The following is a 57671-nucleotide window of genomic DNA, read 5'->3' as shown; positions in this document are numbered from 1 at the left end:
CGATACTGTTTTTTCTGCCGGGAGGATGGCGATTCGCCTGTGTCGCTTTTGCGCTACTGGCTCTGCTTTGCTTGATCCCTGTCTGGCGCTTTCTCCCTGCGGGTAAAGCCCCCCAGGCTGCGGTGCAACAGGGGTGGCGGGCCCAACTGGCTAAACCGGCAATGCTGAGATTATTACTGATCGCGTTTGTCAGCGGTATCGCCAGCGCGGCGTGGTGGAGTTTTGGTCCGGAGCTGCTTCAACGTCATACCGGGCTGGAGAGCGGCACCACGAATATTCTTTGGCTGATCAGCGGGGGAGCGGGCATTGCGGCGGTATTAACCGGTAGCGTAGCTCAGCGCACAGGGATGCGGGTGGTCTACCGGGGATCGCAAATTTTTATGGCGGTTTCGCTTATTCTGCTCGCCCTGATCCACGGCTTTAGCGGGTGGCTGATACCTGCCGTGGCATTGAACGGCGCGGGCTATGTGATCCTCTCCGGCGTGCTATTAGTTCAGGGGGCGGCGATTGCCGCCTCTGCACCCGCGATGGGGGTGAGTCTGGCCTTTTTAATGCTGGCGGTCGGGCAGATTGTCGGGGCGATTGTCTTCGGGCAGCTGTATGGAGCAATAGGCGCGGCTGGCGCGCTGATGAGCTTTTCTGCCTTATCCTGGCTGATGCTTTGCGTCACGCCGGGGGGCGATACGCCTACAGATTAGGGCTGTTTTTTTCGGGTCCGCGGTTTTTTCGCGGCCGTCACGCCTTTCACTTCACTCTCGACCCAGCCGTCTGACAGGCGGGTCGTCAGCACATCGCCGGCTTTGACTTGTTGGGTCTGTTTGAGCACTTTGCCATCGGTCGCGGTGGTGACGCTATAACCGCGTGCCAGGGTAGAGAGGGGGCTGACCGCCTCCAGATGGGTAACCGCGTTGCCAAAGCGTTCGCGCGTGCTGCTGAGCCGCGCACGCAGATTCTCGGCCAGCCGATACTCAAGCTGCTGAATGCGGGTTTGCGCACGGTAGATTTTCGGCTGCGGATTTTGCTGGTTCAGGCGCTGGGCCACGCGTTGCTGACGCAAGGTCGCACGTTTGAGCTGGCCCTCCAGCGCAACGTTCATGCGCTGGCGCAGACGTTCCAGCACGGTTTGCTGACGCGCAAGACGCAGCTGAGGGTGCTGCTGGTGCAGGCGATGCTGGAGCTGGGTAAAGCGACGCGTACGTTCTGCGAGGAAGTAATCCATCGCCATCTCCAGGCGTTGCTGCCCGTTCTGAAGCTGTCGTAACAGCTCCAACTGATTGCGGCTCACCACTTCGGCCGCGGCGGACGGCGTCGGGGCGCGTAAATCCGCCACGAAATCGGCGATGGTGACGTCTGTTTCATGACCGACAGCGCTGACCACCGGGATGGCGCTGGCAAAGATGGCCCGTGCTACGCGCTCGTCGTTAAAGCTCCACAGATCCTCCAGCGAACCGCCACCGCGCCCGACAATTAACACGTCACATTCACGGCGCGCATTCGCCAGCTCAATGGCGCGCACGATCTGGCCTGGGGCATCATCCCCCTGAACCGCGGTGGGGTAGATGATGACCGGCAGGGAGGGATCGCGACGCTTCAGAACGTGGAGAATATCGTGCAAGGCCGCACCGGTTTTCGAGGTAACTACGCCAACGCAGTGAGCCGGAGCGGGCAGAGGTTGTTTATATTGCTGATCGAACAGCCCCTCTGCAGAGAGTTTCGCTTTTAGCTGTTCATATTTTTGCTGCAACAGCCCTTCGCCCGCAGGCTGCATGCTCTCGACGATGATTTGATAATCACCGCGTGGTTCATACAGCGTAATATTGGCGCGTACCAGAACCTGCTGGCCATGCTGAGGACGGAACGTGACGCGACGGTTGCTGTTGCGGAACATTGCACAGCGCACCTGAGCGGTGTCGTCTTTTAGCGTGAAGTACCAGTGGCCGGAAGAGGGCTGGGTAAAGTTAGAGATCTCACCGCTGATCCAGACTTGCCCCATTTCCTGCTCAAGCAGCAAACGCACCGTCTGGTTAAGGCGGCTGACAGTAAAAATTGAGGGGGATTGAGAGGATAACATGTGAGCGGGATCAAATTTTAAATCAGCAAGTTATTCAGTCGATAGTAACCTGCTGAGAGGCGATCGCAAGCTTTTTTCTAAAAAAGTGTAGATGCAATCGGTTACGCTCTGTATAATGCCACGGCAATATTTAACCACCCAGGTCAGAGATATTGCCCATGCTACGTATCGCTAAAGAAGCACTGACGTTTGACGACGTCCTCCTCGTTCCCGCTCACTCCACCGTTCTGCCGAATACTGCCGACCTCAGCACGCAGTTAACCAAAACCATTCGCCTGAACATTCCTATGCTCTCCGCGGCAATGGACACCGTGACTGAAGCGCGCCTGGCTATCGCCCTGGCTCAGGAAGGCGGCATTGGCTTTATTCATAAAAACATGTCTATCGAGCGTCAGGCAGAAGAAGTTCGCCGCGTGAAGAAACATGAATCTGGCATCGTTACCGACCCGCAAACTGTTTTGCCAACCACCACGCTGCACGAAGTTAAAGCGCTGACCGAGCGTAACGGCTTTGCAGGCTACCCGGTTGTCACCTCCGATAACGAACTGGTGGGTATTATCACTGGCCGCGACGTCCGCTTCGTCACCGACCTGAACCAGCCAGTTAGCGTTTATATGACTCCGAAAGAGCGTCTGGTTACCGTGCGTGAAGGTGAATCCCGCGAAGTGGTCTTTGCGAAGATGCACGAAAAACGCGTTGAGAAAGCGCTGGTGGTGGATGATAGCTTCCATCTGCGCGGCATGATCACCGTAAAAGATTTCCAGAAAGCAGAACGTAAACCGAACGCCTGTAAAGACGAGCATGGACGTCTGCGCGTCGGTGCTGCGGTTGGCGCAGGTGCGGGCAACGAAGAGCGCGTTGATGCGCTGGTTGCCGCAGGCGTTGACGTGCTGCTGATTGACTCCTCTCATGGCCACTCCGAAGGCGTGCTGCAACGTATTCGTGAAACCCGTGCAAAATATCCTGATCTGCAAATTATTGGCGGTAACGTCGCGACTGGCGCAGGTGCTCGCGCCCTGGCGGAAGCCGGCTGCAGCGCGGTGAAAGTGGGTATCGGCCCAGGCTCCATCTGTACGACCCGTATCGTCACCGGCGTGGGCGTTCCGCAAATCACCGCCGTTTCCGACGCGGTTGAAGCGCTGGAAGGCACGGGTATCCCGGTTATCGCTGATGGCGGTATCCGCTTCTCCGGCGACATCGCCAAAGCGATCGCGGCCGGTGCGGCAGCGGTAATGGTAGGCTCCATGCTGGCCGGTACCGAAGAGTCCCCGGGTGAAATCGAGCTGTTCCAGGGCCGTTCTTACAAATCCTACCGTGGGATGGGCTCTCTGGGCGCGATGTCTAAAGGCTCCTCTGACCGTTACTTCCAGACCGATAACGCGGCAGACAAACTGGTGCCGGAAGGTATCGAAGGCCGCGTAGCCTATAAAGGCTACCTGAAAGAGATCATTCACCAGCAGATGGGCGGCCTGCGCTCCTGTATGGGTCTGACCGGCTGTGGTACTATCGACCTGCTGCGTACTAAAGCGGAATTTGTGCGTATCAGCGGTGCGGGTATTCAGGAAAGTCACGTCCATGACGTGACCATCACCAAAGAGTCCCCGAACTACCGTATGGGCTCCTGATAAGTTTCCACGCCCGGCTATATGCCGGGCGATTTTGTTTCACTTGCCTCGGAATTAGCGTCAATGACGGAAAACATTCATAAACATCGCATTCTTATCCTCGATTTCGGTTCTCAGTACACGCAGCTGGTGGCACGTCGCGTCCGTGAGCTGGGCGTTTACTGTGAACTGTGGGCATGGGATGTCACGGAAGCACAGATTCGCGAGTTCAACCCAAGCGGCATCATCTTGTCTGGCGGTCCGGAAAGCACCACCGAAGAAAACAGTCCACGCGCACCGCAGTACGTGTTTGAAGCGGGCGTGCCGGTCTTCGGCGTCTGCTACGGCATGCAGACCATGGCAATGCAGCTGGGCGGCCACGTAGAAGGCTCTACTGAACGTGAGTTCGGCTATGCGCAGGTAGAAGTGGTGAGCGATAGCGCACTGGTGCGCGGTATCGAAGACTCCCTGACCGCAGACGGCAAACCGCTGCTGGACGTATGGATGAGCCACGGCGATAAAGTTACCGCTATCCCGTCTGACTTCGTGACCGTTGCCAGCACCGAAAGCTGCCCGTTCGCGATCATGGCGAACGAAGAAAAACGCTTCTATGGCGTGCAGTTCCACCCGGAAGTGACTCACACCCGTCAGGGTATGCGCATGCTGGAGCGCTTCGTGCGTGACATCTGCCAGTGTGAAGCTCTCTGGACCCCGGCAAAAATCATCGACGACGCCGTGGAGCGTATCCGCCAGCAGGTTGGCGATGACAAAGTGATTCTTGGCCTCTCCGGCGGCGTGGACTCCTCCGTGACCGCGATGCTGCTGCACCGCGCTATTGGCAAAAACCTGACCTGTGTGTTCGTGGACAACGGTCTGCTGCGCCTCAACGAAGCTCAGCAGGTGCTGGACATGTTCGGCGACCACTTCGGTCTGAACATCGTTCACGTGGAAGGCGAGAAGCGCTTCCTGGACGCGCTGGCCGGTGAAAACGATCCGGAAGCGAAACGTAAAATCATCGGTCGCGTGTTTGTCGAAGTGTTCGACGAAGAGGCGCTGAAGCTGGAAGACGTGAAATGGCTGGCGCAGGGTACGATCTACCCTGACGTAATCGAGTCTGCGGCCTCTGCCACCGGTAAAGCACACGTCATCAAATCTCACCACAACGTGGGCGGCCTGCCGAAAGAGATGAAGATGGGCCTGGTTGAACCGCTGCGTGAGCTGTTTAAAGACGAAGTGCGTAAGATCGGCCTGGAGCTGGGTCTGCCGTACGACATGCTTTACCGTCACCCGTTCCCGGGGCCAGGTCTCGGCGTGCGCGTGCTGGGCGAAGTGAAGAAAGAGTACTGCGACCTGCTGCGCCGTGCCGATGCGATCTTCATTGAAGAGCTGCACAAAGCCGACCTGTATAACAAAGTGAGCCAGGCGTTCACCGTGTTCCTGCCGGTTCGCTCTGTAGGCGTAATGGGCGATGGCCGTAAATACGACTGGGTTGTCTCCCTGCGTGCGGTGGAAACCATCGACTTCATGACCGCACACTGGGCGCATCTGCCGTATGATTTCCTGGGGCGCGTCTCTAACCGTATCATCAATGAAGTGAACGGTATCTCCCGCGTAGTGTATGACATCAGCGGTAAGCCACCGGCGACGATCGAGTGGGAATAATCCCCGCCCGATAATCGCGTTTTATTGAAGCCCGCTACCCGCGGGCTTTTTATTGCCTGCTCATTGCGCCGCTTGCTCAATCGTCCGGGCAATCTCCTCCGGATGGCTCACCATCGAGACATGGCTTGCCGCCACTTCGGTGGTTTTGGCATGAATCGCCTTCGCCATGGCGCGCTCCAGATCCGGGTTGATCATCCGGTCATTCTTGCTGACCACATACCAGCTCGGTTTGTCGTGCCAGGCCGCATGGGTCACCTTTTCCGCAAAGGCATCTGCACAGATCGGGCCCTGAGTGGCGGTCAGCGCGTTCTGCTCGCCCGCCTTAATGTCCGGCGCAAAATCCTCGCGTACCGATTTGCCCGGCAGGTAAAGATAACCGTCCGCGGTCTTAGCGATGCCTGCGCTGCCCGGTGGGGCAGGGTAGCGTCCGGCCAGATCCGCTGTCGACTGGCCCGAATCCGGGGCAAATGCCGCCACATAGACCAGCGCTTTTACCCGCGCATCGTTGCCCGCCTCGCTAATTACCGTCCCGCCCCAGGAGTGCCCCACCAGTACCACATCCCCGTGCGCCCGGGCGATGGCGCGCTGAGTCGCGGCAACATCATCTTTTAATGAGGTGAGCGGCAGCTGAACGGCAATGACCTCGGTATGCTGATTATGCAATTTATTGATCACAGAGTTCCAGCTACTGCCATCGGCAAAAGCACCATGCACCAACACCACGGTTTTACCGCTGCCCGCCAGTGCTGCGCCGCTGGCGGCGGCCAGCAGCAGGCCTGCTGCTAGCGTATGCGTAAACAGTTTTTTCATCATGACGACCTCAGCGATAAATATCTGCGGTACCAGACAGAGTGTTATTGCCCCCGGCGGAGGTAATGCGGAACGCGCTGGCGCCCGCTTCGGCGGCTTTGGCCTGCAGTTTCGCCTCCAGATCCGTAAGCGACGTTGCGCCGCTGCTGTCGGAAATGGTGCCAATCTTTTGTTGCCCGTGAGGCTGGTTAATTTCCTGAGCAGCGAAAGCGGAAGAAGCCATGGCAGCAGAGAAGGTCAGAACAGCAATCAGTAATGTTTTCATGGTTAAAATCCTCAAAAATAGGTCAGTGGTTGTGTTCAGTGCTTAACCGCAGCATGCGGCGGTACGGTGAATTCAATGGTTTTACGGTCAACTGGCTTATGGGTTGGGTCGGCGAGAATAATCGTCACCTTGTGCTGGCCAGCAGGCAGCCCCACCAGAATGACCGGCTCACCGCTGGCGTCGGCCCAGTGCCAGGGATTGTCATCGACGATGACGTGAATATGGCCAATGCGTGGCGTGACTTTTAGCGCCTCGGGCCCGAAAACGGGTTCGATGCGCATGTTCTCTGTGCGGTACTGAATAAAGACCGCGCCTTTACTCAGCGGGCCCGCCAGGGGCGGATCCACAATCAGCTTCGCCGGAGGCTGGGGCTGTTCAAGCGGCGCAACGGCAGCGGGGCCATTAACCTCCGCGGCACTCAGTCCGCTTAATGGCGCGGCCCAGGTGCAGCCTGACGTCAGTGCGAGCAGCGCCAGCAGTAAATTTCGATGCTTCATTCGGGGAACTCCTCTTCGGTAATCATTTGCGACAGACATAGAAGACCATTTTTATGTATCGGGTCTGTTTGCTGCGGGCGGCTTTTTTGTATGGCTGCGTAAGCAGGGAGAGGTGGATACAGTGCGATACATTCCGCGCATGCGGGCAGCACGTGTATGCCATGAGTAAAGCGGCTGTCGCAGCGAGGGTGCACATCCCCGGCCTGGATCTGGCGCCACGACGAATAACTATCAACATGGCGGCATGGCTTGCCGGGGAATCATCCGGCTATATCACCGGAGCAAGCCTGACCATTGACGGTGGCGTTGTGTTTCAATCACGCAGGGCAGGGATGCCCCGGCTGATTTTTCACAATAGACACCGCCAGCCCGGTAATTACCAGCGTCAGCCCCCATGACAGCCACATCGCACCGGTAATCCCCAATGTCCGGTTCAACCACGCATAGGCCAGCGGAGAGACTGCGGCCATCAGCTGGGCCGGGATCAACAGCACCCCGGTGCGTCTGGCGTACTCTTCTGGGGCAAACAGCTGCAGCGGCAGGGTGGCTTTCACAATGGTCACCAGTCCGTTAATCGCCCCATAGCCCAGCACAAACCCGGCGGCGGACCAGGCAAAAAATGAACTGCTCAACCCGAGTAAAAAACAGAGCGGCATGGCCAGGGCGGTAATCAGCGTGAGCCGAAGCGGCGTAAGATGCTGGCCTGCCACCACCTCCATAAAACGTGCGCCGGTTTGTCCTGTCCCCCACAACATACCGATAGCCATGGGTAAGCCATAGCTGGCGATAAATTCCGGAAGGTGGGTAGAGGTGCCGTTAGAGACAAAAGTGATTAACGCAATGAAGGCGGCATAGCACCCTGCGTTGCGTCGGTCATTACCTGTAGCGCGGGCCGGCGGGGTTCGCTTCACCGGGCTGCGCTGGGACGGAAGCTGGCGAATCAAAATGGCGCTTAGCACGCCACAAAGCGCATAGATCAGCAGCGCATCTTGCCAGCGCATGATGTTAAGCAGGGCGTCGCCGAACGGCCAGAAGGCGGCGGAGGCCAGTCCACCCGCCAGCGTCACGCGGGATATCGTTTTTCGTGCTTGTTGGCCATACAGATTAACCAGAGAGGCGAAGAGAGCGTCGTAGAGCGACAGGCGCATACCGATGCCGGCCAGCAGCCAGGCGCCGTACCAGCCTGCGAGCGAGGGGGTGTAAGCCATCCCCACGCAGCTGGCCGCAATCATTAAGGTGCCGCTCATCACCACCCGCCGCCCGCCAAACTGCGCCAGCAGGCGGGCAACAAAAGGCGATACGCCCGCCATCACCAGCATCGCGAAGGTCAGGCCGAGATAGATCTGCACAGATGACCAGCCTTTGTCGGCGGAAATCGCCCGGGCGAAGGTCCCGGGCATATAAAACGAAATCCCCCAGTTGATGAGTTGATTACAGCCAGCGGCAAGAGGTAATGCGCGGGGGAGGGCGGACGTTGTCATTATCTTTCATTCCGTTATGCAGTTGTCCCGAGCATACTGGGCGCGGTAAGGTGCAGGCAGGTCCTGACGGTTATCACCCGTATAAGAGAAACTTTGTATGACGACGCTCAACCTGGCACATCTGGCCACCTTCCGGCTTGTTATTCAGCGGGGAAGCTTTTCCGCAGCGGCAGACGTGCTGGGGATCTCGCAGCCTGCAGTCAGTTTACAAATCCGACAACTGGAACATTTTTTACGTTCACGACTGCTCGAGCGCACCGGACGGGGCGTAAAGGCCACTGCCGCCGGTCTGGCATTGCTGACCCACGGCGAACGTATTGAGCAGGTGGTCGAAGAGACCCTGCGTTCGCTGGATGCGTTCAGCCATGAAGTGAGCGGGACAGTGTCGCTTGGCACAGGGGCGACGGCCTGTATTCATCTGCTACCGCCGCTGTTGCAGCAGTTGCGGGAGACGTACCCGCTGCTGAAGGTGGGGGTGACCACCGGCAATACCCCCGGCGTGGTGCGCGCTATTGAAGAGAATCGCCTCGACCTGGGGCTAGTGACGATGCCGGTCAGCGGCAGAGGGCTGGAAATTACACCGATTCTCGATGAGGAGTTTGTCTGTATTTCTGCGCAGGAGGAGGAGGAGTGTGAGCCCACGCCGGATTCGTTACACATCCTGCCGCTGATAGCGTTTGAGTCGGGAAGTGGAACGCGTGCGCTTATTGACGCCTGGTTTCAGGCGAGTGGGTTACAGCCGGAACCGGTGATGCAGCTGGGTAGCATCGAAGCGATAAAACGGATGGTTCGCGCCGGGCTGGGATACAGCATCGTTCCACGTATGGCGGTAGAGCAGGTGGCCGATCGCGAAGGGTTATGCGTATTGTCATTAACGCCGGTATTACATCGCCAGTTGGCCATTGTCATGCGTCAGGACAAAATTCTCAGCAAAGGCATAAGTGGGTTGTTCAGACTGCTGCAGCAGGAAAAATAGCAGGCAAGGTCAATGAAGGAATTTTATTTATTCCGCAATAAGGGTTACCGAACGGCAGTATCAACAGAGAGGGAGGATTGCTGCGACTCGAGTTTGTCCTGATGATGATACCAGGCACCTATCGAGGAATAAACGAAGCGGCCAAAGAAGAAGAGAAAACTAATAAGCAAAATGATGCGCGTCATCCGAGTGTTAAACCGATGTCGTTTTCGCATACGTGTAGCCTGACTCACAATGTTATCCAGATAATACCCTTCCGGGCGATAGGCTCATTAAGGCATAGCGGCGAAGCGGGGTCAATTAATGCTTATGTAAAATTCTGTCAGCATTTAAATAATCCATTGTTATGTATATTAATCAGTTAATTTACACCATTGATAAATCGCACAAAAATATCGTTAAAAAATGTGATTATTGATTCTGGATATTAAAAAGTTTGATTTAAGTCAATTGCCGCGCAGGGATGCTTTATAAAATCTCACCTCCTCCGTGAGAGCCTCCTTCAAGCCTCCACGGTTAACAAGCGTCAGGTTGGATGCCTGTCTGAAATTACCCTTGGGGACGAGCGGGTTTAAATGGCATCTATGACAATTTTCGCGTTATATCAACAATACAAAAATCGCTGGTGGGCGCTGCCCCTGATCCTGCCCCTTCTGCTGATGCCTTTGGTGCGCCAGGCCACAACCTATACCGAGGTCGAAGGCGGCATCGTCGTACTTTATTATATGCCCCTGGCCTTTCTACTGGCGCTAACCCTCTTTTATGGTCTTGCGGCGCTGCCGGGCATGATTCTGGCGCTGGTACTTCATTACTACCCCGCAATAGGCGGTTTTGAGACCACCATTGCCACCGCACATTTTCTTATTCCGGTCATACTCAGTTGGGGAGGATACCGGGTCTTTTCGCCGCGGCGTAATCGTGTCGCTTACGGTAATACCCGGCTAATGGCATCACGCCTGTTCTGGCAAATGTTTTGCCCGGCGACGCTTTTCTTTTTACTTTTTCAGTTCGCTGTCTATTTTGGCGTTTACGAAACCCGTTTTCACCTGGCCGGGCTCAGCGACACGGGTATCCGCTCGTTAATTAATTACCAGGGGCTGCTGGTAGGCTGTCTGACCGGGGTCCCGTTCTGCTACGTGCTGCTGCGCGCAATCCGCCACCCGCGCTATCTGCGCAGCCTGGTGTCGCAGATTCGTGCTCAATTCGACCCGAAGGTCACCGCGCTGGAGATCGTGCTCTGGCTTATCATCAACGGCATCCTGCTGGGAATGCTGTTATGGCCGATGAATGAGAACAGCTCTATCTTCAGCACCAACTATACCCTGTCACTGCTGATGCCGGTTATGCTCTGGGGCTCAATGCGTTTCGGTTATAAGCTGATGTCACTGCTCTGGACGCCGGTGCTGATTGTCTCTATACACTATTTCTATCGCTATATTCCGCTGTCAGAGGGGTATGACATCCAGCTCACGATCACCTCGTCCAGCTACCTCGTCTTTACCTTCGTCGTGGTGTACATGGGCATGCTGGCGACACGTCAGCGCGCCATCAGCATTCGTGCTCGTCGTCTGGCATTTCTGGATCCGGTCGTCCATATGCCTAACCTGCGTGCGCTCAGCCGCGCGCTGGATGAAAGGCCCTGGTCAGCGCTCTGTTTCCTGCGCATACCGGAGCTGGAAGTGCTGGGGCGTAATTACGGCGTCCTGCTCCGGATACAGTACAAACAGAAACTGGCGGAGTGGCTGAACGGTTACCTGCAGCCTGATGAGTGCGTCTATCAACTCTCCGGACACGATCTGGCGCTACGCCTCAATACCGAATCCTACCAGACCCGGATTGAGGAACTGGATCAGCAAATTAAACGCTTTCGTTTCTACTGGGACGGGATGCCGCTACAACCGCAGGTGGGAGTGAGCTACTGCTACGTGCGCTCGCCCGTCGCCCATCTCTATCTTTTGCTGGGTGAGCTGAGCACTATCGCCGATCTCTCCCTCTCCACCTGTCATCCAGAAAATCTGCAGCAGCGTGGTGCCCTTAATATGCAGCGCGGGCTGAAAGATAAAGTCGAGATGATGAACCGCGTGCAGCGGGCGCTGGAAAACGACGCCTTTGTTCTGATGGTGCAGCCTGTTCAGGGAATTCGCGGGGATCACTATCATGAGGTGCTGCTGCGAATGCGCGACGATAAAGGCGAAATGATCGCTCCGGATCTGTTTTTACCCGTGGCCCAGGAGTTTGGCCTCTCTTCACAGATCGACTTGTGGGTGCTGGAGAAGACTTTGCAGTTTATGGCCGATAATCGCGTCTCTATGCCGGGTAAGCGTTTTGCGATCAATCTTTCACCCAGCGCGATCTGCCGTGCCCCGTTGCCGCTGGAGGTCAACCGACTGCTGCAAAAATATGCCATTGAGCCCTGGCAGCTTGTTTTTGAAATCACCGAAAGCAGCAGTTTCGGCAATGCGGGGCTGGCGAACCAGATCATGGGCCAGCTGCAAAAAATGGGCTGTCGGATTGCGATAGATGATTTTGGCACCGGCTACGCCAGCTATGCTCGCCTGAAGGAGGTGGATGCGGATATCCTGAAAATCGATGGCAGTTTTATTCGTAATATTGTCAGTAACAGCCTGGATTACCAGATTGTGGCCTCGATATGCCATCTGGCGCGAATGAAGAATATGCAGGTGGTGGCAGAATATGTCGAAAACGAACAAATCCGCGATGCTGCAGTGGCGCTGGGTATTGATTATCTGCAGGGGTATTTGATCGGCAAACCCGAAGTCATGACGAATCTGCTCATCGATCAGGCGCCCGGTCTGAGCGCCTGATCGCGGGTTTTATGCCGCCACGTTCGGGGAGTGTTCTTCCTCGATTTTCAGGTTCCAGCCGGTAACCGCGCTCCAGTATTGCTGCTCTCTTTCCAGATCTAACAAGACCAGCGCGTTCTGGCTGAACCAGTCGTGCGGGAAGCTCAGCGTCCAGTGGTTATCATCCGTGGTGAGCGTCAGCGTAGGCGGCGTTGTGGTCGCCTGACGCTGGTTATTCAGCAGCACGCCTAAACGTAACAGCTGAATCATGGGCAGGAACTGCTTTTTCTTAAACAGGGTAAAGCGTGGCATATCATCCAGCTTCACCGCTTTGCGATGATAGCGCACCAGGGTGGCCATCATGGTTTGCTGCTCCTGGTTATAGCCGGGCAAATCGCTATTTTGCAGAATATAGGCCGAGTGGCGGTGCATCCCGCTGTGATTGATGTTCAGCCCCACCTCGTGCAGCATGGCCGCCCATTTAAGGAGGGCTGCCAGCTGCGGATGCGCCAGCTTCGGATTCTGGATTTCCCACTGTTCATACATATGGGTCGTGGTTTCCAGTACGCGGCGCGCCTGTTCGCGGTCGATATTGTACTGATTGGCCAGGCTCTGAGCCGTACGACTACGGATATCCTGATGACGGAAGCGGCCTTCCATCTCGTAGAGTACCCCTTCACGCAGGGCGCCGTCAGAGAGACGGAGTTCTTTAATCGCCAGCGCGTCAAAAACGCCGCACAGAATTGCCAGCCCCGGCACAAACACGGCTTTACGCTCATCAGAGAGACCAGGCAAACTCAGCGCGTCAAAGCTCTTATGTTTGAGCACCTCTTCCGTCAGCATAACCAGACGTTCAGGGGTGATAAATCCATCTTTTTCACCCATCGCCAGTAGCACTTCGTGGGCGGCTTTAATGGAGCCTGAGGCGCCCAGCGCTACGTTCCAGCCATGAATACGATACTGCCAGGCCAGCGTTTCCAGTTTCTGCACGGCGGCCATGCGCGCGCGCTGGAAATTATCGCGACTGATGGCGCCGCCCGGGAAGTAAAGCTGGGCAAAGCTTACGCAGCCCATCCGGCGGCTTTCAACCAGATGCGGTTCAAAGTTTTCGCCGATCACCAGCTCAGTGGAGCCGCCGCCGATATCGATTACCAGCTTGCGCCCTTTTTCCGGCTGAGTATGTTCCACGCCCATGAAGATCAGCCGGGCTTCTTCATTGCCCGAGATAATCTCGATCGGGTAGGGGATGACCTTCTCTGCGCGCTTGAGGAACTCTGACGCGTTGAGCGCCTGACGCAGCGTATGGGTGCCCACGATGCAGACGCTTGAGGGATCGAAACCTTGCAGGCGTTCAGCAAACAGCGACAGGCAGTTCAGCCCGCGCTCAATGGCCTCTTCGCTGAGCATGCTGTTCTCATCCAGACCATCCGCCAGATGGACACGCTGTTTCAGGCGACCGATGATCTGCATCGCGCCATCCACCTCACGGGCGATGACCATGTGGAAGCTGTTAGAACCAAGGTCGACCGCGGCAAATTCCTGCGGTCGTGGGGTCGTATCATTTATCGGCATAGGTTAATCGGGTTGCTCGAGTGATTTGATATAGTCGTAAATCGCCAGCTGCGCCCGCACTTTGCGGCGGTTACCGCGCGGCACATAGCGATTACTCAGTTCTTTATCGATATAACGTGCTTTTACGGTATCACTTAACAGGATTTCAATGATATCGAGAATGCGTTGTTTCAACCGCGGATCAAGCAGCGGTGTCGCCACTTCGATGCGGTAGTCGATGTTGCGAGTCATCCAGTCGGCGGAGGAGAGATACACCCGTTTGTCGCCGCCGTTTTCAAAAATATAGACGCGATCGTGCTCCAGATAGCGGTCGACGATGCTGATAACGCGAATATTATCGCTAATACCTTCCAGTTCCGGGATCAGAGAGCACATACCGCGGATCAGCAGATTCACCTGCACACCGGAGCTGGAGGCCGCGTACAGACGATCAACAAGCCCTTTATCGACCAGGTTGTTCAGCTTGAGGGTAATGCCTGCTGGCACCCCTTGCTGCGCATTGGCGATCTCACGATCGATCATGTCATACAGCAGGCGACGCGAATTCTGCGGAGAGACCAGCAGATAGTCGAAGCTCACCGGACGGTAAGGGTTCTCGATAAAGTTAAAGACCCGTCGCACTTCATTGGTGATACGCGCATCGGCGGTCAATAACGAGTAGTCGGTATAAATACGCGCCGTCTTCTCGTTAAAGTTGCCGGTACCGATGTGGGCATAACGCACCACCTCTTCACCCTCTTTACGCGAAATAAGGAACAGTTTGGCGTGAATTTTCAGACCCGGCGCGGAGAAGATAACGTGTACCCCGGCTTCTGTCAGACGACGGGCCCAGTGGATATTGGCCTCTTCGTCAAAACGCGCCTGCAGCTCAACCACTACGGTCACTTTTTTACCGTTATGGGCGGCGTGGATCATGGCATCGATAATGCGGGAGTCTTTCGCTACGCGGTAGATGTTGATTTTGATCGCCAGCACGTTCGGATCGAATGAGGCCTGGCGCATCAACTCCAGCACGTGCTCGAAGGTATGGTACGGATAATAAAGCAGGACATCGCGTTCGCGAATGGCATCGAAACCGTTGCGGAATTTGTCGAACCAGAGGTGGCGCAGACGCGGCAGCGGTTTGTTCACCAGGTTGGCTTTGCCAACGTTCGGGAAGCCAATGAAGTCTTTAAAGTTGTGATAACGCCCGCCGGGCACGATGGAGTCATAGCGTGAGATGGTGAGCTTATCGCGCAGCATCTCCACCATGGCATCGGGCATGTCGCGCTGATAGACAAAGCGTACCGGCTCGGCCGTCAGGCGCTGTTTCAGGCTCGATGACATCAGCTCCATCAGGCTGGCTTCCATTTCGTGTACCAGGTCGTACTCGGCATCACGGGTCATCTTCATGGAGTAGGCGTTCAGCGCATCGTAATCGAAGAAACCTTTAAAGATATCATCCAGACAGTAGCGCAGGATGTTATCCAGCAGGATCATCGGTTTACGCCGGCGTGGGGTCTCCGGCGGTAAGTTAACGAAACGCGGCACTTTGTCTGACGGGATCTCCAGCAGCGCATAACGAATGTTATCGCCACGAATAATCTCTACCGCCAGATAGGTGTAATCATCTTTCAGGAACTGCACCAGATCGGTTTCACGATTGATAAGAATGGGCGTGATATGTTGGCGCAGGTACTGTTTGAAGTAGTGACGTAGCCAGCTTTGCTGGTTGACAGAGAGTTGGCGTTCATTGATGAGGAAGATTTGATTGCGTGCCATTTCCAGCAGCAATTCGTTATACAGGCTATCGAATTCCTGATCGGCTTTCAAAACGCGGGATTGAATCTTACCGAGCAGATGGCGTGAATTCGAGTTGAGTCCCTGCTCCTCGCTAATGATGATTCTGCGCTTCAGCTCAGCGAAGCGAACTTTATAAAACTCATCCAGGTTATTGGAATAGATCCCCAGAAAACGCATACGCTCAATCAGCGGATTGCTCTTGTCAGCCGCTTCCTGAAGGACACGCTCGTTGAATGCTAACCAGCTTAACTCTTTTTCGATGTATAACTTTTCCTGACCCATTACTACTCACACTCCAGTTCAATCACAGGACGTGGCAAATCCGTCTCAACCTTATTATGGCGAGCATTGTCACGATATGTCCAACTGTGCCAGAAAAGTATGACAGTTAACTGACCGCAGATGGGGCATAACCGTCATCAGACGCCTGATTTTTTACAGTTTTTGCGATTTGCAGATAAAAAAAAGCCGGCAATCGCCGGCTCGGTATCACGTTACGCTTCGGAGGCATGTCCTTCCGGGGGAAGTTGTACGCCATCCAGCCAGGCCGCACCGTTACGCATGGCGAGGCGGCCATCAACCAACCAGCTTACTACCAGCGGGTAGATGGCATGTTCTTGTGCCTGAACGCGGTGCGTAATGTCCTCTTCGCTGTCGCCGTCAAACACCGGGATTTTGGCCTGCAGAATGACCGGGCCACCGTCCAGCTCGTCAGTAACAAAATGGACGGAGGTGCCGTGCTCCTCGTCACCGTTTTCCAGAACCTGGCGGTGGGTATGCAGGCCCGGGTATTTTGGCAGCAGGGAAGGGTGGATGTTCAGCAGGCGTCCGGCATAGTGTGCAACAAACGCCGGGCTGAGAATACGCATGTAGCCTGCCAGCACGACGACATCGGGGGCGTAGGCGTCGATCTCTTGCACCAGCTCCCGATCAAACGCTTCCCGGCCCGCAAACTGGCTCGCCTCAAGGACGTGCGCCGGAATGCCGGCTTCACGAGCGCGTTCAAGGCCGTACGCGTCGGCCTTGTTACTGAATACTGCACGGATGGTGCCGTTAATTCTTTTCTGTTTGCAGCCATCAATAATGGCCTGCAAATTACTTCCGTTACCGGAAATGAGCACCACGATGTTTTTCATGCAATAACCACACGCTCTTCGGAATCAGAGGCTTTGATGATACCGATTTTCCAGGCGTTTTCACCTTTGGCCTGCATCAGGCTCACGGCTTTATCGGCTTCGGCTGCCGGCAGGGCAATGAGCATGCCTACGCCGCAGTTGAAGGTACGATACATCTCATGATCGCTGACGTTACCGGCTTCCTGCAGCCAGTTGAAGACAGCCGGCCACTGCCAGGAGGATTCGTCGATCACGGCCTGGGTGTTGTCAGGCAGAACGCGCGGGATGTTCTCCCAGAAGCCGCCGCCGGTCAGGTGAGCGATAGCATGGACATCGACATTCTCGATCAGCTCAAGAATGTTTTTCACGTAGATACGGGTCGGTGCCAGCAGATGGTCGGCCAGCGGTTTACCTTCCAGATCGGTTGTTTCAGGATCACAGCCGCTCACTTCAATGATTTTGCGCACCAGTGAATAGCCATTTGAGTGTGGGCCGCTGGAGCCCAGCGCGATCAGCACATCTCCATCTGCAACTTTGCTACCGTCGATAATTTCTGATTTTTCTACCACGCCTACGCAAAAACCGGCCACGTCGTAATCTTCACCGTGATACATGCCCGGCATCTCTGCGGTTTCACCGCCCACCAGCGCACAGCCAGACTGCAGACAGCCTTCAGCGATGCCGCTGATGACGCTTGCTGCGGTGTCGACATCCAGTTTTCCGGTCGCATAGTAGTCGAGGAAGAAGAGCGGCTCAGCGCCCTGGACGACGAGATCGTTAACGCACATAGCGACCAGGTCGATACCGATAGTGTCGTGGCGTTTCAGATCCATTGCCAGACGCAATTTGGTGCCTACGCCGTCGGTGCCAGAGACCAGTACCGGTTCACGATATTTTTGTGGCAGTGCGCACAGTGCGCCGAATCCACCCAGACCACCCATCACTTCAGGGCGGCGGGTCTTTTTCACCACACCTTTGATTCGGTCAACCAGCGCATTACCTGCGTCAATATCAACACCGGCATCTTTGTAGCTGAGAGAAGTTTTGTTGGTCACGGCTCAAGTCCCCACGCGATTGCATTGCGATAGTAAGAAAAATCGGCGCAATTCTAACAGTCCAGGCAAACGTTTGCGAGCCTATTCTGCAACAGAAGTTTGCATGAAGATTTTTGCTCTGCATCAGCCAGCGAGGCGGTACAAAGTTGATACTGTTCACGAAAATGAAACCGGGTACAGTCTTGTTCTTGCAACCGTTACGATGAATGAACATCATTCCACTGAAACCGGTTTCTGTGCTCAATTTTGCCGATAATTAACGCTGAATGAGGGATATCGCATGTCAGGATTTAAAGAGGGTTTTCTGTGGGGCGGCGCGGTTGCGGCGCATCAACTTGAAGGCGGCTGGCAGGAGGGTGGCAAAGGCGTAAGCGTGGCAGATGTTATGACCGCCGGCGCGCATGGCGTTCCGCGTGAGATCACCGACGGCGTGCTGCCGGGCAAAAATTACCCTAACCACGAAGCCATCGATTTTTATCATCGCTATAAAGACGATATTCAGCTCTTCGCCGAACTAGGCTTTAAGTGTTTCCGTACCTCTATCGCCTGGACGCGTATTTTCCCGAAAGGGGATGAGCAGACCCCGAATGAGGCCGGTCTGCAGTTTTATGACGATCTGTTTGATGAGTGCCTTAAGCACGGCATCGAACCGGTTATTACCCTCTCACATTTTGAAATGCCGTATCACCTGGTTAGCGAATATGGCGGCTGGCGCAACCGTAAGCTGATTGAGTTCTTCGTGCGCTTTGCCCGTGTCGTGTTCGAACGTTATCAACATAAAGTGAAGTACTGGATGACCTTCAACGAGATCAACAACCAGGCTAACTTCCATGAAGACTTCGCCCCCTTTACTAACTCCGGCCTGAAATATCAGCCGGGAGAAGAGCGCGAGCCCGTGATGTTCCAGGCCGCGCACTATGAGCTGGTGGCCAGCGCGCTGGCGGTGAAAGCAGGGCGGGAGATAAACCCGTCGCTGCAGATTGGCTGCATGATTGCCATGTGCCCGATCTATCCGTTCTCCTGCGCGCCAAACGACATGATGATGGCGATGAATGCGATGCACCGTCGCTACTGGTTTACCGATGTACATGTGCGCGGCGCCTATCCGCAACATCTGCTCAACTACTTCGAGCGCCGCGGCTTCGCGCTGGATATCACCGACGAGGATATCGCTGCGCTGAAGCAGGGCTGTGTGGATTACATCGGCTTCAGCTATTACATGTCGTTTGCCACCAAAGCGACCCCCGACAACCCGCAGCTGGATTACGACGAGAGCAAGAGCCTGGTCTCCAACCCTTACGTGCAAAAATCGGACTGGGGCTGGCAGATTGACCCGGTGGGGCTGCGTTACTCCCTGAACTGGTTCTGGGATCACTATCAGTTACCGCTCTTTATTGTTGAGAACGGCTTCGGGGCTATCGACGTGCAGGAGAGTGACGGCACGGTCAACGATCAGTACCGCATTGATTATCTCTCTGCCCACATCAGCGAAATGAAAAAAGCGGTCATTGAGGATGGCGTGGATCTGATGGGCTATACCCCATGGGGTTGTATCGATCTGGTCTCCGCCGGCACCGGTGAGATGAAAAAACGCTACGGCTTTATCTTTGTAGATAAAGATAACGAAGGCAATGGCACCCTGAATCGCAGTAAGAAAAAGTCGTTTGACTGGTATAAACAGGTAATTGCCAGCAACGGCGCTAATATTGAATAAGCGGGCAAAATGCCGTTAAAAAGCCGGAGCTTGTTCTCCGGCTTTTTTATGCTCAGAACACTTTGCTTGATTTGCGTCAAGCAAGTTGGGTATGGCGCAATCCCGAAAAAGCGGTATAATCCGGCGATTTTTTTTGTGGCTGCCACCCCCGAAGGAGAAAAGTATGAAGATTGTTGAAGTGAAACACCCGCTGGTAAAACACAAGCTGGGCCTGATGCGTGAGCATGACATCAGCACGAAACGTTTTCGCGAACTGGCCTCTGAAGTGGGCAGCTTACTGACATACGAAGCGACCTCCGATCTCGAAACCGAAAAAGTGACCATCGAAGGCTGGAACGGCCCGGTGCAGGTTGAGCAGATCAAAGGTAAAAAAATTACCGTTGTGCCGATCCTGCGCGCAGGTCTGGGCATGATGGAAGGCGTTCTGGAGCACGTACCCAGCGCACGTATTAGCGTAGTGGGTATCTACCGTGACGAAGAGACCCTGGAGCCCGTGCCGTACTTCCAGAAGCTGGTTTCCAACATCGACGAGCGTATGGCACTGGTCGTTGACCCGATGCTGGCGACCGGCGGTTCGATGATCGCTACTATCGACCTGCTGAAAAAAGCGGGCTGCAGCAGCATTAAAGTGCTGGTTCTGGTGGCGGCACCGGAAGGTATCGCGGCACTGGAAAAAGCGCACCCGGACGTCGAGCTCTATACCGCGTCCGTTGATCAGGGGCTGAACGAGCACGGGTACATTATCCCGGGGCTTGGCGATGCCGGCGACAAGATTTTTGGTACTAAGTAATCGAATAACGATAAAGAAGCCGACTTTGATAGTCGGCTTTTTTTTGAATACAACACCCACAATAATCATTACTCAGAGGACAACACTATGACGCGCCGTGCTATCGGGGTGAGTGAAAGACCGCCGCTTTTACAGACGATCCCGCTTAGTTTGCAGCACCTGTTTGCCATGTTTGGCGCAACCGTGCTGGTGCCCATCCTGTTCCACATTAACCCGGCTACCGTGCTGCTGTTTAACGGTGTCGGCACCTTGCTTTACCTCTTCATCTGTAAAGGTAAAATCCCGGCTTACCTGGGTTCCAGCTTTGCATTTATCTCTCCGGTGCTGCTGTTGCTGCCGCTGGGTTATGAAGTGGCGCTGGGCGGCTTTATCATGTGTGGCGTGCTGTTCTGTCTGGTCTCTTTCATTGTGAAGAAAGCCGGTACCGGCTGGCTGGACGTCATGTTCCCGCCTGCGGCGATGGGGGCGATCGTGGCCGTCATCGGTCTGGAATTGGCAGGCGTGGCGGCCAATATGGCGGGATTACTCCCTGCTGAGGGACAATCGCCGGATTCTAAAACCATTATCATCTCGCTGGTCACGCTGGGTGTAACGGTATTTGGTTCCGTGCTGTTCCGTGGCTTTATGGCCATTATCCCGATTTTGATCGGCGTGCTGGCGGGTTATGCGCTCTCCTTCGCAATGGGCGTTGTGGATACCACCCCTATTGCCCAGGCGCACTGGTTCGCTCTACCAACCTTCTATACTCCGCGCTTCGAGTGGTTCGCTATCTTCACCATCCTGCCTGCTGCGCTGGTGGTGATTGCGGAGCACGTCGGCCACCTAGTGGTCACGGCGAATATCGTTAAGCGCGATCTTATCCGCGACCCTGGCCTGCATCGCTCAATGTTTGCGAACGGCCTGTCGACCATGATTTCCGGATTCTTCGGCTCCACGCCAAACACCACCTACGGTGAGAATATCGGCGTTATGGCGATCACCCGCGTCTACAGCACCTGGGTAATTGGCGGCGCGGCCATCATCGCCATTCTGCTTTCATGCGTGGGTAAGCTGGCTGCGGCGATTCAGATTATCCCGGTTCCGGTAATGGGCGGCGTGTCGCTGCTGCTGTACGGCGTGATTGGCGCATCCGGTATCCGCGTCCTGATCGAATCCAAAGTCGATTACAGCAAAGCGCAGAACCTGATCCTGACCTCCGTGATTCTGATCATCGGCGTGAGCGGGGCGAAGGTACACATCGGCGCCGCTGAGCTGAAAGGGATGGCGCTGGCCACGATTGTCGGCATTGCCCTGAGCCTGATCTTCAAAGCGATCTCGGTTCTGCGTCCGGAAGAGGTCGTTCTGGATGCGGAAGAGAGCGAAAAATCCGCACATTGATCGATAAACCGGGCGGCCGTTCCGCCCGGTTCTCTCCCTGCATGTTCCGTGCTAAACTCTTTGCCGATTACGAGTAAGACCTGGTTGAGGTATTTCTGAACGCACCGGCACAGCTCTCTTTGCCACTTTATTTACCCGACGACGAAACGTTTGCCAGTTTCTGGCCGGGTGATAACCCCTCTTTACTGGCTGCACTGCAAAACGTGCTGCGCCAGGAGCATAGCGGTTACATCTATATCTGGTCGCGCGAAGGTGCGGGCCGCAGCCATTTACTGCACGCAGCCTGTGCTGAGCTCTCTCAGCGTGGTGACGCCGTGGGTTACGTTCCGCTCGATAAACGCACCTGGTTTGTACCCGAAGTGCTTGACGGAATGGAGCAGCTTTCCCTGGTCTGTATCGACAATATTGAGTGCGTGGCGGGTGATGAACTTTGGGAGATGGCGATCTTTAATCTCTACAACCGCATCCTTGAATCCGGTAACACCCGGCTGTTGATCACCGGCGATCGTCCTCCGCGCCAGTTGAACCTGGGGCTGGCGGATCTGGCGTCGCGACTGGACTGGGGACAGATCTATAAGCTGCAACCGCTGTCAGACGAAGACAAACTGCAGGCTTTGCAACTGCGGGCGCGGCTGAGAGGTTTTGAACTGCCGGAAGATGTGGGGCGCTTCTTGCTGAAGCGACTGGATCGTGAAATGCGCACGCTGTTTGTCACGCTCGACAAGCTGGATCATGCCTCTATTACCGCCCAGCGAAAGCTGACTATTCCTTTCGTAAAAGATATTCTGGCGCTCTGAACCCGGCCGACTGCCGGGTTGACCTCTTCTTACTTGACGATATCCAGTACCTGTTCCGGCGGGCGTCCGATACGCGCTTTACCGTTCGCGACCACAACCGGCCGCTCAATCAGTTTCGGGTTCTCTACCATTGCCTGGATTAGCGCAGCTTCGCTCAGGTGGCTGTCAGCCAGGTTGAGCGATTTATAGAGCTCCTCTTTCTGGCGCATCAGTTCACGTGCGCTACCCATTCCCAACATTTGCAGCAGCGCCTTGATCGTGTCGGCATCCGGCGGCGTCTCAAGATAAAGCACCACGTCTGGTTCAATACCGTTCGATTGCAGCAAGCTTAACGTTTCGCGGCTCTTGGAGCAGCGAGGGTTATGGTAGATCTTTACCGCGTTAGTCATCTGTTCTCCTTTTTACATCTTTTCATACGGGCGGTAGCGCTGTTGTAACTGTCGCAGCTGATCGATACGGGCATCGTAGCGCGCCTGCTGCAGGCTCCCCAGCTTTACCTGAGAGCTGGCGCTGCTCAGCAACGAGATAGCCTGATCCAGGCGTCCGGCAAGGGCATAACCCTCGGCGCGCGCGGCCAGCTCCTGATCGCGATGGTTCAGCGCGGCTTCGGCCTGCGCCAGCAGATCCCAGCCGTTGGGGTCGTCTTTATAACTGAAGGTATAGCGATTGAGGATGGTCACAGCCTCCTGCGGCTGACCACCCTGTAAGTAAGCATTCGCCAGGTTGAGTTGCAGCACCGGATTGTTGCGCAGATCGCGGGCGCCCTTCAGGCGATTGATCGCCTCTGTGGCGCGTTTCTGGCCCAAATCAATGTCGGTGGCGAGGTCAAGATACCAGGCATTGCCCGGTTCAGCCGTCAGCAAAGGCTGCAGATTTTTGCGTGCCTCATCGTAATTACTCGTCTCCATCGCCTGCAGAGCCCGGCCATACTGCGCCGCGCGCTGTTCGCGCACATTCCCTTTAGACCAGCTGTCGAGCAGATCGCTGGTTAACTGGTTACGACCAGAGTTATACATCCCGAGCGTTCTCACCTTCGCCATGTAAAAATCTTCTGAAGACTGCACCACCACCGGACGCATCTGATTGGCACGGTTACGGGCATCTGAGAGGCGGCTCTCAGGTAGGGGGTGAGTCAGCAAGATTTCCGGCGGACGGGAGGAGTAACGCGCCTGGTCGAGCAATTTTTCAAGGAAGGTGGGCATAGCCTGCGGATCAAAGCCAGAGCGTTGCAATACCTGGATACCGATACGGTCGGCTTCCTGTTCGTTTTGCTGGGTAAAGCTGATCATCCCCTGGCGGGTGCCCGCCAGCGTACCCGTCAGGGCGGCCATACCGGCCTGGGGGCTTGCCATTGCCAGCAGAATCGAACCCAGCGCACCAACCCAGGTCAGCGGGGCGCTACGTTTTTGATCTTCCATGGCCCGAGCCAGGTGACGCTGGGTAACGTGGGAAATTTCGTGCGCCATCACCGACGCCAGCTGGCTTTCGTTATCTGCATAGCGGAACAGCGCCGAGTGCAACACCACGTTACCGCCAAAGAAGGCGAAGGCGTTGATCTCGTCGTTGTTGATCAAAAAGAAGTGGAACGGCGTCTTCACTGAATCTGCATGGGAGACCAGCCGCATGCCCAGTGAGTTAATGTACTGCACCAGCAGGGGATCGTTGATCAACGGCGCGCTGCCACGAAGCTGGCGGACATAAAAATCGCCCATCTGCATCTCCTGGCCAATGGAGAGCGTGCTTCCTGCTGAGGTGCCCATATCCGGCAATGAATCGGCCGAATCGGCAAAGGCTGGCGTCATCTGACCCACGGTCAGAGCAGCAATAAGCGTTGCAACCAGCGTTTTTTTCAACTGCCTGAACATAACCTCGGTCCTGTCTGTTGGGTGTGCTATTTTGACCGGCGAACCCGTATATCGTTCACCAGCGGCTGCTTTGCGAGTGTAGCCGTGTCGGGGCGATAAGAAAATCCCCCGTCTCAGCTTTTGCGTTTTGCGACAAGACGATAAAAAGCGAAAGTCTTTTCAACGACTCTTCGATACAATTCGCCTGTTCTCTCTCGCCACCTCCCCAGGTAAGGACTGTATGCTTGAGTTATTGATGCAGTGGTATCGCCGGCGTTTTAGCGATCCGGAAGCCATTGCTTTGTTGGTTATTCTTGTTGCCGGGTTTGGCATTCTCTTCTTCTTTAGCGGACTTTTAGCACCGCTGCTGGTCGCCATCGTTCTGGCCTATCTTCTGGAGTGGCCTACCGTTCGCCTGGAACATATCGGCTGCTCTCGCCGCTGGGCAAGCACCATCGTGCTGGTGCTCTTTGTCGGAATCTTACTGCTGATGTCCTTTGTGGTTCTGCCCATTGCCTGGCAGCAGGGCATCTACCTGATACGCGATATGCCCGGTATGCTCAGCAAGCTCTCCGATTTTGCCGCTACTTTGCCGCGCCGCTATCCGGCGCTGATGGACGCGGGCATCATTGATGCCATGGCGGAAAATGTGCGTACCCGCATCATGACGATGGGGGATACGGTAGTGAAATTTTCCCTCGCCTCGCTGGTCGGGCTGCTGACGCTGGCGGTTTATCTGGTTCTGGTGCCGCTGATGGTCTTCTTCCTGGTGAAGGATAAAGAGCAGATGCTCAACGCGGTACGCCGCGTACTGCCGCGGAATCGCGGGCTGGCAGGGCAGGTATGGCAAGAGATGAATCAGCAAATCACGAACTACATTCGCGGCAAAGTGCTGGAGATGATTGTAGTGGGTGTGGCGACCTGGATTGGCTTCGTCATCTTTGGGCTCAACTATTCGTTGCTGCTGGCAGTGCTGGTCGGTTTCTCAGTACTGATCCCCTACATCGGGGCATTTGTAGTGACGATTCCGGTGGTCGGGGTCGCGCTATTCCAGTTTGGCCTGGGTACTGAGTTCTGGAGCTGCTTTGCGGTGTACCTGATTATCCAGGGGCTGGATGGCAATCTGCTGGTCCCGGTGCTCTTCTCTGAAGCGGTGAATCTGCATCCGCTGGTGATTATTCTGTCGGTGGTGATTTTTGGCGGGCTATGGGGATTCTGGGGGGTGTTCTTTGCGATTCCACTGGCGACGCTCATCAAGGCCGTGGTGCACGCATGGCCAGATGTTCCTGCGGTAGAAGAGTAGCGAGCCTCAACATAAAAAACGGCAACCTCAGGGTTGCCGTTTTGTTTTAAATCAGGCGTTCTCTTTTAGCCAGTTAAGCACCACGTCATGGTGATTGCTGGTTTTAAAATCGTCAAACACATGTTCGACTTTGCCGTTGGCGTCAATCAGGAAACTGATACGGTGAATGCCGTCATAGGTTTTCCCCATAAAGGATTTCTCACCCCAGACGCCAAAGCTTTCGCAAACTTTGTGGTCTTCGTCGGAAAGCAGCGTGAAGTTCAACAGCTCTTTTTCGGCGAAGCGAGAGAGCTTTTCAGGCTTGTCAGTGCTGATACCCAGCACGTCAACGCCTGCATTTTTCAAACCGTCCATGTTATCGCGTAAACCGCACGCTTGTACGGTACAGCCTGGCGTCATGGCTTTCGGGTAGAAATAGACCAGAACACGCTGTCCCTGGAAGTCGGCCAAATTTACTTGCTCACCGTCTTGATCGGGCAAGCTAAATTTCGGTGCGATGTCACCGGCTTTCAGTGGATTCATTACTCAACTCCATCCTGTTCATGCTGTGAATAGTTGACGACGTTTATACTGCCTTGCGCATTCAATTCTGTACATAGGGCTTTGAACGCTTGCTCGATATTTGACGCATCGTGCGAGGCGGGGCTATGAGCGGTAATCTGAATGAACAGCCGTGGGGCATTCTCATCATTTCCGGGCTGCGTGCGAGAAACCAGCTCTGCGACATTCATTTGATGGCTGTCGAACAGCGCAGTGAAACGTTCGATTAAATGCGGTGAGTCATTCACCTCGACCTGCACCCAGACGGTTGCGGGCATGGCCGGAATAGGGCGTGCAGTGGTGCGCTTCATGACGATGAGCAGGTCCAGCTCAGCCCCTTTCATCGGCAGCGTCGACTCAATTAAGTTAATGGCGTTCCATGACCCGGAAAGCAGCATAATAAACGTGAACTCTTCGCCCAGCATCGCCAGCCGGCTATCTTCAATGTTACAGCCGCAGCTACTGACGTGACGGGTGATGGTGTTCACAATACCAGGCCTGTCGGCACCCAGCGCAGTGATAACCAGGTAATGTTGTGATGGGGTTGTCAAACCTGTTCTTCCTTTGCGTGGTTAAGTCTTACTAAGGAAAGCATAAAAAAAACCGGCATACAACAACCTGGGGGCCTCAGGTCGCTTGCTTTTATTACAGTTCCAAACGTACCATTGAGGCTCTTGCACGCATTGAGGATGGCCCATGTTCACGGGAAGTATTGTCGCGATTGTTACACCGATGGATGAAAAAGGTAATGTCTGCCGGTCAAGCCTGAAGAAACTGATTGATTATCATGTCGCCAGCGGAACCTCGGCGATTGTATCGGTAGGGACTACCGGTGAATCTGCCACGCTGAGCCACGATGAGCATGGCGATGTCGTATTGATGACCCTTGAACTGGCTGACGGCCGCATCCCGGTAATTGCCGGAACTGGCGCCAATGCTACTGCTGAGGCCATCAGCCTGACGCAGCGTTTTAACGACAGCGGCGTTGTGGGTTGCCTGACGGTAACACCATACTACAACCGTCCTACCCAGGAAGGTCTGTTCCAGCACTTCAAAGCTATCGCCGAACATACTGACTTGCCACAAATCCTGTATAATGTGCCGTCGCGTACTGGCTGCGATATGCTGCCAGAAACCGTGGGCCGTCTCGCCAAAGTAAAAAATATTATTGCGATTAAAGAGGCGACCGGGAACTTAAGCCGTGTTCACCAGATCAAAGAGCTGGTTTCAGACGACTTCATCCTGCTCAGCGGTGATGATGCCACTGCGCTGGACTTTATGCAGCTCGGTGGTCATGGGGTCATTTCCGTGACCTCAAACATCGCGGCCCGTGATATGGCTGAAATGTGCAAACTGGCTGCCGCAGGGCATTTCCAGGAAGCACGGTTGATCAACCAGCGTCTGATGCCGCTGCACAATAAATTATTTGTCGAACCCAATCCGATCCCAGTGAAATGGGCATGTAAGGAGTTGGGACTTGTAGCAACCGACACGCTGCGTCTGCCGATGACCCCCATCACCGACCATGGTCGTGAAGTGGTTACCGGCGCGTTGAAGCATGCTGGTTTGCTGTAAAGTTTAGGGAGATTTGATGGCTTACTCAGTACAGAAATCGCGCCTGGCGAAGGTTGCGGGTGTTTCGCTTGTTATGCTGCTTGCGGCCTGTAGCTCAGATTCACGCTATAAACGCCAGGTGAGCGGTGACGAATCCTACCTGGATGCTACGCCGCTTGCTGAACTTCATGCTCCTGCGGGCATGATCCTGCCGGTTGAGAATGGCGATTACACCATTCCTGTCACCAATGGCAGTGGCGCGGTGGGTAAAGCGCTGGATATCCGTCCGCCGGCACAGCCGCTGGCGCTGGTGAGCGGTGCGCGCACGCAGTTTACCGGTGATACCGCCACCCTGCAGGTTGAAAGCGCACGTAACGCTAACCTGTGGCCACAGGTGGTTAGCGTGCTGCAGGCGAAGAACTACACCATCGATAAACGTGATGATGCCAGCCAGACGCTGACAACGGACTGGATCGAATGGAACCGTCTGGATGAAGATCAGCAGTACCGTGGTCGTTATCAAGTCTCTGTTAAGGCTCAGGGTTATCAGCAGGCCGTGGTGGTCAAACTGTTGAACCTGGAGCAGGCGGGTAAACCGGTTGCTGATGCTGCTTCTCTGCAGCGCTACAGCGCCGAGATGCTGAACGTAATCTCTGCGGGCCTCGATAAAAACGCTACCGACGCGGCGAACGCGGCGCAGAGCCGTAACGGCGCCACCTTCGATGTACAGAGCGCTGCAGACGATACTGGCCTGCCTATGCTCGTGGTACGTGGTCCGTTCAACCAGGTCTGGCAACGTCTGCCGTCGACGCTGGAGCGCGTAGGGATGAAGGTCAACGACAGCACCCGCTCTACCGGCAGCATGGCGGTGACCTACAAGCCGCTTTCCGATAGCAGCTGGGAAGAGCTTGGCGCGCGTGACCCAGGCCTCGCAGCCGGCGACTATAAGTTGCAGGTAGGGGATCTGGATAACCGCAGTAGTTTGCAATTTATCGACCCGAAAGGGCATACGCTGACCCAGTCGCAAAACGATGCGCTGGTTGCTGCCTTCCAGGCCGCATTCAGCAAATAAAAAAAAGGGGCTGGTTTATCCAGCCCTTTTTATTTTAGTGCTACGCAAACGTGTGCGTGGCATAATACGCCGGGTTTTGTACACAAATCATCACACCAGGAGTAGAGAAGATGCAGAAGCAAGCTGAGTTGTATCGTGGCAAAGCGAAAACCGTATACAGCACGGAAAATCCCGATCTGTTGGTGCTCGAGTTCCGCAATGATACGTCAGCAGGAGATGGCGCGCGCATTGAGCAGTTCGATCGTAAAGGGATGGTAAACAACAAGTTTAACTATTTCATTATGAGCAAACTGGCGGAAGCGGGTATTCCGACGCAGATGGAAGCGTTGCTGTCCGATACGGAATGTCTGGTGAAGAAACTGGATATGGTTCCGGTTGAGTGCGTAGTCCGTAACCGTGCCGCTGGCTCCCTGGTGAAACGTCTGGGCGTTGAAGAGGGTATCGAACTGAACCCGCCACTGTTCGACCTGTTCCTGAAAAACGATGCGATGCACGACCCTATGGTGAACGAGTCTTACTGCGAAACCTTTGGTTGGGTGAGCAAAGAGAATCTGGCGCGCATGCAGGAGCTGACCTTCAAAGCCAACGACGTGTTGAAAAAACTCTTCGATGACGCCGGCCTGATTCTGGTCGACTTCAAACTGGAATTCGGACTTTATAAAGGCGAAGTGGTACTGGGCGATGAATTTTCTCCAGACGGTAGCCGTCTGTGGGATAAAGAGACCCTGGATAAAATGGACAAAGACCGCTTCCGCCAGAGCCTGGGTGGCGTGGTTGAAGCCTATGAAGCCGTTGCCCATCGTCTGGGTGTGAACCTCGATTAATCCCCGCTTTTCCGTCAGAGGTAGATACCTGCCTCTGACGTTTCATCCGTGTTGCCTGTGGTAATCTTTCCCTTAAACGCCTACGATCAGACATATTATCAATGCGATATTATTGAGGTGGGATATGCGCTGGCAAGGGCGTCGTGAAAGTGACAATGTAGAAGACAGGCGCAGCGGTGGCGGCGGTCCGATGATGGGCGGCCCGGGCTTTCGCTTGCCTCGCGGTAAAGGGGGGCTGGTTCTGCTGGTGGTGGTGCTGGTAGCAGGGTACTACGGCGTCGACCTGACTGGTTTACTCACCGGCCAACCGATGGAACAGCAGCAGTCGCAGCGTTCCATTAGCCCTAATGAGGACGAAGCGGCAAAATTCACCTCGGTGATCCTGGCCACGACCGAAGACACCTGGAGCCAGCTGTTCGACAAAATGGGCCGGACCTATCAGCAGCCGAAACTGGTGATGTATCGCGGCGCCACGCGCACCGGATGCGGCACCGGCCAGTCGGTAATGGGGCCGTTCTACTGCCCGGCCGATTCGACCGTCTATATCGATCTCTCTTTTTATGATGACATGAAATCAAAACTGGGCGCCGATGGCGATTTCGCTCAGGGCTATGTTATTGCCCATGAAGTCGGGCACCACGTGCAGAAGCTGCTGGGTATCGAGCCAAAGGTGCGTCAGCTGCAGCAAAATGCCAGCCAGACTGAAGTAAACGCGCTGTCGGTGCGCATGGAGCTACAGGCCGACTGCTACGCCGGCGTGTGGGGACACAATATGCAGCAGCAAGGTGTGCTGGAAGCGGGCGACCTGGAAGAGGCGCTCAACGCCGCCGAAGCCATTGGTGATGATCGCCTGCAGCAGCAAAGCCAGGGGCACGTCGTCCCCGACAGCTTCACTCACGGCAGCTCGCAGCAGCGCTACACCTGGTTCAAACGCGGTTTCGATAGCGGTGACCCGGCGCAGTGCAATACCTTTGGCCGCGCAATGTAATGTCTGAGGGCGTTGAGGCATTATCCCGGTTTCAACTGCAGTTGACGCGTGCCGGGCACCGGCGTCTGCTGGTGGTCAGCGGTGACGATGAATGGGCGCAGCAGCAGGCGCTCACCCTTTGCGATACGCTTGCCGGCGACTGGCTTTGGGTGGGCAATAACGCGCCGGTTCCGAACGCCTGCGCCCCGCAGGCATTAAGTAACCTGCTGGGGCGAGAGCATCTTCACGCCGTGTTTGATGCACGTTACGGCTTTGACGTGGCCGCCCTGGCGGCGCTCTGCGGCACGCTGCGCGCCGGCAGTCTGCTGGTCCTGCTGACGCCCCCTTTAACACAGTGGCCCTCCAAACCTGATCAGGACGCCGTGCGCTGGAGCGACAGCGCCGAGCCAATTGCTACACCGCGTTTCGTGCAGCACTTTTGTCGCCACCTCGCTGCCGATCCGCAGGTGCTCCTGTGGCAGCAGGGCGACCCGTTGATCCTTCCGGACCTACCGTCAGCGATCCCCTGGCAACCCGCCAGCGGTGAACCCCAGCGCGAGCAGGCGCAAATCCTCGAGCGTTTACTGACCCAGCCCCCAGGCATCACCGCCGTTACTGCCCCCCGCGGGCGAGGCAAATCGGCGCTGGCGGGCATGCTACTGCAACGTATTACCGGCAGCGCAATCGTGACGGCACCGTCCAGAGGCGCCACGGACGTTATTGCCCACTTCGCCGATAAGCACTTTCACTTTATGGCGCCGGACGCGCTGCTGGCGTCAGGGCGAGTGGCTGACTGGCTCATTGTTGACGAAGCTGCTGCCATCCCCGGCCCGCTACTGGAACAGCTGGTGAGTCGTTTTCCGCGGGTACTGTTAACCACGACCGTACAGGGGTACGAAGGCACAGGCCGGGGATTTTTACTAAAATTCTGCGCTCGCTTTGCCGGGCTGCGCTATTTCCCGCTTTCCGAGCCGATGCGCTGGGCCGTCGGCTGTCCGCTGGAGCGCTTTATCGATGAGGTGCTGCTGTTTGACGATCGCCCTGATAGTGAGCCTGCGCAGGGCGAGGTCCGTTTTTTACCCCTTGAGCCGGAAGCCTGGCTCTCTGCCCCCGCGCGGCCATCCGCGGTCTATAAGCTCCTGTGTGCCGCCCATTATCGTACCTCGCCGCTCGACTTACGGCGGATGATGGATGCTCCGGGCCAACACTTTACCGTCGCCTGCACGGGGGATCGCGTAACGGGGGCAGTGTGGCTGGTAGATGAAGGCGGCTTAGGGCCGGGACTCAGCCGGGCGGTCTGGGCCGGGTACCGGCGTCCGCGCGGTAATCTGGTGGCGCAGTCTCTGGCAGCACATGGCGGCTCGCCGCTTGCCGCGACCCTCAGCGGCAGACGAATAACCCGGGTGGCTGTCCATCCCGGCCACCAGCGGCAGGGGCTCGGTCAGGCGCTGATTGCCAGCGCGGCGGCCAGCGCAACGGTCGATTACCTCTCGGTCAGCTTTGGCTATACCGAGGAGCTTTGGCGCTTCTGGCAGCGCTGCGGTTTTGTGCTGGTACGAATAGGCAGCCACCGGGAGGCGAGCAGCGGCTGTTACAGCGCCATGGCGATACGTCCCCTCAGCGATGCAGGGCGAGCGCTTTGCGCGCATGAGCATCAACGCCTGCGCCGGGATGCCCGCATCATTGAGCGCTGGAACGGTGAAAAGATCCCGGTAGAGACGCTTGAGTCGGCTACCCTTACGGATGATGACTGGCTGGAGCTGGCGGGATTCGCCTGGGGTCATCGCCCGTTTTCCGCCTCTGTAGGCAGCCTCACCCGGCTGTTAAATGCCACCTCAGCACCGCTGGAGGCGTTAAGGGGCAAAATCGAGCTGCAGCTGGAGGAGGGCGAAATGAGCCGCAGGCTGGGGCTAAATGGGCGTAAAGCGCTGTTAGCGCGGTTGCGCGCTGAAACCGGCCAGACGCTCGCGCAGCAGGATCTGGCGCGTAGCCAGCAGCTCAAAAACGACATATTGCAATGGCAATTTTTTCAATGACTTCTTCAATGAACTGGCATGGTTAATATGCCCATCAGGCGTAAAATCGGGTTCATCAAATAAGGAGAGTGCCATGAAACATGATCATTTTGTTGTTCAAAGCCCGGTGCAACCGGCAAAACAATTATTGCTGCTGTTTCATGGCGTAGGCGATAGCGCGGCTAACATGGCGCAGATCGGATCCTGGTTTGCGCCGCATTTCCCGGATGCGCTTATTGTCAGCATCGGTGGCGCAGAGCCGTGCGGCCCGAACGGCCGCCAGTGGTTCGCCGTGCAGGGCGTGACCGAAGAGAGCCGTCAGGGGCGGGTGGACGCCATCATGCCGCGATTTATCGAAACGGTGCACTACTGGCAACAGCAGAGTGGGGTGGCCGCCAATGCCACCGCGCTGATTGGTTTCTCGCAGGGCTCAATTATGTCGCTGGAAAGTATAAAAGCAGAGCCGGGGCTGGCATCACGGGTGATTGCCTTTAATGGCCGCTACGCCACTCTGCCGCAATATGCCGATACCGCCACGACCATCCATCTGATTCACGGTGGTGAAGACCGGATCATTGAGTTATCGCACGCCGTCGACGCCCAGGAGGCATTGCTGCGGGCGGGAGGAGATGTGACGCTGGATATCGTTGAAGATCTGGGTCACGCCATCGACGATCGCAGTATGCAGTTCGCACTGGACCATCTGCGTTTTACCGTACCGAAGCACTATTTTGACGAAGCGCTGAGCGGCGGTAAGCCTAACGACGATGACATCGTAGAGTTCTTGTAATAAAAAGCCCTCTCCCGGTGGGGAGAGGGCTGATTTTCACTTCTTCTGGTCTTTGTTCGGCCAGTCGTCGTCATCATCCCACTTATCGTTAAAATCACGATGCGGCGGGAGGTCGGGTTTGTTGGCGAGGAATTTCTTATGGTCCACGCGATTCAGATCTTTGATGACATTGATCAGCACGCCCACCAGGAAAACCAACACCAGAATCCACCAGTATTTTGCCAGCCAGTCCATTCGCTTTTCCTTTTACAGAACACTCATCAGGCGATGAGCTGCTCCATGATACGTTGATACATACGAGCCAGTAGCTGTAAATCAGCCGCATTCACGCATTCATTGATTTTATGAATGGTGGCGTTCACTGGCCCAAGTTCTACCACTTGCGCACCCATACGGGCGATAAAGCGCCCATCGGATGTGCCGCCCGTGGTAAGTAGCTGCGGTTTAATTTCATTATAGTGCGCGATAGCGTTAACGACCGCATCGACCAGCTTGCCGCGTCCGGTCAGGAAAGGTTGGCCTGAGAGCCACCAATCCACGCTGTAGCGCAGCGCATATTTATCCAACAGCGCGGCCACACGGGCTTTGATCATCTCGTCGGTCAGCTCGGTGCTGAAGCGGAAGTTAAACTGAACGAACAGATCGCCAGGGATCACGTTGTTACTGCCGGTTCCGGCCTGGATGTTGGCAATCTGCATGCTGGTGGGCGGGAAGTACTCATTGCCTTTGTCCCACTCGATACCCACCAGCTCGTTGAGCATAGGGGCTGCGCGGTGTACAGGATTATCGGCCAGGTGTGGGTAGGCAACATGGCCCTGCACGCCGTGGATGGTCAGGTTGCAGGTGAGTGAGCCCCGACGGCCATTTTTCACCACATCACCCACCACTTCGGTGCTGGAGGGCTCACCCACCAGGCAGTAGTCCAGGCGTTCATTACGCGCCATCAGGGTTTCGACTACCTTCACGGTGCCGTTTTTAGCGCTGGCCTCTTCATCAGAGGTGATCAGAAATGCCAGACGGCCTTTATGGGTCGGATGCTGAGCGACAAAGCGTTCAGCCGCCACAACCATGGCCGCCAGCGAGCCTTTCATGTCTGCCGCGCCGCGACCAAACAGCATACCGTCGCGGATGGTGGGTTCGAAAGGCGGGTTGATCCAGAGGTCGGCGTTGCCCGCAGGCACCACGTCGGTGTGTCCGGCAAAGGCCAGGGTTTCACCCTCACCACGCCACGCCCAGAAGTTTTGCGTATCGCCAAAATCCATCGCTTCAACGGTGAAGCCGATAGCGCGCAGGCGTTCAATCATTAGCGCCTGACAACCAGCGTCGTCCGGGCTGAGGGAGGGGCGGCGAATAAGCTGCTGAGTCAGCTCAATGACCGGGCATGACATAAACTACACCTCGTCAAAATAGCGTTGGTAACTGGAATCACTAAAGCCCAGCAGCATAGGCTGACCTGGCGTCCAGAGCAATGGGCGTTTAATGATTGCAGGCATTTCGATCATCAGTGCCGCCGCGCTGTCGGCGTTATTAATGCTGGCGCGCAGGCTCTCATCCAGCTTACGCCAGGTCGTCCCTCGGGTGTTCAGCAACGCTTCCCAACCCAGTTCAGCGATAAATTTTTGCAGCAAATCTGCATCCAGTCCGTCCACGCGATAGTCGTGAAAACGATAGTCAATATTGTTATCTTCAAGCCAGCGGCGTGCTTTTTTGATGGTATCGCAATTTTTGATGCCATAGAGCTGGGTCATGGTGAATCCTTTTGTATTAATTACGCTCAAACGCACAGTATTTTCGAATATGTTAGTGATGCACAAATATAACACATTCAGTTTATGGCTTTATTTAAACACGCTACGTACCGCTGCTTAAGGGAAATTGTGAATATTCTTTCACTCCCGCTGCATAGCCCTCCAGAATCAAATAAAAGCCTGGCAAAACGACCTGGATTTATTTCATCGACTTAAATCAGGGTTGTTTCAAAATATTGCAGTACGTCACATAAAGTTTATCGTTCTCCCTCCATATTACTTACAAGCCCTGTGATAGCAGGGTGGGGCAATCGCAGTGATTGATTAAAGATTCTTCACATTGGCGATATATTCTCGTAAAATGCCCATAATAATAAGAGAGGTTGTTATGATTGAACGTGAACTGGGGAACTGGAAAGATTTTATCGAAGTCATGCTTCGTAAATGAAATTCAGGAAGAACAGCAAAAAGCACTTGGTTGTAAAATAATGATAGTGTGCACAAAAGCACACAAAAAAGGCGGCTAGTGAGGCCGCCTTTTTTATTTCTAACGCCTTATTCCGGGCGCGCTTTTAGCGGGAAGCGACGGCGTACCAGCACAAAGAAGAGCGGTACAAAGTAGATGGCAAGTATCGTGGCCGCGATCATCCCGCCCATTACGCCCGTCCCTACCGCATGCTGACTTGCTGAGCCGGCACCGGAACTGGTCGCCATCGGCAGTACGCCGAAAACAAACGCCAGTGAGGTCATCAGAATTGGACGCAATCGCTGACGGCACGCATCCAGCGTAGCGGCTACCAGATCCTGGCCCTTCTCATTCATCTCGTTAGCAAATTCGACGATCAATATGGCGTTCTTCGCCGATAGCCCAATAACCGTCAGCAACCCGACCTGGAAGTAGACGTCGTTCTCCAGCCCGCGCATCCAGGTGGCCAGCAGGGCGCCAATTACCCCCAGCGGTACCACCAGCATGACCGAGAAGGGAACTGACCAGCTCTCATAGAGCGCGGCCAGACAGAGGAAGACGACCAGCAGCGACAGCGCATAGAGCGCAGGCGCCTGCGCGCCGGAGAGGCGTTCTTGATACGACATGGCCGTCCACTCCAGCCCGAAGCCTGCCGGAAGCTGACTGACCAGCCCTTCCATCACATCCATTGCCGTACCGGTACTGACGCCTGGCGCGGCTTCCCCGACAATTTCCACCGCCGCATAGCCGTTGTAGCGCTCCATGCGGGGCGAGCCGGTTTGCCAGCGTGACGTAGCGAAGGCGGAGAAGGGCACCATGCTGCCCTCTTTATTGCGTACGTACCAGAGGTTGATATCCTCCGGCAGCATGCGGTATTTGGCGGCCGCCTGCACGTAGACCTTCTTCACGCGGCCACGATCCATAAAATCATTCACGTAGCTGGAGCCCCACGCGGTCTGCAGCGTGTCGTTGATATCATCAATAGAGACGCCCAGCGCCTGCGCTTTACGCTGATCGATATCGATCTGTAACTGCGGGCTGTCATCAAGGCCGTTGTGGCGTACGCGGGTCAGGTTGGGCTCTTCCCCGGCCAGCTCCAGCAGGCGATCGCGCGCCGCCATCAGGGCGTCATGCCCCGCACCGGCGTGATCCTGCAACTCCATATCAAAACCGGCGGAGCTGCCCAGGCCGCTGATGGCCGGCGGGCTGCTGGCAAAGACGCGCGCTTCTTTAATCCGACTGAACGCTTTGGTGGCACGCTCGATAATGGCAAACGAGGTGCCAGTTTTCGCATCACGTTGCTCCCAATCTTTCAGGCGTACAAACATACGTGCCACGTTCTGCCCGTTACCGCCAGGGCCAGAGCCGACGGTGGCAAACACCGACACGACGTTCTCTTTCTCTTTGGTGAAGAAATACTGTTCGACCTGCTGCACCACTTTCAGCGTTTGCTGCTGCGTCGCACCGCTGGGAAGCTGCACCGAGGTAATAAACATGCCGCGGTCTTCCAGAGGTAAAAATGAGGTGGGCAGGCGCAGGAACAGGAACACCATTCCGCCCAGCAGCAGCACGTACACCACAATCCAGCGCAGACTGTGCTGCAAAACTCGCCCAACGCCCGCTTCATAGCGTGCCGCGTTGCGATTGAACATGCGGTTGAACCACCCGAACAAGCCTTTTTGCCCGTGATGCTCGCCTTTGTGAAGCGGCTTAAGCAGGGTAGCGCAGAGGGCAGGGGTCAGGATCATCGCCATCAGTACGGACAGTACCATTGCCGAGACAATGGTAATGGAGAACTGGCGATAGATAGCCCCCGTAGTGCCGCCAAAGAAGGCCATTGGCACAAAGACGGCCGACAGCACCAGGGCGATACCCACCAGCGCCCCCTGGATCTGCCCCATCGATTTTCGGGTGGCCTCCCGTGGGGAGAGCCCCTCCTCGCTCATGATGCGTTCGACGTTCTCCACCACCACAATGGCGTCATCGACCAGTAGCCCTATCGCCAGCACCATAGCGAACATCGTCAGGGTGTTAATGCTGTAGCCAAAGGCATAGAGCACGGAGAAGGTCCCCATCAGTACCACAGGCACGGCGATGGTTGGAATGAGGGTGGCGCGGAAGTTTTGCAGGAACAGATACATCACGAGGAACACCAGCGCGATGGCTTCCAGCAGCGTTTTGACTACGTCCTCGATAGAGGCTTTCACGAAGGAGGTGGTTTCGTACGCGACCTTGTATTCGAGCCCGTGGGGAAAGAAATGCGACAGTTCATCGAGGCGGTCGATGACCAGTTTGGCGGTGGCCATTTCGTTGGCCCCCGACGCCAGTTTCACCCCCAGCCCGGAGGCTGCATTGCCGTTGAACCGGCTAAGATAGTCATATTTCTCGGCACCCATCTCAATCGTCGCCACGTCGCCGAGGCGCACCTCGGAGCCGTCCTGATTCACGCGCAGCGTGATGTCCCGGAACTGCTGCGGTGTCTGTAGTAATGATTGCGAATTGATGGTGGCATTCAGCGCCTGCTTGTCGATGGCGGGCGTTCCGCCCAACTGGCCTACGGCAATCTGGGCGTTTTGCGACTCGATAGCGTCGGTCACATCTTTCGCCGTCATCTGAACGCTGTTCAGTTTCGCCGGGTCAAGCCAGATGCGCATGGAGTATGGTGAGCCGTAGGCGTCGATATCCCCCACGCCGTTAATACGGCTCAGCGGATCCTGAATATTACTGGCGACGTAGTCGGCGATGTCCTGCTTATCCATTGAGTTATCGGTAGAGACGAAGGCGATGGTCAGGATATTGGTATCCCCGGTTTTACGCACCGTCACCCCCTGATTCTGCACCGCCTGGGGCAGTTTACGCAGGGCTGACTGCAGCTGGTTTTGCACCTGTTGCACCGCTTCGTCGGGATCGCTGCCGGCGGAAAAGCTCAGCGTGACCGTTGCCATACCGGTAGCGCTGCTCTGGGAAGACATATACATCAGGTTATCGAGGCCGGTCATATTCTGCTCGATAACCTGGGTGACCGTATTTTCCAGCGTCTGTGCCGACGCCCCCGGATAGTTGGCAGTGATACGCACATTCGGCGGTGCCAGGTCGGGATATTGCTCAACAGGAAGTGAAAAAATGGCCAGGGTGCCGGTCAGGCATAATAAGATTGCCAGTACCCAGGCAAAAATGGGGCGATCGATGAAAAAATTCGCCATTGAACCAGGACCTCATTTAGCGTCGAATTGTTATTGTACATTGCCCGCATCACTCTAGCGGCAAGGCGGATGTCAAACGTGGAGAAAATAAGGAGATAGTGTAAATTATCATGCGCGTTTACAGCGCAATCGCGCCTCCTGTGCGGCTGAGTATTACGCACGCGCGTGGCGTTCTAATGAGATGCGAGAGTTATTTACGCTTATTTACCCTCTGCACGGCTCATTGTGGAAAACGCACCTCCACCTGAGTTCCCCCCTCCGCCGGACGCGTGAAGTGAAGAGTCCCTCCCAGCCGCACGGCGCGCTCGCGCATGATATTGAGCCCGTAATGGCCAGGGGGTTCGCTGGCATCGCCAATCCCTATCCCATTGTCGCGAATAGAAACGATGTGCTCGCCGCTGGCGGTGGTCACGCAGGCGACGGCAATCTCACTGGCCTGCGCATGCTTAATGGCGTTCAGCACCGCTTCGCGCACAATCTGCAGCAGGTGCACCTGCTTTTGCGCATCGAGGGCGAGAGAGGAGAGACGGCAATCTAAAGAGAGTTTCGCGCGGGTCTGGCTTTGTAAGCCATCCAGCGACTCCTGGAGCGCTGCGGGGAGGTTGGCATGATTGAGCGTCAGGCGGAAGGTGGTCAGCAGTTCGCGTAACTGAAGCCAGGCATCATTCAGCGCTCGCGAGAAGTCGCTAATAATGGCCTGCGCCGGCTGGTTCTCCTCCGGTACGGCGTGTTTTAACAACGTTAGCTGAATGCGTAAATACGAGAGTACCTGGGCCAGCGAGTCGTGCAATTCCCGGGCAATGGTGGCACGCTCCTCCATCAACAGCAGTTGCTGGAAATGCTTCTGCGACTGGTTCACATAGATGCCGCGCCCCAGCATCGTGGCCACGCTTTTCATCAGCGGCCCTGACACCGTACCGTGCTCGTTCTGCCAACAGAGTTCACCAAATCGCGTCTCCTGCATCACCACCGGCAATTGCTGCATGGGTAAACGATCGCTTTTGTAGCCCTCGCTCATCTGCCAGCCATCGCTGGTGCTTAGCGCCAGATAGCGCATGCCGGTATGCGCCTTCACAATTTGCAAAATGTGGCGAAAGCAGTGGCTGTCTGTCTGGCTGGCATTCAGGGCCTGTGAACAGGTGAAAAGCATCTCCAGCTGCTGGTGGGCCTCATGCAAATGATGGGTTTTCTCTTCCACGGAGCTTTCCAGGGAGCGGTACAGAGTGTGCAACTCCTCGGCCATATGGTTAAAGGTACGCGACAGCAGGCCCAGCTCGTTGGGCAGATCGCTGTCCGGAGCGGGGGTATCAAAGCGGCCTTGTTCAATCTGCAGGCTGGAGCTTACCAGATGGTTGAGCGGGGCGACGACCTGGCGGCGAATGCGACGCAGCGTGATAAAGACCAACAGCAGGATCCCGCCGCCGCCCGCCAGCGAAATGATCACCACCAGCTGCATCTTGTGTTCGGCATAATGTTGCAGTGAAAGCACAAAGGCATCCATTCGCCCGATATACTCTTCGATATGCGCCTGGTACCACGCCTCGTTGCCCTGCAATAACTGCTCATTCATCACCTGCCATGCCGCCTGCAACTGATGATAGCGTTGCTTTACCTCCTCCGGCACATACCACTTATCCAGCGATGTTAACGCTGGCGCATTCAGCGTGTTTTGCCAGGTAAGCAAGTGCTCATGCAGATCGCTCCCGCCACGCTGTAGCTCGTAGCCAAGACGATAGCTCTGCATACGCAGGGAGCCGGCAATGTTAATGGCTTCTGCATCGCGTTGGCTGCTGGCAAGGGTCAATAACGCTACTGCGCTGGACAGGATCGATAACACAATAATGGAGATGAATGCCCGGGCAAGGCTTCGCGAGACGGGTCGTTTTACTATCACACATGGCTTCCTGAATGATGTCTGAACAAAGGTCCGGCGCGACTGCGCCAGCCGAAGGAAACGCTATTCCCTTTACGCAAAATATATTTGATCTCACTCAGGTTCAGGGCAGAAAGTTCGCGTTTCTGGGCATATGAACATTGCCTGAACCCGCCCCGGTGCGTAAATACTTAACCTCTGTAAAAAATAAGGTTAATAACCAGAGCAGGTGTTGCTATGAATCATTTTATTATGGCCAACAGCCAGCAATGTATCGGATGTCACGCCTGCGAAGTCGCCTGCGTGATGGCACATCATAATGAACAACATGCGCTGAGTCAGCGGGAATTCACGCCACGAATCACCGTGGTGAAAGAGGGGAGCCGCTTCAACACCGTCACCTGCCATCACTGCGAAAATGCCCCCTGCATCCAGAGCTGTCCGAACGGGGCCATCGCCCGCGAAAACGACAGCGTGCAGGTGAATCAACAGCGCTGTATTGGCTGTAAAGCCTGCGTCGTGGCTTGCCCCTTTGGCACGATGGACATCGTGGTTACCGCCCAGGGGGAAGCCACCGCGCAGAAGTGCGATCTCTGTACCGGACGGCCGCAGGGGCCAGCCTGCGTGGAAAACTGCCCGGCCAATGTCCTGACGCTTGCCACCCCTGACGCACTGAATCAACTCTCCCGCGCGCGCAGGCTGCGTACGGCGAGTCATGAGGCGCAGCCATGGAAAGGGATTGCCCCGGCGGCGGTTAAAGCCGGCGGAAAGCAGGCGCAGCTGCAGGCGCTTAGCCCGCGTGGCGAGCCGGATAAGCTCAGACCTGAGGCGCGCGTGGGCAACTTTGCAGAAATTTATCTGCCATTTCGAACAGAGCAGGCGCAGCGGGAGGCATCGCGCTGTCTTACCTGCGGCGAGCACACGATTTGTGAATGGACCTGTCCGCTGCACAACCATATCCCGCAGTGGATTGAGCGGGTAAAAGCCGGTGATATCGAGGCGGCGGTCGAGTTATCACACCAGACCAACTGCCTGCCGGAGATCACCGGGCGAGTCTGTCCGCAGGACAAACTTTGCGAAGGGGCCTGCACGGTGCGCGAGGCGTCCGGCGCGGTCACCATCGGCAACCTTGAACGTTATATTTCTGACCAGGCGCTGGCGAAAGGCTGGCGGCCCGATCTCAGCCAGGTGGTGCCGGTCGATAAACGTGTGGCCATTATCGGTGCCGGGCCTGCGGGGTTAGCCTGCGCGGATGCGCTGGTGCGCCGTGGCCTTAGCGTGACCGTCTACGATCGTCACCCGGAGATTGGCGGTTTGCTGACCTTTGGCATTCCGGCGTTCAAACTGGATAAGTCGCTGCTGGCCCGCCGTCGCGACATCTTTACCGCGATGGGGATCCGTTTTGTACTCAATTGCGAGGTGGGTAAGGATGTGTCGATGGCTGAACTTCAGCGGGATTATGATGCGCTCTTTATAGGAGTCGGCACCTGGCGGTCGATGAAAGCCGGCATCCCTAACGAAGAGGCGCCGGGTGTTTACGATGCGCTGCCGTATCTGGTGGGCAATACCCGTCAGCTTATGGGGCTGCCCGCCTCGGTGGCCGATCCCTTTATCGATACCGCCGGGCTCAACGTGGTGGTACTGGGGGGCGGCGATACGGCGATGGACTGTGTGCGTACCGCTCTGCGTCAGGGGGCGGCAAACGTCACCTGCGCCTACCGTCGCGACGAGGCCAACATGCCCGGTTCCCGTAAAGAGGTGAAAAATGCCAAAGAGGAGGGGGCCGCCTTTGAATTCAACGTCCAGCCGGTGGCGCTGGCGCTGGATGACAGCGGACGGGTCAACGGAGTTCGTCTACTGCGCACCCAGCTTGGCGAGCCGGATGACGAGGGGCGGCGGCGTCCGGTGCCGATTGCCGGCAGTGAATTCGTGATCCCTGCCGATGCGGTAATCATGGCCTTTGGCTTTACTCCGCATGCCGCGGCGTGGCTGCAGGCGCAGGGGGTGGCCGTGGATGAGTGGGGACGGATTGTCGCCGGCGTCGACAGCCGTTACCGTTATCAGACCAGTAACCCGCAAATTTTCGCCGGTGGCGATGCGGTTCGCGGTGCTGACCTGGTGGTGACCGCCATGGCCGAAGGGCGGCATGCGGCGCAGGGCATCGCCGACTGGCTGGGCGTAAATCAGAATCTTATCCATTAACCCGGCCACGACAAAGCGGACTTCACGGCGTAGTATGACGAGGATATTTTGCGCTGTGGAGTCCGCATGACCCTGAAAATTGACCTAATCAAAGATAAAATCCTCTCCGACAATTACTTTCTGCTTCGCAACATGACTTACGATCTAACGCGTGAAAACGGCGAAGTCGTGCGCCATAAGCGTGAGGTCTACGATCGTGGTAATGGCGCAACGGTGATGCTCTATAACCGGGATAAAAAAACCGTGGTGCTGATCCGTCAGTTCCGGGTAGCGACCTGGGTTAATGGCAATCCCGACGGTATGCTGATTGAAACCTGTGCCGGTCTGCTGGATGACGATGCACCCGACGTCTGCGTCCGTAAAGAGGCAATTGAAGAGACCGGCTTCGCCGTCAGCGAAGTGCGTAAAGTCTTTGAGCTGTATATGTCCCCGGGCGGTGTCACCGAACTCATTCACTTTTTTGTTGCGGAATACAGCGACGCCCACCGCGCCAATGCGGGCGGCGGCATTGAAGATGAAGAGATCGAGGTACTGGAGATGCCTTTCACGCAGGCGCTGGAGAAGGTAAAAACCGGCGAAATCCGGGATGGCAAGACGGTGATATTACTGCAGTATCTTCAGACGTCCGGCTTAATGACTTGATCTTATTAATGTTAATAAGATGTATTTTAAATAAATCTATCCGATAAATCCGATTGAGCCATCCCGGTTTGCGCAGGAAGATACGGCCAGTTTTTTGAGCCATGCTTCCGGGATCGTGCCATACATGCGTCACAGCTATTTATTTATCTTTATGCTCACTATGCTGCCGGCACTTTTTGTGCAGGCGGCCCCCGCGCAGCGAGCTTTTTCTGACTGGCAGGTGACCTGCAACAATCAGAATTTTTGTATTGCGCGCAATATTAACGAGCATAAAGGGCTGGTGATGACCCTGAGTCGTAGCGCCGGTGCCAAAACCGATGCGGTCCTGCGCATTGAACTCGGCGGGCTGGCGACCCCTTCTGCCGGCGAACCGGCGATCGCCCCCCGTTTACTTCTCGATGGCGAACCGTTAGCGCTCGATACCCGGCACTGGCAACTCTCCCCCTGGCGTTTATCAACTGACGATACCGCCACTATTAATGCGTTCCTGGCCACCATTCAGGAAAAGCATATGATCGCCCTGAACCGGGGCAAGCAAGAGATCTCCCTCGATGGCCTGAAGGCCACGCTGTTGTTTATCGACAGCCAGCAAAAGCGTGTGGGCAGTGAAACCGCCTGGATTAAAAAGGGCGACGATCCGCCGCTCAGCGTGCCACCCGCACCGGCGCTAAAAGAGGTAGCGGTAATTAATCCAACGCCTACGCCCCTGACGCGTCAGGAGCGCAGCGATTTAATTGATTACGGTACCTGGCGGATGAATAACAGCCAGTGCTCGCTCGATCCGGCGCGCCGGGAGGTACGGGTAACGGCCCTGACCGATGATAAAGCGTTGATGATGATTAGCTGTGAAGCGGGGGCCTATAATACCGTGGATCTGGCGTGGCTGGTTTCGCGTAAAAAACCTTTTGCCGCACGGGCTGTCCGCCTGCGTCTGCCGTTTGTTGCCGCAAGTGAGAGCAGTGATATGGAGCTGATGAATGCAGGATTCGATGAGAAAAATCGCGAACTCACCACTCTTGCGTTAGGGCGGGGTATTGCCGATTGTGGCATCCAGACGCGCTGGCGTTTTAATGGCCAGCGCTTTCGTCTGGTGCGGTATGCTGAAGAGCCAAGCTGCGATAACTGGCATGGGCCAGATGCCTGGCCCACCTTGTGGATCACCCGTTAAAGCAGGTTCTGTGCTTTTTCCACCACGTTTTCGACCGTAAAGCCGAAGTACGGGAAGAGCTTATCGGCCGGGGCCGATTCGCCGTATCCCCGCATGCCGACAATCGCCCCCTTCAGGCCGACATATTTATACCAGTAGTCGGCAATTCCGGCCTCGACCGCCACGCGGGCGCTCACATCTGAAGGCAGCACCGACTCACGGTATTCCTCATCCTGGGCATCAAAAATGTCCGTCGAAGGCAGAGAAACCACCCGTACCGCATGACCTTCAGCGGTAAGTTTTTCTGCCGCCTTCACGGTGATCTCCACTTCCGAGCCGGTGGCAATCAGGATCACGTCCGGCTTGCCGCCGCTGTCTTTCAGGATGTAGCCACCGCGGGCGATGTTTTTGACCTGCTCCGGCGTACGTTCAATCTGCGCCAGATTCTGACGCGACAGGATCAGCGCCGTCGGGCCGTTATGGCGCTCTATGGCCAGCTTCCAGCCCACTGCGGCCTCGACCTGATCGCAAGGACGCCAGGTGCTAAAGTTTGGCGTCAGGCGCAGGCTCGCCAGCTGTTCCACCGCCTGGTGGGTCGGCCCATCTTCCCCCAGCCCGATGGAGTCGTGGGTATACACCATGATCTGTCGCGCTTTCATCAGTGCCGCCATGCGCGCGGCATTACGCGCATACTCCACAAACATCAGGAAGGTCGCGGTATAAGGCACAAAGCCACCGTGATGGGCTATACCGTTGGCGATGGCGGTCATGCCGAACTCACGTACACCGTAGTGGATGTAGTTACCGGCCTGGTCCTCTTTAATCGATGTCGACCCCGACCAGATGGTGAGGTTGCTCGGCGCCAGGTCCGCGGAACCGCCAAGCAGCTCGGGCAGAATCGGCCCCAGTGCGTTAAGGGTGTTTTGCGACGCCTTACGTGTAGCGATTTTCGCCGGATTAGCTTGCAGCTCCTCAATCAGCGCCTGGGTCTTCTCTTCCCAGGCTTCTGGCATACCGCCGCTCATCCGGCGGGTAAACTCGGCGGCCAGCTCCGGATGCGCGTTTTTATACGCGGCAAATTTCTCATTCCACGAGGCCTGGATTTTACTCCCCTTGTCGCGGGCATCCCAGGCGCTATAGATCTCTTTCGGGATCTCAAAGGCGGGATATTTCCAGCCCAGTTTCTGGCGGGTCAGCGCCACCTCTTCTTCACCCAGCGCCGCGCCGTGCGACTCTTCTTTGCCCGCTTTGTTCGGCGAGCCGAAGCCGATGGTGGTCCGGCAGATAATCAGGGACGGTTTGTCCTTCACGCTCTGCGCTTCCTGAATCGCTTTTTTCACCGCCTCAGGATCGTGGCCGTCAATTTCGTGAACAACGTGCCAGTGGTACGCCTCGAAGCGCTTGGCCGTATCGTCGGTGAACCAGCCTTCGGTTTCGCCATCAATGGAGATGCCGTTGTGATCGTAAAAACCGATCAGTTTGCCAAGCCCCAGGGTGCCGGCCAGGGAGCAGACCTCGTGCGAGATCCCCTCCATCAGACAGCCGTCGCCCATAAAGACGTAGGTAAAGTGATCGACGATGTCATGGCCCGGCTGATTAAATTGCGCCGCCAGGGTGCGCTCTGCGATGGCCAGCCCCACGGCATTGGCCAGCCCCTGGCCCAGCGGCCCGGTAGTGGTTTCAACGCCCGGCGTGTAGCCCAGCTCCGGGTGGCCTGGCGTTTTGGAGTGCAGCTGACGGAAGTTTTTCAACTCTTCCAGCGGCAGGTCGTAGCCAGAGAGGTGCAGCAGGCTATAGAGCAGCATGGAGGCGTGGCCGTTAGACAAAATGAAGCGATCGCGGTCGTACCAGGCCGGATCGTTAGGATTGTGCTTCAGAAAGTCGTTCCACAGCACTTCGGCGATATCGGCCATGCCCATCGGTGCCCCCGGATGGCCGGAATTGGCTTTTTGCACGGCATCCATGCTAAGGGCGCGTATGGCGTTGGCTAACTCTTTACGGGACATAGTTCACTCCATGGCTGATTTAAAGTTTGGCGGCGAGCAGATCTTCAAGCTTGCGCTGGTCAACGGCAAACTGACGAATGCCGTCTGCCAGTTTTTCGACGGCCATTGCATCCTGGTTATGCTCCCAGCGGAATTCGGCTTCGGTCATCGCCTTCGGCTTCGGCAGCACGGTTGAGGTAGGGATCAGCTTACGCATGACGGTCTCGTCTTTGTCCTGCAGCTTTTTCAGCAGATCCGGGGAGATGGTCAGGCGGTCGCAGCCGGCCAGGGCGAGGATCTGTTCAGTGCGGCGGAAGCTGGCACCCATCACGATGGTTTCGTAGCGGTGCTGCTTGTAATAATCGTAGATATTACGTACGGATTTCACGCCGGGGTCTTGCTCGACCACGTAGGGGTCCATCGGCTCTTTTGCCTGATACCAGTCATAGATGCGGCCAACAAACGGGGAGACAAGATAGACGCCAGCCTCGGCGCAGGCACGGGCCTGAGCAAATGAGAACAGTAGCGTCAGGTTACAGTTGATTCCCTCTTTCTCCAGCTGTTCCGCCGCCCGGATCCCCTCCCAGGTCGAGGCCAGCTTGATCAAAATGCGCGACTTATCGATGCCCTGGTCCTGATAAAGCTCAACCAGACGACGGGCCTTGTTAATGCTCTTCTCTTTATCGAAGGAGAGGCGGGCGTCAACCTCGGTTGAAACACGGCCGGGAATACTTTTCAGAATTTCCGCACCAATATTTACCGCCAATTTGTCGCTGGCCTCTGCTACCTGTTGCTCTTGCGTTTTACCGCGCTGCTTACCATAGGCGATGGCGTCGTCAATGAGATGGCTGAAATGGGTCAATCCCGCGGCCTTTAACAGCAGCGAAGGGTTGGTGGTCGCATCTTCCGGCTGGTAGCTACGGATAGATTCAATATCACCGCTGTCGGCAACGACGGTGGTAAATTGTTTGATGCCGTCTAGTTGGTTCATAAAGTATGACTCCTTGAAATCAAAAGAGTTAGTCGAGTGCGTTGGATCACACTTCTGGAAAATTCGCGACGTGCTTAACAAAAAAGCATAGCAGACGAGGAGGGTCTTGCTTTGGCGGGTGGGTAACAGGCTTGTTATAAATTGATAACAAATTTTGTTGTTTGTTGGTCAGAGTTTGGCAGCCTTCAAAGTTTGAACCGCAGCCAGCGGCGATACTATGCGGCACGCCAGGGTGTGCCTCAGGACAGAAAAACAGCACCCATTTTGAACGATACGTTAAAGGAAGGATAAGATGGACGATCAGTTGAAACAGAGTGCCCTCGATTTTCATGAATTCCCGGTTCCCGGTAAAATCCAGGTTTCCCCCACCAAACCTCTCGCCACGCAACGTGACCTGGCGCTAGCCTACTCGCCGGGCGTTGCCGCCCCTTGCCTGGAAATTGAGAAAGATCCGCTCGCTGCCTACAAATACACCGCGCGCGGCAACCTGGTGGCGGTGATTTCTAACGGTACCGCGGTGCTGGGACTTGGCAATATCGGTGCGCTGGCGGGCAAGCCGGTGATGGAAGGGAAGGGCGTTCTGTTCAAGAAATTCGCCGGTATCGACGTGTTTGATATCGAGGTCGATGAGCTCGATCCCGATAAGTTTATCAACGTGGTGGCCGCGCTGGAGCCAACCTTCGGCGGTATTAACCTCGAAGATATCAAAGCGCCAGAGTGTTTCTATATTGAACAAAAACTGCGCGAACGCATGAATATTCCGGTGTTCCATGACGACCAGCATGGCACCGCCATTATCAGTACAGCCGCCATTCTGAACGGCCTGCGGGTGGTAGAGAAAAACATCTCTGACGTGCGTATGGTGGTATCCGGTGCCGGTGCGGCAGCCATCGCCTGTATGAACCTTCTGGTGGCGCTGGGTATGCAGAAGCACAATATTGTGGTCTGCGACTCAAAAGGGGTTATCTACAAAGATCGCGAACCCAATATGGCCGAAACCAAAGCCGCCTATGCGGTCGTGGATGACGGCAAGCGCACGCTGGATGATGTGATTGACGGCGCGGATATCTTTCTCGGCTGCTCCGGCCCGAAAGTGCTGACCCAGGAGATGGTGAAGAAGATGGCTCGTGCGCCGATGATTCTGGCGCTGGCCAACCCGGAGCCGGAAATTCTGCCGCCGCTGGCGAAAGCGGTGCGTGAAGACGCCATTATCTGTACCGGCCGTTCTGATTACCCAAACCAGGTGAACAACGTGCTGTGCTTCCCGTTCATCTTCCGCGGCGCACTGGACGTGGGTGCGACGGCAATCAACGAAGAGATGAAGCTGGCCGCCGTTCACGCCATCGCCGAACTGGCTCACGCCGAACAGAGCGAAGTGGTAGCTTCGGCCTACGGCGATCAGGATCTCAGCTTTGGTCCGGATTACATTATTCCGAAACCGTTCGACCCGCGCCTGATTGTGAAGATCGCCCCGGCAGTGGCGAAGGCAGCGATGGACTCCGGTGTAGCCATGCGGCCGATTCAGGACTTTGATGCCTACGTCGATAAACTGACCGAGTTCGTCTACAAAACGAACCTGTTTATGAAGCCTATCTTCTCCCAGGCACGCGCAGACGCGAAGCGCGTGGTGCTGGCAGAGGGTGAGGAGGCGCGCGTGCTGCATGCTACGCAGGAGTTGATCACCTTAGGTCTGGCGAAGCCGATTCTGATTGGCCGTCCGAGCGTGATTGAGATGCGTATCCAGAAGCTGGGGCTGCAGATTAAACCGGGCGTGGATTTTGAGATCGTGAACAACGAATCCGATCCGCGCTTTAAAGAGTACTGGAACGAATATTACGCGATCATGAAACGTCGCGGGATCACCCAGGAGCAGGCGCAGAAAGCGGTCATCAGCAATACCACGGTGATCGGCGCGATCATGGTCCACCGCGGTGAAGCCGACGCCCTGATCTGCGGCACGGTAGGGGATTACCACGAGCACTTTACCGTGGTGCAGGAGATCTTCGGCTATCGTGAGGGTGTCCATACGGCGGGGGCGATGAATGCGCTGCTGTTGCCAAGCGGTAACACCTTTATCGCTGATACCTATGTGAATGACGATCCGACGCCGGAGCAGCTGGCTGAAATCACCGTGATGGCGGCAGAAACCGTGCGTCGTTTCGGGATCGAACCAAAGGTAGCCTTGTTGTCGCACTCTAACTTCGGGTCATCAAAATCTCCGGCGGCGAGCAAGATGCGCGAGACGCTGGAACGGGTGCGCGCGCGTGCGCCTGAGCTGATGATTGATGGTGAAATGCACGGTGATGCCGCGCTGGTGGAGAGTATCCGCAATGAGCGTATGCCGGACAGCCCGCTGAAAGGCTCGGCGAACGTGCTAATTATGCCGAACGTCGAAGCGGCGCGTATCAGCTACAACCTGCTGCGTGTCTCCAGCTCTGAAGGGGTGACGGTTGGTCCTGTGCTGATGGGGGTGGCGAAGCCGGTACATGTGCTGACGCCGATCGCCTCTGTGCGTCGTATTGTGAACATGGTGGCGCTGGCGGTGGTAGAGGCGCAGACGCAGCCGCTATAGTTTTTATTTCTCCCCCTCACCCTAACCCTCTCCCACGGGGAGAGGGGACTGACGGCAACCCCCGTTTTCTCCCTCTCCCTCAGGGAGAGGGCCGGGGTGAGGGGATAAAGGCTACACCCAGTCCCGAACCCGAATAAAATCCTTCAGGGCAGCCTCCGGGCTGCCCTCTTTTGGCTCGAAATTATACTCCCAGCGCACCAGCGGCGGCATCGACATCAGAATCGACTCCGTACGCCCGCCGGTCTGCAAACCAAACAGCGTGCCGCGATCCCACACCAGATTAAACTCTACGTAACGCCCCCGGCGATAAAGCTGGAACTCACGCTCTCGTACGCCGTAATCGGTATCCTTACGCCGTTCCACAATGGGAAGATACGCGTCGGTATAGCCGCTACCCACCGCCTGCATAAAGGCGAAAGCGGTATCAAAATCCGGCGTGTTGAGATCGTCAAAAAAGAGCCCGCCGATACCCCGTTGCTCGTCGCGGTGCTTCAGATAGAAATAGTCGTCACACCACTTTTTGTATTTGGGATACACCTCGTCACCGAAGGGCTGGCAAAGATCGCGGGCCGTACGGTGCCAGTGAACGGCATCCTCTTCAAAGCCGTAAAAAGGCGTTAAATCGAAGCCACCGCCAAACCACCATACCGGCTCGGCGCCGGGTTTTTCGGCAATAAAAAAGCGCACGTTAGCATGGCTGGTCGGTACAAAAGGGCTGTGGGGATGGACCACCAGCGAAACCCCCATCGCCTCGAAGCTGCGGCCTGCCAGCTCCGGACGGTGAGCGGTGGCCGAGGCAGGCATTGTATCGCCATGGACGTGCGAGAAATTCACGCCGGCCTGCTCAAAGATACCGCCGTTACGCAGCACCCGACTGCGCCCGCCGCCGCCGCCTTCGCGCTGCCACTCATCTTCCTGAAACGCTCCGCCGTCAACGGCGGTCAATTTCTGGCAAATCTGGTCCTGCAACTGTAGCAAGAAGGTTTTAACCCGTTGCGCATTTGGTTTCATCAGCGTCTCTTCACGTGGGCTTTTTGATTATCGAACCAGTTAAAGTAACTGATTATCCCGGAGGCGATAGCGTTAGCGATCTTCTGGCGGAAAGCGGTAGTGCCGAGTAAGCGCTCCTCTTCCGGGTTAGTAATAAAGGAGGTTTCCACCAGCACAGAGGGGATGGAGGGCGATTTCAGCACTACAAAGGCAGCCTGCTCGGTCCCTTTACTGTGCAGACGGTGCACGGGCCGAATCTTCTTCAGAATATGCGACCCGAGGGTCAGGCTGTTTTTGATGGTGTCGGTTTGCACCAGGTCAAACAGCACCTGCTGGAGAAGATGATCTTTATCGGTGGCTTTTTTCCCGGCCACTTCATCGGCGCGGTTTTCGCGATCCGAAAGATATTTCGCCATGGCGCTACTGGCGCCGCGGTTCGAAAGGGCGAACACCGAGGCACCGGCCGCGCTCGGATTAGTAAAGCCGTCCGCGTGGATAGACATAAACAGATCCGCGCCGTGCTTGTGGGCAATTTCCACCCGATCGTACAGGGGAATAAAGGTATCACCGGTGCGGGTCAGCCGTGCGTCAATGCCGTTGCTGCGTAAAATTGTCCGCACTTTTTTTGCAATCGCCAGCACGACATGTTTCTCTTTAGAGCCGTTATGGCCAATGGCACCGGTATCGATGCCGCCGTGGCCCGGATCGAGCATGACCACGCGCTTAGCGCCCGGTTTTTTAGCTTTAGGTTTACTGTGTCCGTTACTGGTTTTAAGCGTGCTCTCTTCCTTGGCCTGGGCTTTTGCAATGCCGGATAAAGTTAAGGCTGCCAGCCCCGCTTTGAGAACCTGACGACGCGATGTGAGTGTTTTTAATGGTTTGAATGTGCTCATGCGGCCTGAATTGTAAAAAATGGGGGTCCTGGTGTTATATCGTATCGTCTTTCGCGTTACGACAGTCCTTGCTAATAATTGTTTTACTTTTCATTTCAATACGTGACAGAGTGACATTATGCCAAATTTTGGTGAGATTTTCCCCGAATATTGGCTAAACGCGGCGTTCGGGCGATAATCACTGTTTTTGAACCTAAAAAGGCGGCTAATACCATGGAGATACGCGTTTTTCGCCAGGCAGATTTCGAAGAGGTCATCACCCTGTGGGAGCGTTGCGATCTTCTGCGCCCCTGGAATGATCCGGAAATGGATATTGAACGTAAGCTTAATCATGACGTCAGTCTGTTCCTGGTGGCGGAAGTGAATGGCGAAGTGGTTGGCTCGGTGATGGGCGGTTACGATGGCCATCGCGGCTCGGCCTACTATCTTGGTGTGCATCCGGAGTTCCGTGGACGCGGTATTGCCAATGCGTTGCTCAACCGTCTCGAGAAGAAATTGATTGCCCGCGGCTGTCCCAAAATTCAGATCATGGTTCGCGAAGACAACGATGTGGTGCTGGGGATGTACGAACGGCTGGCTTATGAACACGCCGATGTGCTGACCCTCGGCAAGCGCCTGATAGAAGATGAAGAGTATTGAGTTTCACCCCGGCGACTACGACAGCCAGGGACGCATGCGCTTGCCGCTCTTGTTCTGGTGCGTATTGTTACTACAGGCACGCACCTGGGTGCTCTTTGTGCTGGCAGGGGCCTCACGCGATCAGGGCAACACCCTGCTAAATCTCTTTTATCCCGATCACGATAACTTCTGGCTCGGGCTATTACCGGGCGTGCCTGCGGTGCTGGCGTTTTTGCTGAGCGGACGACGCCATCTCTGGCCCCGCCTGTGGTTCGCGCTGCGTAGTCTGCTGATTGCGGCGCAGCTCATCCTGTTGGCCTGGCAGCCCTGGCTCTGGCTGCAGGGCGAACCGTTAAGCGGCATTGGAATTACGCTGGTGATTGCGGACATCGTGGCGCTGTTATGGCTGGTCACTAATCCCCGTCTGCGCGCCTGTTTCATACCTGAGAAAGATTAAACGGCACTTTTTGCCGATGATGCACTCCAACAAGCGTTGAATTAACCAGAAAGGACCCTCTCATGAAATCGCTGCGTTTATTGATCTGCGCGCTCCCCGTTGTGTTGACGGGTTGTTCCACTCTCTCGTCGGTTAACTGGTCTGCGGCTTATCCCTGGAACTGGTTTGGCGCCTCCACCGAGGTTACCGAGGAGGGGGTAGGCAATATCACCTCCGCCACGCCGATGGAGCAGGAGGCGATCGCCTCAGCGCTAAGCAGCGATTATCGCCTGCGTAGCGGGATGAAAACCGAAAATGGCAATATCGTGCGTTATTACGAAGCGCTGAAAGATGACAAGCTGGCGCTGGTTATCAGCGGTGATAATAGTGCGGTAAAACGCGTTGAAGTCCTGGATAGCGAGATTGAAACCGACAGTGGAGTCAAAATCGGCACGCCGTTCAGTGACCTGTATCAGAAAGCATTCGGAAACTGTACCAGCGCCGTGGTAGAGGAAGGCGTTGGGGTTGAGTGTAAAGCGAAAGAGAGCCAGCACATCCGTTATCTGTTTAGCGGCAGCTGGAGCGGCCCGGAAGGGTTAATGCCTTCTGACGATACCCTGAAGAACTGGAAAGTCAGCAAAATTATCTGGCAGCAGTAAATTGCGTCTGGACAATCTGCCTTGCTGAAAAAGCGGGTATAATCGCCGCCAACAATGCCACGCTGACGTGGCATCTTTTTTTTCAGGAGGAGCGATGTCTCAGGTTCAGAGTGGCATTTTGCCAGAACATTGCCGCGCGGCGATTTGGATGGAAGCCAATATTAAAGGGGATGTCGATGCCCTGCGTGCGGCCAGCAAAATTTTTATCGATAAACTGGCCACTTTCCAGGCCGCATTTCCCGAGGCACACCTGGGCGCGGTCGTTGCTTTCGGAAACAACGTCTGGCGTCAGCTGAGCGGCGGTGAGGGGGCAGAAGAGCTGAAAGACTTCATCCCTTACGGGAAAGGTCTGGCACCGGCTACCCAGTATGACGTGTTGATTCATATTCTTTCCCTGCGTCATGACGTGAATTTTTCTGTTGCCCAGGCGGCGCTGGAAGCCTTTGGCGACAGCATCGAGGTGCAGGACGAGGTCCATGGTTTCCGCTGGGTTGAAGAGCGCGATCTGAGCGGCTTCGTCGACGGTACTGAAAACCCAGCCGGGGAAGAGACGCGCCGCGACGTGGCGGTCATTAAAGAGGGCGTGGATGCGGGCGGCAGTTATGTATTCGTTCAGCGCTGGGAGCATAACCTGAAGCAGCTTAACCGCATGAGCGTGCATGACCAGGAGATGATGATTGGCCGTACCAAACAGGCCAATGAAGAGATCGACGGCGACGATCGCCCGGTGACCTCTCACCTGACCCGCGTCGATCTGAAAGAAGACGGCAAAGGGCTGAAGATTGTGCGCCAGAGCCTGCCCTATGGCACGGCGAGCGGCACGCATGGTCTTTACTTCTGTGCCTACTGCGCGCGTCTCTATAACATTGAGCAGCAGCTGCTGAGTATGTTTGGTGATACCGACGGTAAGCGCGACGCGATGCTGCGCTTCACCAAACCGGTGACCGGTGGCTACTATTTCGCCCCGTCCGTCGAGCGTCTGCTGGCGTTGTAAAAGCCTTCCTCCCTCTCCCGCGGGAGAGGGCTGGGGTGCGGGCTTCAGGCCGCACCCTTATTCTCTTTTCTGCTTGTAAATCACCAAACGGTATATAAAACCGTTACTCCTTTCGTACTCGTTATAAATATTATGACCATAAGATAGTCATCACATTTATAAGGGTGCTCAATGGCCGTTACGTTACTAAAAAAAGGATATCTGACGCTGGCTGCTTCCGTGCTGCTGGTGGCGCAGGCGCAGGCAACTGAGCTGCTTAACAGCTCCTATGACGTCTCCCGCGAGCTGTTTGCCGCCCTTAACCCGCCGTTTGAACAGCAGTGGGCGAAAGAGAACAACGGAGACAAGCTGACCATTAAGCAATCCCACGCGGGCTCTTCCAAGCAAGCGCTGGCGATCCTGCAGGGTCTGAAGGCGGATGTGGTGACCTACAACCAGGTGACAGACGTGCAGATCCTGCATGACAAGGGCAAGCTGATCCCGGCCAACTGGCAAAGCCGCCTACCCAATAACAGCTCACCGTTCTACTCCACCATGGGCTTCCTGGTGCGTAAGGGCAACCCGAAAAATATTCACGACTGGAACGACCTGGTGCGTTCTGACGTGAAACTGATCTTCCCGAATCCTAAAACCTCCGGTAACGCGCGCTACACCTATCTGGCGGCCTGGGGGGCGGCAGATAACGCTGACGGTGGCGATAAAGCCAAAACCGAGCAGTTCATGACCCAGTTCCTGAAAAACGTTGAAGTGTTCGATACCGGCGGACGTGGCGCGACCACAACCTTTGCCGAACGTGGCCTGGGCGATGTGTTGATCAGCTTTGAATCGGAAGTGAACAACATCCGTAAGCAGTATGAAGCTCAGGGCTTTGAGGTCGTGATTCCGAAGACCAATATTCTGGCGGAATTCCCGGTGGCGTGGGTAGATAAAAACGTCGAGGCCAACGGCACTGAGAAAGCGGCGAAAGCGTATCTGAACTGGCTCTACAGCCCACAGGCGCAATCCATCATTACCGATTACTACTACCGTGTGAATAACCCGGAAGTCATGGACAAACTGAAAGACAAATTCCCGCAGACGCAGCTGTTCCGTGTGGAAGAGAAGTTTGGCTCCTGGCCTGAGGTGATGAAAACGCACTTCACTAGCGGCGGCGAGTTAGACAAATTGCTGGCGGCGGGGCGTAAGTAATGTTTGCAGTCTCCTCCAGACGCGTGCTGCCGGGCTTTACTTTAAGCCTTGGGACCAGCCTGCTGTTCGTCTGTCTGATTTTATTATTACCGCTTAGCGCGCTGGCCATGCAGCTCTCCGAAATGAGCTGGGCCCAGTACTGGGAAGTGATCACTAACCCGCAGGTGGTGGCGGCTTACAAAGTGACGCTGCTCTCTGCGTTTGTCGCCTCCATTTTTAACGGCGTGTTCGGTCTGCTGATGGCGTGGATCTTAACCCGCTATCGTTTTCCGGGTCGTACGCTGCTGGATGCGCTGATGGATTTACCCTTTGCGCTGCCCACGGCGGTGGCCGGCCTGACGCTGGCCTCGCTGTTCTCGGTGAACGGTTTTTACGGCGAGTGGCTGGCAAAGTTTGATATCAAAGTGACGTATACCTGGCTCGGCATCGCGGTGGCCATGGCGTTTACCAGCATTCCTTTTGTGGTACGTACCGTACAGCCGGTGCTGGAAGAGTTAGGGCCGGAATATGAAGAAGCGGCGGAAACGCTGGGCGCGACGCGCTGGCAGAGTTTTCGCAAAGTCGTACTGCCGGAGCTCTCTCCTGCGCTGCTGGCGGGCGTAGCGCTCTCCTTTACCCGAAGCCTGGGAGAGTTTGGTGCGGTCATCTTCATTGCCGGCAACATCGCCTGGAAGACCGAAGTCACCTCGCTGATGATTTTTGTTCGCTTACAGGAGTTTGATTACCCGGCGGCGAGCGCCATCGCCTCGGTGATCCTCGCGGCATCGCTGCTGCTGCTGTTCTCAATTAACACTCTGCAAAGTCGCTTTGGGCGACGTGTGGTAGGTCACTGATGGCGGAAGTTACACAATTGAAGCGCTACGACGCACCCCGCATCAACTGGGGTAAATGGTTTTTGATTGGTACCGGGGCGGTGGTGTCTGTCTTTATCCTCGTGGTGCCAATGGTCTATATCTTTGTGCAGGCCTTCAGCAAGGGGATTATGCCCGCGCTGCAAAACCTCGCCGACCCGGACATGCTGCACGCCATCTGGCTGACGGTGATGATCGCGTTGATCACGGTTCCGGTAAACCTGGTGTTTGGCATCCTGCTGGCATGGCTGGTCACGCGCTTTAACTTCCCGGGCCGTCAGCTGCTGCTGACCTTACTGGATATCCCGTTTGCCGTTTCGCCGGTGGTGGCGGGCCTGGTGTACCTGCTCTTTTACGGCTCCAACGGCCCGCTGGGCGAATGGCTGGATGAGCACAACCTGCAGATTATGTTCTCCTGGCCGGGAATGGTGCTGGTGACCATATTTGTGACCTGTCCGTTTGTTGTCCGTGAGCTGGTGCCGGTGATGTTAAGCCAGGGCAGCCATGAAGATGAAGCCGCGGTGTTGCTGGGCGCATCCGGCTGGCAAATGTTCCGGCGAGTCACCTTGCCGAATATTCGCTGGGCATTGCTCTATGGCGTGGTACTGACCAACGCCCGCGCCATTGGCGAGTTTGGCGCTGTGTCGGTGGTCTCCGGCTCGATTCGCGGTGAAACACTGTCACTGCCGTTACAGATTGAATTGCTGGAGCAGGACTATAACACCGTCGGCTCCTTTACCGCTGCAGCCCTGCTGACGCTGATGGCGATTTTGACCCTGTTTTTAAAGAGTGTGGTGCAGTGGCGTTTAGAAAATCAGGAAAAACGCCAGCATCAGGAGGGAAATCATGAGCATTGAGATTGCCAATATTAAGAAGTCTTTTGGTCGCACCCAGGTGCTGAACGATATCTCGCTGGATATCCCTTCCGGACA

Annotated in this window: 52 protein-coding genes (2 of these 52 only partly in view); 29 read left to right on the top strand and 23 right to left on the bottom strand. The window is 55.9% G+C overall.

Features of this window, described 5'->3' with window-relative positions:
* Window positions 1–698, top strand: the 3' portion of a protein-coding gene (locus B2Q93_RS17955; protein WP_286933954.1) for an MFS transporter. 445 nt of this gene lie to the left of the window's left edge; 698 of the gene's 1143 nt are visible here — the last part of the coding sequence; its start codon lies off the left edge, out of view; it ends in the stop codon at window positions 696–698.
* Here B2Q93_RS17955 and xseA read toward each other — a convergent pair.
* Window positions 695–2071, bottom strand: coding sequence for an exodeoxyribonuclease VII large subunit (gene xseA, locus B2Q93_RS17950; RefSeq protein ID WP_286933953.1), 1377 nt, complete (start codon window positions 2069–2071; stop codon window positions 695–697). The two genes, B2Q93_RS17955 and xseA, sit on opposite strands and share 4 nt — an antisense overlap.
* Before the next feature lie 158 nt (window positions 2072–2229).
* Here xseA and guaB point away from each other — a divergent pair, with 158 nt between their 5' ends.
* Window positions 2230–3696 (top strand): IMP dehydrogenase, encoded by a 1467-nt coding sequence (gene guaB, locus B2Q93_RS17945; protein ID WP_207292198.1) that lies wholly within the window; start codon window positions 2230–2232, stop codon window positions 3694–3696.
* Window positions 3697–3759: 63 nt separating this feature from the next.
* Window positions 3760–5337 (top strand): glutamine-hydrolyzing GMP synthase, encoded by a 1578-nt coding sequence (gene guaA / locus B2Q93_RS17940; RefSeq protein WP_040074536.1) that lies wholly within the window; start codon window positions 3760–3762, stop codon window positions 5335–5337.
* A 60-nt stretch (window positions 5338–5397) separates the two neighbouring features.
* Here guaA and B2Q93_RS17935 read toward each other — a convergent pair whose 3' ends face one another.
* From B2Q93_RS17935 to B2Q93_RS17920, 4 genes are all read right to left on the bottom strand, one after another.
* Window positions 5398–6147 (bottom strand): alpha/beta hydrolase, encoded by a 750-nt coding sequence (locus B2Q93_RS17935; RefSeq protein ID WP_286934002.1) that lies wholly within the window; start codon window positions 6145–6147, stop codon window positions 5398–5400.
* A 10-nt stretch (window positions 6148–6157) separates the two neighbouring features.
* The gene (locus B2Q93_RS17930) at window positions 6158–6412 is read right to left on the bottom strand and encodes a DUF1471 domain-containing protein (protein WP_212478468.1); all 255 of its coding nucleotides are present in this window, start codon (window positions 6410–6412) and stop codon (window positions 6158–6160) included.
* A gap of 35 nt (window positions 6413–6447) precedes the next feature.
* Entirely contained in the window at window positions 6448–6909 is a 462-nt protein-coding gene (locus B2Q93_RS17925) for a DUF6130 family protein (protein WP_286933952.1), read from the bottom strand.
* A 317-nt stretch (window positions 6910–7226) separates the two neighbouring features.
* Entirely contained in the window at window positions 7227–8390 is a 1164-nt protein-coding gene (locus B2Q93_RS17920) for an MFS transporter (RefSeq protein WP_286933951.1), read from the bottom strand.
* Between the two features lie 97 nt (window positions 8391–8487).
* On the opposite strand from B2Q93_RS17920, the gene B2Q93_RS17915 reads away from it, so the two are divergent.
* Window positions 8488–9366: a LysR family transcriptional regulator gene (locus B2Q93_RS17915; protein ID WP_286933950.1), complete on the top strand. Its 879-nt coding sequence runs from the start codon at window positions 8488–8490 to the stop codon at window positions 9364–9366.
* A gap of 44 nt (window positions 9367–9410) precedes the next feature.
* Here B2Q93_RS17915 and B2Q93_RS17910 read toward each other — a convergent pair whose 3' ends face one another.
* Window positions 9411–9599, bottom strand: coding sequence for a YfgG family protein (locus B2Q93_RS17910; RefSeq protein WP_046884620.1), 189 nt, complete (start codon window positions 9597–9599; stop codon window positions 9411–9413).
* A 351-nt stretch (window positions 9600–9950) separates the two neighbouring features.
* Here B2Q93_RS17910 and B2Q93_RS17905 point away from each other — a divergent pair, with 351 nt between their 5' ends.
* On the top strand, window positions 9951–12191 hold the full coding sequence (locus B2Q93_RS17905) for an EAL domain-containing protein (protein ID WP_286934000.1): 2241 nt from the start codon (window positions 9951–9953) through the stop codon (window positions 12189–12191).
* A 9-nt stretch (window positions 12192–12200) separates the two neighbouring features.
* Here B2Q93_RS17905 and ppx read toward each other — a convergent pair whose 3' ends face one another.
* The 4 genes from ppx to purM form a co-directional block, all read right to left on the bottom strand.
* Window positions 12201–13742 (bottom strand): exopolyphosphatase, encoded by a 1542-nt coding sequence (gene ppx, locus B2Q93_RS17900; RefSeq protein ID WP_046884622.1) that lies wholly within the window; start codon window positions 13740–13742, stop codon window positions 12201–12203.
* Window positions 13743–13745: 3 nt separating this feature from the next.
* Entirely contained in the window at window positions 13746–15806 is a 2061-nt protein-coding gene (gene ppk1 / locus B2Q93_RS17895) for a polyphosphate kinase 1 (protein ID WP_040074543.1), read from the bottom strand.
* A 212-nt stretch (window positions 15807–16018) separates the two neighbouring features.
* The gene (purN, locus tag B2Q93_RS17890; RefSeq protein WP_263616824.1) at window positions 16019–16660 is read right to left on the bottom strand and encodes a phosphoribosylglycinamide formyltransferase; all 642 of its coding nucleotides are present in this window, start codon (window positions 16658–16660) and stop codon (window positions 16019–16021) included.
* Window positions 16657–17694 carry a phosphoribosylformylglycinamidine cyclo-ligase gene (gene purM, locus B2Q93_RS17885; protein WP_207292193.1) on the bottom strand — a complete coding sequence of 346 codons (1038 nt, stop codon included), beginning with the start codon at window positions 17692–17694 and terminating at the stop codon, window positions 16657–16659. The genes purN and purM overlap by 4 nt, the downstream gene beginning before the upstream one ends.
* A 280-nt stretch (window positions 17695–17974) precedes the next feature.
* Here purM and B2Q93_RS17880 point away from each other — a divergent pair, with 280 nt between their 5' ends.
* The 4 genes from B2Q93_RS17880 to B2Q93_RS17865 all read left to right on the top strand — a co-directional run bounded on the left by B2Q93_RS17880 (window position 17975) and on the right by B2Q93_RS17865 (window position 22372).
* The gene (locus tag B2Q93_RS17880; RefSeq protein ID WP_040074547.1) at window positions 17975–19408 is read left to right on the top strand and encodes a 6-phospho-beta-glucosidase; all 1434 of its coding nucleotides are present in this window, start codon (window positions 17975–17977) and stop codon (window positions 19406–19408) included.
* A 163-nt stretch (window positions 19409–19571) separates the two neighbouring features.
* Complete coding sequence (upp, locus tag B2Q93_RS17875; protein ID WP_040074548.1) at window positions 19572–20198, top strand: uracil phosphoribosyltransferase; 627 nt, start codon at window positions 19572–19574, stop codon at window positions 20196–20198.
* An 87-nt stretch (window positions 20199–20285) separates the two neighbouring features.
* On the top strand, window positions 20286–21575 hold the full coding sequence (gene uraA / locus B2Q93_RS17870; protein ID WP_040074549.1) for a uracil permease: 1290 nt from the start codon (window positions 20286–20288) through the stop codon (window positions 21573–21575).
* 95 nt (window positions 21576–21670) lie between these two features.
* The gene (locus B2Q93_RS17865) at window positions 21671–22372 is read left to right on the top strand and encodes a DnaA inactivator Hda (protein WP_212478503.1); all 702 of its coding nucleotides are present in this window, start codon (window positions 21671–21673) and stop codon (window positions 22370–22372) included.
* 29 nt (window positions 22373–22401) lie between these two features.
* Here the strand turns inward: B2Q93_RS17865 and arsC are convergent, their stop codons facing one another.
* Both arsC and bepA read right to left on the bottom strand, forming a co-directional pair.
* Window positions 22402–22761 carry an arsenate reductase (glutaredoxin) gene (gene arsC / locus B2Q93_RS17860; protein ID WP_286933949.1) on the bottom strand — a complete coding sequence of 120 codons (360 nt, stop codon included), beginning with the start codon at window positions 22759–22761 and terminating at the stop codon, window positions 22402–22404.
* Window positions 22762–22773: 12 nt separating this feature from the next.
* On the bottom strand, window positions 22774–24237 hold the full coding sequence (bepA, locus tag B2Q93_RS17855) for a beta-barrel assembly-enhancing protease (protein ID WP_286933948.1): 1464 nt from the start codon (window positions 24235–24237) through the stop codon (window positions 22774–22776).
* Between the two features lie 220 nt (window positions 24238–24457).
* Here bepA and B2Q93_RS17850 point away from each other — a divergent pair, with 220 nt between their 5' ends.
* Window positions 24458–25519, top strand: coding sequence for an AI-2E family transporter (locus B2Q93_RS17850; RefSeq protein ID WP_046884627.1), 1062 nt, complete (start codon window positions 24458–24460; stop codon window positions 25517–25519).
* 51 nt (window positions 25520–25570) lie between these two features.
* On the opposite strand, the gene bcp is transcribed toward B2Q93_RS17850, so the two are convergent.
* Window positions 25571–26041: a thioredoxin-dependent thiol peroxidase gene (bcp, locus tag B2Q93_RS17845; protein ID WP_040074555.1), complete on the bottom strand. Its 471-nt coding sequence runs from the start codon at window positions 26039–26041 to the stop codon at window positions 25571–25573.
* Window positions 26041–26610 carry a glycine cleavage system transcriptional repressor gene (locus tag B2Q93_RS17840; RefSeq protein WP_040074556.1) on the bottom strand — a complete coding sequence of 190 codons (570 nt, stop codon included), beginning with the start codon at window positions 26608–26610 and terminating at the stop codon, window positions 26041–26043. Before B2Q93_RS17840 ends, bcp begins: the two co-directional genes overlap by 1 nt.
* Before the next feature lie 145 nt (window positions 26611–26755).
* Between B2Q93_RS17840 and dapA the strand changes: the two genes are divergently transcribed.
* From dapA to ypfH, 6 genes are all read left to right on the top strand, one after another.
* Complete coding sequence (dapA, locus tag B2Q93_RS17835) at window positions 26756–27634, top strand: 4-hydroxy-tetrahydrodipicolinate synthase (RefSeq protein WP_040074557.1); 879 nt, start codon at window positions 26756–26758, stop codon at window positions 27632–27634.
* A 16-nt stretch (window positions 27635–27650) separates the two neighbouring features.
* Entirely contained in the window at window positions 27651–28685 is a 1035-nt protein-coding gene (bamC, locus tag B2Q93_RS17830) for an outer membrane protein assembly factor BamC (protein ID WP_040074558.1), read from the top strand.
* A 110-nt stretch (window positions 28686–28795) separates the two neighbouring features.
* Complete coding sequence (gene purC, locus B2Q93_RS17825; protein ID WP_046884628.1) at window positions 28796–29509, top strand: phosphoribosylaminoimidazolesuccinocarboxamide synthase; 714 nt, start codon at window positions 28796–28798, stop codon at window positions 29507–29509.
* 124 nt (window positions 29510–29633) lie between these two features.
* A complete protein-coding gene (gene ypfJ / locus B2Q93_RS17820; protein ID WP_040074560.1) occupies window positions 29634–30497 on the top strand; it encodes a KPN_02809 family neutral zinc metallopeptidase in 864 nt (287 codons plus the stop codon).
* Window positions 30497–32512 carry a tRNA(Met) cytidine acetyltransferase TmcA gene (locus B2Q93_RS17815; RefSeq protein WP_286933947.1) on the top strand — a complete coding sequence of 672 codons (2016 nt, stop codon included), beginning with the start codon at window positions 30497–30499 and terminating at the stop codon, window positions 32510–32512. The genes ypfJ and B2Q93_RS17815 overlap by 1 nt, the downstream gene beginning before the upstream one ends.
* A gap of 73 nt (window positions 32513–32585) precedes the next feature.
* Window positions 32586–33281 carry an esterase gene (ypfH, locus tag B2Q93_RS17810; protein ID WP_286933946.1) on the top strand — a complete coding sequence of 232 codons (696 nt, stop codon included), beginning with the start codon at window positions 32586–32588 and terminating at the stop codon, window positions 33279–33281.
* Between the two features lie 36 nt (window positions 33282–33317).
* Here the strand turns inward: ypfH and B2Q93_RS17805 are convergent, their stop codons facing one another.
* The 3 genes from B2Q93_RS17805 to B2Q93_RS17795 are packed head-to-tail and all read right to left on the bottom strand — an operon-like array spanning window position 33318 to window position 35029.
* Window positions 33318–33515 (bottom strand): YpfN family protein, encoded by a 198-nt coding sequence (locus tag B2Q93_RS17805; RefSeq protein WP_040074562.1) that lies wholly within the window; start codon window positions 33513–33515, stop codon window positions 33318–33320.
* A gap of 26 nt (window positions 33516–33541) precedes the next feature.
* Entirely contained in the window at window positions 33542–34669 is a 1128-nt protein-coding gene (gene dapE, locus B2Q93_RS17800) for a succinyl-diaminopimelate desuccinylase (protein WP_286809479.1), read from the bottom strand.
* A gap of 3 nt (window positions 34670–34672) precedes the next feature.
* Window positions 34673–35029: an ArsC family reductase gene (locus tag B2Q93_RS17795; protein ID WP_040074564.1), complete on the bottom strand. Its 357-nt coding sequence runs from the start codon at window positions 35027–35029 to the stop codon at window positions 34673–34675.
* Between the two features lie 388 nt (window positions 35030–35417).
* On the opposite strand from B2Q93_RS17795, the gene ypfM reads away from it, so the two are divergent.
* Window positions 35418–35477 carry a protein YpfM gene (ypfM, locus tag B2Q93_RS17790; protein ID WP_001386977.1) on the top strand — a complete coding sequence of 20 codons (60 nt, stop codon included), beginning with the start codon at window positions 35418–35420 and terminating at the stop codon, window positions 35475–35477.
* A gap of 107 nt (window positions 35478–35584) precedes the next feature.
* On the opposite strand, the gene acrD is transcribed toward ypfM, so the two are convergent.
* Window positions 35585–38698 (bottom strand): multidrug efflux RND transporter permease AcrD, encoded by a 3114-nt coding sequence (acrD, locus tag B2Q93_RS17785; protein WP_286933944.1) that lies wholly within the window; start codon window positions 38696–38698, stop codon window positions 35585–35587.
* Between the two features lie 220 nt (window positions 38699–38918).
* On the bottom strand, window positions 38919–40592 hold the full coding sequence (narQ, locus tag B2Q93_RS17780; RefSeq protein WP_286933943.1) for a nitrate/nitrite two-component system sensor histidine kinase NarQ: 1674 nt from the start codon (window positions 40590–40592) through the stop codon (window positions 38919–38921).
* 216 nt (window positions 40593–40808) lie between these two features.
* Here narQ and aegA point away from each other — a divergent pair, with 216 nt between their 5' ends.
* The 3 genes from aegA (at window position 40809) to B2Q93_RS17765 (ending at window position 44583) form a co-directional block, all read left to right on the top strand.
* Window positions 40809–42773, top strand: coding sequence for a formate-dependent uric acid utilization protein AegA (gene aegA, locus B2Q93_RS17775; RefSeq protein WP_286933941.1), 1965 nt, complete (start codon window positions 40809–40811; stop codon window positions 42771–42773).
* A gap of 66 nt (window positions 42774–42839) precedes the next feature.
* Window positions 42840–43415, top strand: coding sequence for a GDP-mannose pyrophosphatase NudK (gene nudK / locus B2Q93_RS17770; RefSeq protein ID WP_040074569.1), 576 nt, complete (start codon window positions 42840–42842; stop codon window positions 43413–43415).
* 124 nt (window positions 43416–43539) lie between these two features.
* Window positions 43540–44583 carry a DUF1176 domain-containing protein gene (locus tag B2Q93_RS17765; RefSeq protein ID WP_286933940.1) on the top strand — a complete coding sequence of 348 codons (1044 nt, stop codon included), beginning with the start codon at window positions 43540–43542 and terminating at the stop codon, window positions 44581–44583.
* On the opposite strand, the gene tkt is transcribed toward B2Q93_RS17765, so the two are convergent.
* Both tkt and tal read right to left on the bottom strand, forming a co-directional pair.
* Window positions 44580–46568, bottom strand: a complete 1989-nt coding sequence (gene tkt, locus B2Q93_RS17760; RefSeq protein ID WP_040074571.1) for a transketolase — start codon at window positions 46566–46568, stop codon at window positions 44580–44582. The genes B2Q93_RS17765 and tkt overlap by 4 nt on opposite strands.
* Before the next feature lie 19 nt (window positions 46569–46587).
* A complete protein-coding gene (tal, locus tag B2Q93_RS17755) occupies window positions 46588–47538 on the bottom strand; it encodes a transaldolase (RefSeq protein ID WP_207292182.1) in 951 nt (316 codons plus the stop codon).
* A gap of 292 nt (window positions 47539–47830) precedes the next feature.
* On the opposite strand from tal, the gene maeB reads away from it, so the two are divergent.
* Window positions 47831–50110 (top strand): NADP-dependent oxaloacetate-decarboxylating malate dehydrogenase, encoded by a 2280-nt coding sequence (maeB, locus tag B2Q93_RS17750; protein ID WP_046884638.1) that lies wholly within the window; start codon window positions 47831–47833, stop codon window positions 50108–50110.
* Window positions 50111–50221: 111 nt separating this feature from the next.
* On the opposite strand, the gene hemF is transcribed toward maeB, so the two are convergent.
* A complete protein-coding gene (gene hemF / locus B2Q93_RS17745; protein ID WP_286933939.1) occupies window positions 50222–51121 on the bottom strand; it encodes an oxygen-dependent coproporphyrinogen oxidase in 900 nt (299 codons plus the stop codon).
* Complete coding sequence (gene amiA / locus B2Q93_RS17740; RefSeq protein WP_046884640.1) at window positions 51121–51993, bottom strand: N-acetylmuramoyl-L-alanine amidase AmiA; 873 nt, start codon at window positions 51991–51993, stop codon at window positions 51121–51123. Before amiA ends, hemF begins: the two co-directional genes overlap by 1 nt.
* Window positions 51994–52206: 213 nt before the next feature.
* Here amiA and B2Q93_RS17735 point away from each other — a divergent pair, with 213 nt between their 5' ends.
* From B2Q93_RS17735 to cysA, 8 genes are all read left to right on the top strand, one after another.
* On the top strand, window positions 52207–52632 hold the full coding sequence (locus B2Q93_RS17735; protein WP_040074576.1) for a GNAT family acetyltransferase: 426 nt from the start codon (window positions 52207–52209) through the stop codon (window positions 52630–52632).
* Entirely contained in the window at window positions 52619–53068 is a 450-nt protein-coding gene (locus B2Q93_RS17730) for a DUF2919 domain-containing protein (RefSeq protein WP_040074577.1), read from the top strand. Before B2Q93_RS17735 ends, B2Q93_RS17730 begins: the two co-directional genes overlap by 14 nt.
* A 62-nt stretch (window positions 53069–53130) precedes the next feature.
* Window positions 53131–53706 carry an RpoE-regulated lipoprotein gene (locus B2Q93_RS17725; protein ID WP_046884641.1) on the top strand — a complete coding sequence of 192 codons (576 nt, stop codon included), beginning with the start codon at window positions 53131–53133 and terminating at the stop codon, window positions 53704–53706.
* A 94-nt stretch (window positions 53707–53800) separates the two neighbouring features.
* On the top strand, window positions 53801–54700 hold the full coding sequence (locus B2Q93_RS17720) for a Dyp-type peroxidase (protein WP_040074579.1): 900 nt from the start codon (window positions 53801–53803) through the stop codon (window positions 54698–54700).
* Between the two features lie 171 nt (window positions 54701–54871).
* Entirely contained in the window at window positions 54872–55888 is a 1017-nt protein-coding gene (gene cysP / locus B2Q93_RS17715) for a thiosulfate/sulfate ABC transporter substrate-binding protein CysP (protein WP_233801539.1), read from the top strand.
* On the top strand, window positions 55888–56721 hold the full coding sequence (gene cysT / locus B2Q93_RS17710; protein WP_040074581.1) for a sulfate/thiosulfate ABC transporter permease CysT: 834 nt from the start codon (window positions 55888–55890) through the stop codon (window positions 56719–56721). Before cysP ends, cysT begins: the two co-directional genes overlap by 1 nt.
* Window positions 56721–57596 (top strand): sulfate/thiosulfate ABC transporter permease CysW, encoded by an 876-nt coding sequence (cysW, locus tag B2Q93_RS17705; protein WP_046884643.1) that lies wholly within the window; start codon window positions 56721–56723, stop codon window positions 57594–57596. Before cysT ends, cysW begins: the two co-directional genes overlap by 1 nt.
* A protein-coding gene (gene cysA / locus B2Q93_RS17700) for a sulfate/thiosulfate ABC transporter ATP-binding protein CysA (protein ID WP_040074583.1) crosses the window boundary here: on the top strand, window positions 57586–57671 show its start. Its footprint extends 1009 nt past the window's final position; only the first 86 of its 1095 coding nucleotides appear in the window; the start codon lies at window positions 57586–57588; its stop codon lies off the right edge, out of view. Before cysW ends, cysA begins: the two co-directional genes overlap by 11 nt.

The organism is Leclercia sp. UBA5958 (assembly GCF_002430365.1).
Classification (GTDB): domain Bacteria; phylum Pseudomonadota; class Gammaproteobacteria; order Enterobacterales; family Enterobacteriaceae; genus Enterobacter; species Enterobacter pneumoniae.
The sequence above is the reverse complement of the archived record's forward strand: the minus strand, read 5'-3'. Positions and strand labels throughout refer to the sequence as shown.

Excerpts from the sequence above, each read along its gene's own strand:
- xseA (WP_286933953.1), bottom strand. The coding sequence starts at position 2,071 with ATGTTATCCTCTCAATCCCCCTCAATTTTTACTGTCAGCCGCCTTAAC.
- guaB (WP_207292198.1), top strand. The coding sequence starts at position 2,230 with ATGCTACGTATCGCTAAAGAAGCACTGACGTTTGACGACGTCCTCCTC.
- guaA (WP_040074536.1), top strand. The coding sequence starts at position 3,760 with ATGACGGAAAACATTCATAAACATCGCATTCTTATCCTCGATTTCGGT.
- B2Q93_RS17935 (WP_286934002.1), bottom strand. The coding sequence starts at position 6,147 with ATGAAAAAACTGTTTACGCATACGCTAGCAGCAGGCCTGCTGCTGGCC.
- B2Q93_RS17930 (WP_212478468.1), bottom strand. The coding sequence starts at position 6,412 with ATGAAAACATTACTGATTGCTGTTCTGACCTTCTCTGCTGCCATGGCT.
- B2Q93_RS17925 (WP_286933952.1), bottom strand. The coding sequence starts at position 6,909 with ATGAAGCATCGAAATTTACTGCTGGCGCTGCTCGCACTGACGTCAGGC.
- B2Q93_RS17920 (WP_286933951.1), bottom strand. The coding sequence starts at position 8,390 with ATGACAACGTCCGCCCTCCCCCGCGCATTACCTCTTGCCGCTGGCTGT.
- B2Q93_RS17915 (WP_286933950.1), top strand. The coding sequence starts at position 8,488 with ATGACGACGCTCAACCTGGCACATCTGGCCACCTTCCGGCTTGTTATT.
- B2Q93_RS17905 (WP_286934000.1), top strand. The coding sequence starts at position 9,951 with ATGACAATTTTCGCGTTATATCAACAATACAAAAATCGCTGGTGGGCG.
- ppx (WP_046884622.1), bottom strand. The coding sequence starts at position 13,742 with ATGCCGATAAATGATACGACCCCACGACCGCAGGAATTTGCCGCGGTC.
- ppk1 (WP_040074543.1), bottom strand. The coding sequence starts at position 15,806 with ATGGGTCAGGAAAAGTTATACATCGAAAAAGAGTTAAGCTGGTTAGCA.
- purN (WP_263616824.1), bottom strand. The coding sequence starts at position 16,660 with ATGAAAAACATCGTGGTGCTCATTTCCGGTAACGGAAGTAATTTGCAG.
- B2Q93_RS17880 (WP_040074547.1), top strand. The coding sequence starts at position 17,975 with ATGTCAGGATTTAAAGAGGGTTTTCTGTGGGGCGGCGCGGTTGCGGCG.
- upp (WP_040074548.1), top strand. The coding sequence starts at position 19,572 with ATGAAGATTGTTGAAGTGAAACACCCGCTGGTAAAACACAAGCTGGGC.
- uraA (WP_040074549.1), top strand. The coding sequence starts at position 20,286 with ATGACGCGCCGTGCTATCGGGGTGAGTGAAAGACCGCCGCTTTTACAG.
- arsC (WP_286933949.1), bottom strand. The coding sequence starts at position 22,761 with ATGACTAACGCGGTAAAGATCTACCATAACCCTCGCTGCTCCAAGAGC.
- bepA (WP_286933948.1), bottom strand. The coding sequence starts at position 24,237 with ATGTTCAGGCAGTTGAAAAAAACGCTGGTTGCAACGCTTATTGCTGCT.
- B2Q93_RS17850 (WP_046884627.1), top strand. The coding sequence starts at position 24,458 with ATGCTTGAGTTATTGATGCAGTGGTATCGCCGGCGTTTTAGCGATCCG.
- bcp (WP_040074555.1), bottom strand. The coding sequence starts at position 26,041 with ATGAATCCACTGAAAGCCGGTGACATCGCACCGAAATTTAGCTTGCCC.
- dapA (WP_040074557.1), top strand. The coding sequence starts at position 26,756 with ATGTTCACGGGAAGTATTGTCGCGATTGTTACACCGATGGATGAAAAA.
- bamC (WP_040074558.1), top strand. The coding sequence starts at position 27,651 with ATGGCTTACTCAGTACAGAAATCGCGCCTGGCGAAGGTTGCGGGTGTT.
- purC (WP_046884628.1), top strand. The coding sequence starts at position 28,796 with ATGCAGAAGCAAGCTGAGTTGTATCGTGGCAAAGCGAAAACCGTATAC.
- ypfJ (WP_040074560.1), top strand. The coding sequence starts at position 29,634 with ATGCGCTGGCAAGGGCGTCGTGAAAGTGACAATGTAGAAGACAGGCGC.
- B2Q93_RS17815 (WP_286933947.1), top strand. The coding sequence starts at position 30,497 with ATGTCTGAGGGCGTTGAGGCATTATCCCGGTTTCAACTGCAGTTGACG.
- ypfH (WP_286933946.1), top strand. The coding sequence starts at position 32,586 with ATGAAACATGATCATTTTGTTGTTCAAAGCCCGGTGCAACCGGCAAAA.
- B2Q93_RS17805 (WP_040074562.1), bottom strand. The coding sequence starts at position 33,515 with ATGGACTGGCTGGCAAAATACTGGTGGATTCTGGTGTTGGTTTTCCTG.
- dapE (WP_286809479.1), bottom strand. The coding sequence starts at position 34,669 with ATGTCATGCCCGGTCATTGAGCTGACTCAGCAGCTTATTCGCCGCCCC.
- B2Q93_RS17795 (WP_040074564.1), bottom strand. The coding sequence starts at position 35,029 with ATGACCCAGCTCTATGGCATCAAAAATTGCGATACCATCAAAAAAGCA.
- acrD (WP_286933944.1), bottom strand. The coding sequence starts at position 38,698 with ATGGCGAATTTTTTCATCGATCGCCCCATTTTTGCCTGGGTACTGGCA.
- aegA (WP_286933941.1), top strand. The coding sequence starts at position 40,809 with ATGAATCATTTTATTATGGCCAACAGCCAGCAATGTATCGGATGTCAC.
- nudK (WP_040074569.1), top strand. The coding sequence starts at position 42,840 with ATGACCCTGAAAATTGACCTAATCAAAGATAAAATCCTCTCCGACAAT.
- B2Q93_RS17765 (WP_286933940.1), top strand. The coding sequence starts at position 43,540 with ATGCGTCACAGCTATTTATTTATCTTTATGCTCACTATGCTGCCGGCA.
- tkt (WP_040074571.1), bottom strand. The coding sequence starts at position 46,568 with ATGTCCCGTAAAGAGTTAGCCAACGCCATACGCGCCCTTAGCATGGAT.
- tal (WP_207292182.1), bottom strand. The coding sequence starts at position 47,538 with ATGAACCAACTAGACGGCATCAAACAATTTACCACCGTCGTTGCCGAC.
- maeB (WP_046884638.1), top strand. The coding sequence starts at position 47,831 with ATGGACGATCAGTTGAAACAGAGTGCCCTCGATTTTCATGAATTCCCG.
- hemF (WP_286933939.1), bottom strand. The coding sequence starts at position 51,121 with ATGAAACCAAATGCGCAACGGGTTAAAACCTTCTTGCTACAGTTGCAG.
- amiA (WP_046884640.1), bottom strand. The coding sequence starts at position 51,993 with ATGAGCACATTCAAACCATTAAAAACACTCACATCGCGTCGTCAGGTT.
- B2Q93_RS17735 (WP_040074576.1), top strand. The coding sequence starts at position 52,207 with ATGGAGATACGCGTTTTTCGCCAGGCAGATTTCGAAGAGGTCATCACC.
- B2Q93_RS17730 (WP_040074577.1), top strand. The coding sequence starts at position 52,619 with ATGAAGAGTATTGAGTTTCACCCCGGCGACTACGACAGCCAGGGACGC.
- B2Q93_RS17725 (WP_046884641.1), top strand. The coding sequence starts at position 53,131 with ATGAAATCGCTGCGTTTATTGATCTGCGCGCTCCCCGTTGTGTTGACG.
- B2Q93_RS17720 (WP_040074579.1), top strand. The coding sequence starts at position 53,801 with ATGTCTCAGGTTCAGAGTGGCATTTTGCCAGAACATTGCCGCGCGGCG.
- cysP (WP_233801539.1), top strand. The coding sequence starts at position 54,872 with ATGGCCGTTACGTTACTAAAAAAAGGATATCTGACGCTGGCTGCTTCC.
- cysT (WP_040074581.1), top strand. The coding sequence starts at position 55,888 with ATGTTTGCAGTCTCCTCCAGACGCGTGCTGCCGGGCTTTACTTTAAGC.
- cysW (WP_046884643.1), top strand. The coding sequence starts at position 56,721 with ATGGCGGAAGTTACACAATTGAAGCGCTACGACGCACCCCGCATCAAC.